General features: G+C 57.5%; 54 protein-coding genes (2 of these 54 only partly in view). 18 read left to right on the top strand and 36 right to left on the bottom strand.

What is annotated here, in order from left to right:
• The 7 genes from I6L37_RS15725 to I6L37_RS15695 all read right to left on the bottom strand — a co-directional run.
• Positions 1–1,057, bottom strand: the 5' portion of a protein-coding gene (locus I6L37_RS15725) for a hypothetical protein (protein ID WP_216992337.1). It extends 215 nt beyond the left edge of the window; the window shows 1,057 of its 1,272 coding nt (coding positions 1–1,057); it begins with the start codon at positions 1,055–1,057; the stop codon falls past the left edge of the window.
• Between the two features lie 73 nt (positions 1,058–1,130).
• A complete protein-coding gene (locus I6L37_RS15720) occupies positions 1,131–1,391 on the bottom strand; it encodes a major coat protein (protein WP_216992336.1) in 261 nt (86 codons plus the stop codon).
• A 255-nt stretch (positions 1,392–1,646) separates the two neighbouring features.
• Entirely contained in the window at positions 1,647–1,997 is a 351-nt protein-coding gene (locus I6L37_RS15715) for a hypothetical protein (protein ID WP_216992335.1), read from the bottom strand.
• Between the two features lie 199 nt (positions 1,998–2,196).
• On the bottom strand, positions 2,197–3,507 hold the full coding sequence (locus I6L37_RS15710) for a phage/plasmid replication protein, II/X family (protein ID WP_216992334.1): 1,311 nt from the start codon (positions 3,505–3,507) through the stop codon (positions 2,197–2,199).
• Between the two features lie 574 nt (positions 3,508–4,081).
• On the bottom strand, positions 4,082–4,396 hold the full coding sequence (locus I6L37_RS15705; protein ID WP_216992333.1) for a hypothetical protein: 315 nt from the start codon (positions 4,394–4,396) through the stop codon (positions 4,082–4,084).
• Positions 4,397–4,619: 223 nt separating this feature from the next.
• On the bottom strand, positions 4,620–4,772 hold the full coding sequence (locus I6L37_RS15700; protein WP_216992332.1) for a hypothetical protein: 153 nt from the start codon (positions 4,770–4,772) through the stop codon (positions 4,620–4,622).
• A gap of 102 nt (positions 4,773–4,874) precedes the next feature.
• A complete protein-coding gene (locus tag I6L37_RS15695; protein WP_216992331.1) occupies positions 4,875–5,231 on the bottom strand; it encodes a hypothetical protein in 357 nt (118 codons plus the stop codon).
• Between the two features lie 543 nt (positions 5,232–5,774).
• On the opposite strand from I6L37_RS15695, the gene I6L37_RS15690 reads away from it, so the two are divergent.
• The gene (locus I6L37_RS15690; RefSeq protein WP_216992330.1) at positions 5,775–6,158 is read left to right on the top strand and encodes a hypothetical protein; all 384 of its coding nucleotides are present in this window, start codon (positions 5,775–5,777) and stop codon (positions 6,156–6,158) included.
• A gap of 473 nt (positions 6,159–6,631) precedes the next feature.
• On the opposite strand, the gene I6L37_RS15685 is transcribed toward I6L37_RS15690, so the two are convergent.
• The gene (locus I6L37_RS15685; protein ID WP_216994186.1) at positions 6,632–7,879 is read right to left on the bottom strand and encodes a tyrosine-type recombinase/integrase; all 1,248 of its coding nucleotides are present in this window, start codon (positions 7,877–7,879) and stop codon (positions 6,632–6,634) included.
• Positions 7,880–8,243: 364 nt separating this feature from the next.
• Positions 8,244–8,549, bottom strand: coding sequence for a YebG family protein (locus I6L37_RS15680; protein ID WP_201939524.1), 306 nt, complete (start codon positions 8,547–8,549; stop codon positions 8,244–8,246).
• 159 nt (positions 8,550–8,708) lie between these two features.
• Here I6L37_RS15680 and I6L37_RS15675 point away from each other — a divergent pair, with 159 nt between their 5' ends.
• Complete coding sequence (locus I6L37_RS15675; RefSeq protein WP_201939523.1) at positions 8,709–9,584, top strand: triacylglycerol lipase; 876 nt, start codon at positions 8,709–8,711, stop codon at positions 9,582–9,584.
• A gap of 54 nt (positions 9,585–9,638) precedes the next feature.
• On the opposite strand, the gene I6L37_RS15670 is transcribed toward I6L37_RS15675, so the two are convergent.
• A complete protein-coding gene (locus tag I6L37_RS15670; RefSeq protein ID WP_216992329.1) occupies positions 9,639–11,612 on the bottom strand; it encodes an SDR family oxidoreductase in 1,974 nt (657 codons plus the stop codon).
• A gap of 248 nt (positions 11,613–11,860) precedes the next feature.
• On the opposite strand from I6L37_RS15670, the gene I6L37_RS15665 reads away from it, so the two are divergent.
• The 4 genes from I6L37_RS15665 to I6L37_RS15650 all read left to right on the top strand — a co-directional run bounded on the left by I6L37_RS15665 (position 11,861) and on the right by I6L37_RS15650 (position 15,193).
• Complete coding sequence (locus tag I6L37_RS15665) at positions 11,861–12,433, top strand: phasin family protein (protein WP_026457568.1); 573 nt, start codon at positions 11,861–11,863, stop codon at positions 12,431–12,433.
• Positions 12,434–12,536: 103 nt separating this feature from the next.
• On the top strand, positions 12,537–13,724 hold the full coding sequence (locus I6L37_RS15660) for a patatin-like phospholipase family protein (protein WP_042069388.1): 1,188 nt from the start codon (positions 12,537–12,539) through the stop codon (positions 13,722–13,724).
• 1 nt (position 13,725) lies between these two features.
• Positions 13,726–14,367, top strand: coding sequence for a TetR/AcrR family transcriptional regulator (locus tag I6L37_RS15655; RefSeq protein ID WP_201939516.1), 642 nt, complete (start codon positions 13,726–13,728; stop codon positions 14,365–14,367).
• 25 nt (positions 14,368–14,392) lie between these two features.
• A complete protein-coding gene (locus tag I6L37_RS15650; protein ID WP_061477552.1) occupies positions 14,393–15,193 on the top strand; it encodes a hypothetical protein in 801 nt (266 codons plus the stop codon).
• 82 nt (positions 15,194–15,275) lie between these two features.
• Here the strand turns inward: I6L37_RS15650 and I6L37_RS15645 are convergent, their stop codons facing one another.
• Together I6L37_RS15645 and I6L37_RS15640 are read right to left on the bottom strand one after the other, a co-directional pair.
• Positions 15,276–16,703 carry a wax ester/triacylglycerol synthase family O-acyltransferase gene (locus tag I6L37_RS15645; protein WP_216992328.1) on the bottom strand — a complete coding sequence of 476 codons (1,428 nt, stop codon included), beginning with the start codon at positions 16,701–16,703 and terminating at the stop codon, positions 15,276–15,278.
• A 258-nt stretch (positions 16,704–16,961) separates the two neighbouring features.
• The gene (locus tag I6L37_RS15640) at positions 16,962–17,339 is read right to left on the bottom strand and encodes a polyhydroxyalkanoic acid system family protein (protein ID WP_216992327.1); all 378 of its coding nucleotides are present in this window, start codon (positions 17,337–17,339) and stop codon (positions 16,962–16,964) included.
• A gap of 184 nt (positions 17,340–17,523) precedes the next feature.
• Between I6L37_RS15640 and I6L37_RS15635 the strand changes: the two genes are divergently transcribed.
• Entirely contained in the window at positions 17,524–18,240 is a 717-nt protein-coding gene (locus tag I6L37_RS15635) for a hypothetical protein (RefSeq protein ID WP_201939508.1), read from the top strand.
• Positions 18,241–18,363: 123 nt separating this feature from the next.
• Here I6L37_RS15635 and I6L37_RS15630 read toward each other — a convergent pair whose 3' ends face one another.
• Genes I6L37_RS15630 through prpB form a run of 3 tightly spaced genes read right to left on the bottom strand, consistent with a single transcriptional unit; the run spans position 18,364 to position 21,847 of the window.
• Positions 18,364–19,809 (bottom strand): bifunctional 2-methylcitrate dehydratase/aconitate hydratase, encoded by a 1,446-nt coding sequence (locus I6L37_RS15630; RefSeq protein ID WP_216992326.1) that lies wholly within the window; start codon positions 19,807–19,809, stop codon positions 18,364–18,366.
• A gap of 10 nt (positions 19,810–19,819) precedes the next feature.
• Complete coding sequence (gene prpC / locus I6L37_RS15625) at positions 19,820–20,947, bottom strand: 2-methylcitrate synthase (RefSeq protein ID WP_061477555.1); 1,128 nt, start codon at positions 20,945–20,947, stop codon at positions 19,820–19,822.
• A 12-nt stretch (positions 20,948–20,959) separates the two neighbouring features.
• A complete protein-coding gene (prpB, locus tag I6L37_RS15620; protein ID WP_216994185.1) occupies positions 20,960–21,847 on the bottom strand; it encodes a methylisocitrate lyase in 888 nt (295 codons plus the stop codon).
• Positions 21,848–21,994: 147 nt separating this feature from the next.
• Here prpB and I6L37_RS15615 point away from each other — a divergent pair, with 147 nt between their 5' ends.
• The 4 genes from I6L37_RS15615 to rsmF all read left to right on the top strand — a co-directional run bounded on the left by I6L37_RS15615 (position 21,995) and on the right by rsmF (position 27,388).
• On the top strand, positions 21,995–22,621 hold the full coding sequence (locus I6L37_RS15615; RefSeq protein ID WP_042026236.1) for a paraquat-inducible protein A: 627 nt from the start codon (positions 21,995–21,997) through the stop codon (positions 22,619–22,621).
• Positions 22,605–23,207: a paraquat-inducible protein A gene (locus I6L37_RS15610; protein ID WP_026458124.1), complete on the top strand. Its 603-nt coding sequence runs from the start codon at positions 22,605–22,607 to the stop codon at positions 23,205–23,207. Before I6L37_RS15615 ends, I6L37_RS15610 begins: the two co-directional genes overlap by 17 nt.
• 55 nt (positions 23,208–23,262) lie before the next feature.
• On the top strand, positions 23,263–25,815 hold the full coding sequence (locus tag I6L37_RS15605) for an MlaD family protein (RefSeq protein WP_216992325.1): 2,553 nt from the start codon (positions 23,263–23,265) through the stop codon (positions 25,813–25,815).
• A 142-nt stretch (positions 25,816–25,957) separates the two neighbouring features.
• A complete protein-coding gene (gene rsmF / locus I6L37_RS15600; RefSeq protein ID WP_216992324.1) occupies positions 25,958–27,388 on the top strand; it encodes a 16S rRNA (cytosine(1407)-C(5))-methyltransferase RsmF in 1,431 nt (476 codons plus the stop codon).
• A gap of 221 nt (positions 27,389–27,609) precedes the next feature.
• On the opposite strand, the gene I6L37_RS15595 is transcribed toward rsmF, so the two are convergent.
• From I6L37_RS15595 to yceD, 15 genes are all read right to left on the bottom strand, one after another.
• Positions 27,610–27,870 (bottom strand): RepB family protein, encoded by a 261-nt coding sequence (locus I6L37_RS15595; protein ID WP_216992323.1) that lies wholly within the window; start codon positions 27,868–27,870, stop codon positions 27,610–27,612.
• Between the two features lie 180 nt (positions 27,871–28,050).
• Complete coding sequence (locus I6L37_RS15590; RefSeq protein ID WP_216994184.1) at positions 28,051–29,040, bottom strand: site-specific integrase; 990 nt, start codon at positions 29,038–29,040, stop codon at positions 28,051–28,053.
• 323 nt (positions 29,041–29,363) lie between these two features.
• The gene (locus I6L37_RS15585; protein ID WP_216992322.1) at positions 29,364–30,143 is read right to left on the bottom strand and encodes a TatD family hydrolase; all 780 of its coding nucleotides are present in this window, start codon (positions 30,141–30,143) and stop codon (positions 29,364–29,366) included.
• Positions 30,144–30,165: 22 nt separating this feature from the next.
• Complete coding sequence (gene holB / locus I6L37_RS15580; RefSeq protein WP_216992321.1) at positions 30,166–31,113, bottom strand: DNA polymerase III subunit delta'; 948 nt, start codon at positions 31,111–31,113, stop codon at positions 30,166–30,168.
• The gene (gene tmk, locus I6L37_RS15575) at positions 31,098–31,724 is read right to left on the bottom strand and encodes a dTMP kinase (protein ID WP_216992320.1); all 627 of its coding nucleotides are present in this window, start codon (positions 31,722–31,724) and stop codon (positions 31,098–31,100) included. Before tmk ends, holB begins: the two co-directional genes overlap by 16 nt.
• Entirely contained in the window at positions 31,724–32,725 is a 1,002-nt protein-coding gene (mltG, locus tag I6L37_RS15570; protein ID WP_216992319.1) for an endolytic transglycosylase MltG, read from the bottom strand. The genes tmk and mltG overlap by 1 nt, the downstream gene beginning before the upstream one ends.
• Positions 32,715–33,521, bottom strand: a complete 807-nt coding sequence (gene pabC, locus I6L37_RS15565; protein ID WP_254203497.1) for an aminodeoxychorismate lyase — start codon at positions 33,519–33,521, stop codon at positions 32,715–32,717. Before pabC ends, mltG begins: the two co-directional genes overlap by 11 nt.
• A 67-nt stretch (positions 33,522–33,588) precedes the next feature.
• A complete protein-coding gene (gene fabF, locus I6L37_RS15560) occupies positions 33,589–34,830 on the bottom strand; it encodes a beta-ketoacyl-ACP synthase II (protein WP_026457724.1) in 1,242 nt (413 codons plus the stop codon).
• 82 nt (positions 34,831–34,912) lie between these two features.
• The gene (gene acpP, locus I6L37_RS15555; protein ID WP_005300909.1) at positions 34,913–35,149 is read right to left on the bottom strand and encodes an acyl carrier protein; all 237 of its coding nucleotides are present in this window, start codon (positions 35,147–35,149) and stop codon (positions 34,913–34,915) included.
• A 157-nt stretch (positions 35,150–35,306) separates the two neighbouring features.
• On the bottom strand, positions 35,307–36,041 hold the full coding sequence (fabG, locus tag I6L37_RS15550; RefSeq protein WP_026457725.1) for a 3-oxoacyl-ACP reductase FabG: 735 nt from the start codon (positions 36,039–36,041) through the stop codon (positions 35,307–35,309).
• A gap of 13 nt (positions 36,042–36,054) precedes the next feature.
• The gene (fabD, locus tag I6L37_RS15545) at positions 36,055–36,990 is read right to left on the bottom strand and encodes an ACP S-malonyltransferase (protein ID WP_216994182.1); all 936 of its coding nucleotides are present in this window, start codon (positions 36,988–36,990) and stop codon (positions 36,055–36,057) included.
• 71 nt (positions 36,991–37,061) lie between these two features.
• Entirely contained in the window at positions 37,062–38,021 is a 960-nt protein-coding gene (locus tag I6L37_RS15540) for a beta-ketoacyl-ACP synthase III (RefSeq protein ID WP_216992318.1), read from the bottom strand.
• A 7-nt stretch (positions 38,022–38,028) separates the two neighbouring features.
• Positions 38,029–39,048, bottom strand: a complete 1,020-nt coding sequence (gene plsX, locus I6L37_RS15535) for a phosphate acyltransferase PlsX (protein ID WP_216992317.1) — start codon at positions 39,046–39,048, stop codon at positions 38,029–38,031.
• A 9-nt stretch (positions 39,049–39,057) separates the two neighbouring features.
• Positions 39,058–39,225 (bottom strand): 50S ribosomal protein L32, encoded by a 168-nt coding sequence (rpmF, locus tag I6L37_RS15530; protein ID WP_026458762.1) that lies wholly within the window; start codon positions 39,223–39,225, stop codon positions 39,058–39,060.
• A 19-nt stretch (positions 39,226–39,244) separates the two neighbouring features.
• The gene (gene yceD, locus I6L37_RS15525) at positions 39,245–39,766 is read right to left on the bottom strand and encodes a 23S rRNA accumulation protein YceD (RefSeq protein WP_042070015.1); all 522 of its coding nucleotides are present in this window, start codon (positions 39,764–39,766) and stop codon (positions 39,245–39,247) included.
• 118 nt (positions 39,767–39,884) lie between these two features.
• Between yceD and I6L37_RS15520 the strand changes: the two genes are divergently transcribed.
• Positions 39,885–40,466 carry a nucleoside triphosphate pyrophosphatase gene (locus tag I6L37_RS15520; RefSeq protein ID WP_216992316.1) on the top strand — a complete coding sequence of 194 codons (582 nt, stop codon included), beginning with the start codon at positions 39,885–39,887 and terminating at the stop codon, positions 40,464–40,466.
• Positions 40,467–40,565: 99 nt separating this feature from the next.
• On the opposite strand, the gene rluC is transcribed toward I6L37_RS15520, so the two are convergent.
• On the bottom strand, positions 40,566–41,510 hold the full coding sequence (rluC, locus tag I6L37_RS15515; RefSeq protein ID WP_201977591.1) for a 23S rRNA pseudouridine(955/2504/2580) synthase RluC: 945 nt from the start codon (positions 41,508–41,510) through the stop codon (positions 40,566–40,568).
• Between the two features lie 412 nt (positions 41,511–41,922).
• Between rluC and rne the strand changes: the two genes are divergently transcribed.
• Complete coding sequence (rne, locus tag I6L37_RS15510; protein WP_216992315.1) at positions 41,923–44,961, top strand: ribonuclease E; 3,039 nt, start codon at positions 41,923–41,925, stop codon at positions 44,959–44,961.
• Between the two features lie 870 nt (positions 44,962–45,831).
• Here the strand turns inward: rne and I6L37_RS15505 are convergent.
• The 4 genes from I6L37_RS15505 to apbC all read right to left on the bottom strand — a co-directional run bounded on the left by I6L37_RS15505 (position 45,832) and on the right by apbC (position 50,169).
• Positions 45,832–47,301 carry an inorganic phosphate transporter gene (locus I6L37_RS15505; protein ID WP_216992314.1) on the bottom strand — a complete coding sequence of 490 codons (1,470 nt, stop codon included), beginning with the start codon at positions 47,299–47,301 and terminating at the stop codon, positions 45,832–45,834.
• Positions 47,302–47,686: 385 nt separating this feature from the next.
• Positions 47,687–48,268, bottom strand: a complete 582-nt coding sequence (dcd, locus tag I6L37_RS15500) for a dCTP deaminase (RefSeq protein ID WP_041207718.1) — start codon at positions 48,266–48,268, stop codon at positions 47,687–47,689.
• A gap of 63 nt (positions 48,269–48,331) precedes the next feature.
• The gene (gene udk, locus I6L37_RS15495) at positions 48,332–48,976 is read right to left on the bottom strand and encodes a uridine kinase (RefSeq protein ID WP_026457952.1); all 645 of its coding nucleotides are present in this window, start codon (positions 48,974–48,976) and stop codon (positions 48,332–48,334) included.
• A gap of 110 nt (positions 48,977–49,086) precedes the next feature.
• Complete coding sequence (apbC, locus tag I6L37_RS15490) at positions 49,087–50,169, bottom strand: iron-sulfur cluster carrier protein ApbC (protein WP_042026256.1); 1,083 nt, start codon at positions 50,167–50,169, stop codon at positions 49,087–49,089.
• A gap of 186 nt (positions 50,170–50,355) precedes the next feature.
• Here apbC and metG point away from each other — a divergent pair, with 186 nt between their 5' ends.
• Both metG and I6L37_RS15480 read left to right on the top strand, forming a co-directional pair.
• Positions 50,356–52,389 carry a methionine--tRNA ligase gene (gene metG / locus I6L37_RS15485; RefSeq protein ID WP_216992313.1) on the top strand — a complete coding sequence of 678 codons (2,034 nt, stop codon included), beginning with the start codon at positions 50,356–50,358 and terminating at the stop codon, positions 52,387–52,389.
• A 191-nt stretch (positions 52,390–52,580) separates the two neighbouring features.
• Positions 52,581–53,216, top strand: a complete 636-nt coding sequence (locus I6L37_RS15480) for a glutathione S-transferase family protein (protein ID WP_216992312.1) — start codon at positions 52,581–52,583, stop codon at positions 53,214–53,216.
• A 49-nt stretch (positions 53,217–53,265) separates the two neighbouring features.
• On the opposite strand, the gene yccX is transcribed toward I6L37_RS15480, so the two are convergent.
• Positions 53,266–53,538 carry an acylphosphatase gene (yccX, locus tag I6L37_RS15475; RefSeq protein ID WP_026457925.1) on the bottom strand — a complete coding sequence of 91 codons (273 nt, stop codon included), beginning with the start codon at positions 53,536–53,538 and terminating at the stop codon, positions 53,266–53,268.
• An 83-nt stretch (positions 53,539–53,621) separates the two neighbouring features.
• Here yccX and I6L37_RS15470 point away from each other — a divergent pair, with 83 nt between their 5' ends.
• From I6L37_RS15470 to I6L37_RS15460, 3 genes are all read left to right on the top strand, one after another.
• Positions 53,622–55,052 carry a methyl-accepting chemotaxis protein gene (locus I6L37_RS15470; protein WP_216992311.1) on the top strand — a complete coding sequence of 477 codons (1,431 nt, stop codon included), beginning with the start codon at positions 53,622–53,624 and terminating at the stop codon, positions 55,050–55,052.
• Between the two features lie 113 nt (positions 55,053–55,165).
• A complete protein-coding gene (locus I6L37_RS15465) occupies positions 55,166–56,359 on the top strand; it encodes a class I SAM-dependent methyltransferase (RefSeq protein WP_026457448.1) in 1,194 nt (397 codons plus the stop codon).
• 321 nt (positions 56,360–56,680) lie between these two features.
• On the top strand, positions 56,681–57,671 hold the 5' portion of the coding sequence (locus I6L37_RS15460; protein WP_061477572.1) for an acyltransferase. It continues 194 nt past the right edge of the window; only the first 991 of its 1,185 coding nucleotides appear in the window; it begins with the start codon at positions 56,681–56,683; the stop codon falls past the right edge of the window.

Raw genomic sequence — 57,671 nt, 5'->3', positions numbered from 1 at the left:
CTGGTAAAGCATCAGCAAGAATGGATTCATTCAATTGCTTAAAACCTTCATCGTATATTTTGGAGGCATCATCAGTAACGCCATCGGTGCCAATATCGCCAAGCTTATTAAGGGTTTCCTCTAATTGAGCTTGAGTTAAAGGGTCTTTAAGTTTGTCATTGGCACTAGATATTTGCCCCTCAACGGTTTCACCTTTTTTAATTTTCTCACCCAGAGCAGAAATACGCTGATATTCAGACTCAGTAACATAACAAGCGCCGCCAGGGTTAGAGGATTGAAGATTCCCCTTAAAGTAGCAATCAAGAGCAGGATAGTCAGCCTCAGAAACGCCTGGAATGTTTTTAAGGGGGTTGGGGAATAATTGAGGGACAGGGTATGGATATGCGCCAGGAACCATAAAAGCATCAGCGGCGGCAGTTGGATTCTTAATCATGTCGGAGACAAGAGAGTCATAGAGGGCAGCATCTGTAATAGGCTCAATCTCGGAAGTCATATCTTGAACCTTTAAATAAAAAGAGCGGGTATAAGAGCTGCCAGTAGCAGGGTCAATATATTTAAAAGAATAAAGCAGATTGGCGCCAGGAGCAGGTTTTCCGCTGACAAGAGTTAAATCATAGTATTCATATGGAGAGGCGAAATTAGCGCAAAAATCAGGGGTTCCGGTGGCAAAAGGAAAAGCGCCGCCTTGAAAGGAGCAAGGGCCAACAATTTTTATGGAAGGTTTAGACATCTGGCCAGTTAATTCGTCAATAACCCAACCAGCGGCGGCCATAGTTGCAAGCCATCCGATGTAATAAGGAGAGCGCTTAACAAGAGATTTCATATTGCCCCTAACATAACTCATAAAAGTAGGCTTTGGGACAGTAGTAGTGGTCTGAAAATAAGGAGCGCTAGCGGCGTAGCCCTTTCCCGTCACATTGACTTTAATTCCATTGGAGTCAGCGGAAACGAACCCATTCACTTTCCTGATTTCCGCATCAATCATTGCGTCGCTGAGTGTAAATGAATGCGCTTGCGCTGTAAGAAGGGTTAAAAAAAACAGGAGATACTTAAACATGACTATGGCCCCCTGGCCCCCGCCGACGCTGCGCGGCGGCAGGGGCACGACGGGAGCCATAGTTGGTTGGTGGTTAGACCTTGTTGCCGAAACGCTTGAACAGCGAGATCAGCTTCAGGGCCACGAAGGACGCGATAACGATGGGCCAGAACAGGGTCTGCATGTAGTCAACGCCGCCCTCCAGGTCGGTTGCGGCGGCAGCCAGGCCAGCGGGAGGTGTGAAGGCCGCAAACACAGAGGAGGATGCGAGCGCAACGGATGCAACCAGGAGGCCAGTGGAGGCTTTATCAGCCGCTTTGGCGCCATACTTCTTAGCCATGTTGAAATATTTCATAAGATAATATCCCTATACTTTTTCGCTGAGTTTTTTAAATAAGGTGACTAGATAAGCTAGGCACCAGCCAGAAGCAAACGAGCCAAAAAGATACCCAGCGAATAAGTAATCTCTAAAAAGCTCGTTTACTATTTCTTGAATCATTAGCGGAAGCTCCCGGCCAAAAAGCCCAGGAAAAAGGCAAACGCGCAGGAGAGATAAGTTACCAGCTGAATAACCGCTGCTAAATCAGCCTGAGTGATGCCCTGCTCCATATCATGCCACCCTGGTCAGTTTTTCATTGCCACAGACGGTGATTTTCGCCTCTTTGGTAATGAAATGGCGACGGTCGGGGTAGTCCTGGTAGCCAGAGAGTGGTACCTCGACCATTGCGCCAATGGCGGGAGTGATGGAGCCGATGAAAGCGGCATTCTTGTAAAGCTCTTCGGGAATGCGCAGCGCTTCAGTAATGGCCCGCTCCTCGCCAAAGGCGCCGCGATAATTGCGCTCCAGGCCCAGGAGGTGAGCAACGCCGGATTTAACCTCACCCGATTTTTTATCGACATAGGAGTAAGGTTTATCCATTACGCCCAGGAGGATACCACGACAAAAAATACCAGTTTCCATACTATTCACCTTATGTTTATTCGTCACAATGACATTAATTAAAATGGACAATCATCCAGGGACGCATAAAAAGCGCTTTTTTCCAGGTCAAAGCCGTAGAGGCTAAAACCGTAAGGGAAGCTATTAACCAAGCGCCAAACATAAAGCTGTTTTAGCTCAGAGACGCTTTTGTAATACTTGTAGCCAATAGATTTGATATTCATGCCACCGCCCTGGTAATCGGAGTTACATTATCAAAGCGTGAAGTTGGCTCGATATACCAATCCGGCGTTTGGCGGCTGAAATCAACGTTAATAAAGCGCAGGAGTGGAATAACGTTGTTGGCTTTATCGCCGTGCAGGTTTTGCAACTGAGCTTTGCTGAGTCCAGCGGCCATAAGATAATTAAGATTATCGCGAAAAGTTTGAGGGGCTAAAGTATCTTTTACTGATTTATACCCCTCGTTTGTGAGGCGGCGATAAAAGCCAAAGAGGCGCATAGCCTTGGAATAGGAAATGTTGCCCTTCGGAGTGATTGTGAAATATTCCTGTTTCAATTTTTCCAGGATGACGGAATCGTCATAAACGTTCATTTCTTGTCCCTCGAAGGCCGCGAAAAGCGGATTAAACATTTCATTCCAAATATATTGAATTAAATTTTTACCATCAGATTCAAATTGCTTTTGAAAGTCAATAATTCCAGGTCGGATTGTTCCATCAAATTCGCTAGTACGTGAAAATAAATTAGTGGGTATACCGAGACGGTCTAATAAACGGCTCTTTGCCCTCCCCTCAAAGCGCACCAGGTTTTCAGCGAACTTAACCAGGCGATCATCCTTGAGAACGGAAAGAATATGGAGCTTATTCTTTTGCTTTTTGCAAACGGACTCCATCTCCTTAATTTGAGAGGAAAGTTCAGGCCCCTTGCAGTAAGCTTTTTTGTCAGCGTGACGAGAATTCACGTTGAAATAACAGGTTGTTTCATGCTCATTTTTAATGGCTGAACGCATATGGCCGTTGGATACGTTTTTAAGTGCGGCGATAACTTGCTTGGCATTATGAATCGAGCCAACATTAGCCGAATAAGTGCAGTCAATATCGCCAAGCCAGGCGCCAGACCAATCAACAAACGTATCCAGGTCAGGAACAGCAGAGCCAAGGATATACATCATTTCCATGGCGCAAAGCTCGATATCAGTAGGGCCGAAAACATTGTGACCCTGGAGGATTTTTGCCGGACTTGCCTTTATTTCGACATGAGCGGATGACATGCCGGCGCCCTGGTAAATTTTGAATGCCAATCCGGCCCAATGGGACGGGAGAGATTCATACGGATGGTTAAGGCCAGATACGTCAAAGGACTGGGTATCGATGTCAAACTCGATATCGCGGGCTGACATGCGAATGTCAGAGAATTTCGCAATGGCAGCCAAGTCCACGTAATCAACGCGATGCCCTCCCTTATCCACCTGCACTGATTGCTGAAGGTACTGCTCCCTGAAGGGAATGCAGATTCTCAAACGGTCTATCATCCCTGCCCCCGTCACATGTATACATGCAACTTTCTTATAATCTGAATGCAGGTATACATGCACACGCGGAACGTGTCAACATGTATGCATGTATAATGGGAGGTCAAATGAAAAGTGGAGTAAGCAGAGTGCCCGTGACCCTCAGATTGACTAAAGACGAGCAACGAGCGGCAGAGTTAAAATGCAGGGAAATCAATAAGTTGCTCGTTAATATGGAAAGGAGCCCAGTGCAAGAATCGGAGTTATTACACCTGGTTCTAAGTAGGTGTATTGATAGAATCAAAGTTAACAAGCGTGGCGAAATAGAGGTGGAGTGAGGAAGGGAAAAAACACGGAATCCGTGCAAAAGTCCACTATTAAAGATAGTGGACCCGCTCCGCGGGAGGTTTAGCTCCCCTGCCCGACCACAATGAAAAAAGCCGTCCTGCAGGGCGGCTTTTTGCTGGATGCGTACCAGGGGGAAGCGCAGTGCCCTAAAGCTGACGCGCTTCGCTTGTCTCCTGGCCAGTTCGTCACGGCGAACAGATGCCGTTCCTCATGGCCCAGGCGTTATCTGCCTCTCCCTTTGGCTTTCCTATTTTTTCTTTGAGGTGGTTTTTTTGGGCTCGGATTTGGCCTGGTCAATGACTGCGCCAAAGACGGTGGCCACAAGGCGGTCGAGGGTTTCCTGGTCAAGGCCCAGGTCGGAGGATGGGTTGGCCAGGAGCAGTTTCAAGGCGGGAATATCGCCGCGATTAAACGTCACAGTGACGGTTTCACTTTTCTTCCTGGCAAGGTATTCAGCCTGGCGAGCTGCGCCGGATTTAGCTTGACCAGTTGCAGGGCGACCACGTTTGCGAGGTGCTGCCGGAATGAGTTCCTGGGTCTTGGTGTCGTGAGCGTCTTTCATGGTGATTCCCTCCCTGGTTTCGATAATTAATTATCGTCACTGTGACGTTAAATGTCCAGTGAATTTGCGTCACAGTGACGAAAATAAATCAGGGTTTTTGCTGGGCCACTTCGCATAATGGCCATTATGTTACGGGCGCTGGCGCGTCCCCTGCCGCTGCGCATTGTGGCAGGGGCAAACCCTCAACATAACGCCATTCACATTATGCGCAATGACGGATGCATCAGGCGTGGTCGTGGTTATCAGCATCTTTACGTTGGGAAGACAACATCGATAAAGCTTCATCCAAGCTATAAGTCCGGCCTTGTTCGATGTCGGTCATGGCCAGCTCAAGCAACTGACGCAGCGGCTCACAAGCATTTGCTTCAGGGGTCATGGTTTCTCCGTTAGGTCGGTCAAGTCTGTTCTAGAGTCAAGTCTTGAAGATGCTTGAGGCGCATGCGCAAAACGTCCATGAACTTGGGGTTCACCAACATGCTTACGAAAGCTCATGTTGGTGCTCAAGAGTGAATCTACCACTGCCATAGACCTTCATGTTTATATAAGTTGCAGCAAGCATTGTTACGTCATTGATTAGGTCATCTGGATCACCATCTTGGTCGATGAGTCGAGATACTGAATAGTCAACGATCGGAACTAAATAACTGAAGTCATCATCTTGCGCAGGCGCAGGTAATGTTTCAAAAAAACTGAGCAGTGGTTCTTGGACATGAACCCAATCATACAGTGGCGTGTTAGCCCGTCCGTTGCGCTCAATTTCTTGCTGTTTTTTGACTCGTGCCGCCTTGGCTTTGTTTCTCGCTCGCAGCTGCCTTTTTGGGGATTTGGTTGCCATATCCTTGAGCTCCTTCCTGATGAGCTTCATATGGTGAACGTGAGAAAAGTAGATCGCAAGTAGGTGGAGATGCCGATAACCCCATTTATCGGCATCATCGTAAGAGATAACAAGGCGGTGTTCAGCCGGTTCTGCGGCACAACTCCTTCATCAGTCCAGCACATGACGATGAGCCGTCACGAATGCCGGTCTAGGCCAGCTTAATTGGCAATGTAGAGGTCGGCCAACTTGGCCAACTGATCCGCCAAAGCCCCCTCGCCCACAACATCTGCTCGCTCAACCAGGAAGTCAGGCAGTGCCTTTCCTATCAGACATACCCCCTCCCCTTGGTCGATATTCTGAAACCACAAATGTCCCATTTTGAGACAAGAGTCCACTATTAAAACTGCTATCCGATGTGGAAAATATGTCAGAAAAATAGCCATATCAAAGCAATCTTGATGTGGTCCTCAAGTGGATATATTCGCACCACTCCTGTATCTTGACTGACAGATGTACTGTGTTTTTTTACAGTGCATTTTCTAGGTAACAGGAGGCTTAGGCGTGAGTAGAAATAGTGATAGTGACCTGGTGATCGTTATAGCGATTGCTGTTGTAATTGGCGTTTGCAGTGGGATTGTCTCTGTTTTTGGCGTAACTTGGAAAGTTGCATTCGAGGTATTCATAAACCTACTGGTCTGGGGGCTGGTGATTGGGTTTATAACATACAGCGGTTTTCTTGGTGGGACTTGGCCAATATTTTGTGGGTGGTTGATTTTGGCCTTTGCTCCTGTGCTCAATCATTGGGCGGGAGGGCGTTTCGGTGATCCGCTCTACATCGAACCATCATGGTATGGTAAAGCACTCTGGCAATGGGTAATGGCAATGTCTCTAGTCGGTGCAGGGTATGGCTTCAGGTGGTGGCAAAGGAGTCGCTACTATTACTGACAAAGGGCCATATGGCCCTTTTTGCTGCCAGCACGATAGTCACTGCGCATAAATGCGGATTATGTTACGGGCGCTCCGGCGTTGGGACGATGCCGCTATTAGCTTCCTGGCTATTTGGAAATAGAAGATCCCCCGACCGGCAGATCCACCCAAGCCTCCTCGCTCACCATGATTTCGCGCTCAGTTGGATAATCGAATAGCCTGTTCCTAGTGTGAGGTGTTATGGCAATAACAATAGATCCCCCTCCCCCTGATCCGGCATCGTGAAGCCACGATATTTGGCAAGACGGGAAGTGGGCGATAAGAAGGGAAGATGTTGACGTCTGCGGGAAACAAATCACATGGCCGTCCCTGGCCAAGGCACCATGCAAGGGATCCCTCCCCTGCCCCTGTAAATCAACCTAACGTCATAAAAGAAGCTGAGAGTTGAGTGTGGTGAATATATTGTTTCCTGTTTTGTTATCTCTCACTGTTTAGCCCAGTCGGTCCAATGGCTTTTTCTGGGCACTCTCATGTCGCTCGCTATTACTGGTATGCAGATATTTCGAGGTGGTATCTATGCTGTCGTGGCCGGCATCGGCCTGGACATGGGAAAGCGGCCGGCCGTTGAGATTGATATCGTGAGTGATGCCGGTGTGGCGGATGGCATGGGGCGACAGTTGACGCATCTCGGCCGCATCCTGAGCAAAGCCATCCTGCTCGGCAAGATCGGCTCCCTTGGTGATCACCATCATGATGAGATCCCGCAATTGACGGATCCCGAGATTGGCGTTGAGTTGCCCCTGTTCGCGGCCATGACCTGCCGCCTTGTGCCTGATAAAGAGCGGTGTCTGTTCTTCCGGCGTCGGCAACGGCGTCAAGCCCAGAAAACGGCGGTAGCGGCCAAGAGCCTCCAGCAGCGCCTGCGACACGGCCACGGTTCGCCGTTTGCCACCCTTGCTCTGGGGAATGTAATAACCCCAGACGCCGGTTTTGCGATCCCGGCGAAATTGCCCCATCACGGGGGTAAAGCCCGGTCTGGCGGCCACTTCCGAGATCCGCAGATAACAGGCGTACATCAGTATGGTAAGAAACCGGCTGCGTTCGTGCTGCTCGGGATTGTCATTGGCCAGCCACTCGGCGGCCTGCATCACATAGGACCATTGCAGCTCGCTGAAGGATTGCACCTGATCATCCGGTTCCCTCTCCACCGGGCGTTTAGCCCGCAGCAACAACAGTACCGGGTTTTTGTCCATGTACTCTTCCTGGATAAGGTACTGGAAAAAGGCCGACAGGATGGCGAGCTTGGTCTTCATCGCCTGCTCGCTCAACCGATATGGCAGGGGCCGCCCGAGATCCTTTTTGCCGAGAAAAGGGCGCCAATGGGGATTGGGCAGGCGCTCCCCCCACTCTTTGTCGAGCACGAATTGCGCCACATTGCGATAGGCAATCAGCTCCTGTGGTGGGGACTGGCAGTAGTCCAGATAGCGCATCATGATGCGGCGAGTCAGATCTTTGAGGCTGATGGCGGCCTCGCGAAAGCACCAGTGGAAAAAGGTGGTCAGCTCGCTGCGGTAGGTCTTGTAGTTGTTTTCGTTATGGCGCTGCTCCAGCAGCCAGTCGACCGCCAGTTCGTAGACCAGCCCGGCGTCGGGGACATCGTTCAGACTGAGGTTGGCTAGATAGAGATTGACCTGGGTATTGCCGGCTTCCAGGTAGGCCAGACCGTCAAAGAGCGGCATGGCGGGGGGCAAAGAACAAGTTGGATGAGTCATGGTGTAGCTTGTAATGGTGATGCTATGGCTTGGCAAGAGTGCGTTGATTCAAAGGCAAGTTCAGGGTGTGGATACAACAAGGCCCGTACGGTTGCCAGCTTATCCGGCTCCCTGACCTGCGGGGCGCGACTATCGATAAGTCGATGCTGTTAGACCCGGCATCAAGCCGATACGGTGCTGGCGACCGCACTCTGAATACGGATCTGGTTTATGCAATGCATATGCAGTGTTGTTAAAAAATTATCGGGGTAAATATCGGTCAAAATGACTAAGAATTCTGATTAAGTGAATGCGGTAGATATTTACCCCAAGCGCGGCGTATCAGAGGACCTCAGGCCACCTGCTTGAGCGGCTTCTCTTTGCGTTTGGCCGGCGCCTGTTCCTCTTCCTTGCCGCCTGTCGTCTGCAGCTTGCCGCCACGCAGCAGGGTTTGCAGTCGATCACGCTGTTCGGCCAGGTAGAATGCCAGGCTCTCTTGCTGCTGCGGGGCCAGCTCGATGGGGGCCTCTTCCAGCAGCAGCATGAGCTCGTCCGCCGTATCCAGCAGTTTGTCATAGGCATCTGCCTCTTTCTTGCTGGCAAAGGTCATCTTCTCCACTCCCCCACGAACCACGACATATTTGATTTCGACAGCCATGATGGCCTCCTCTTGGTGTTGGTCAGTAGAGTATATGTATGGATATACAGTATTGCAAACAGGGGAAGGGAAAAGTGCGATGGAGGAAGCAGCTATTGACGTCGTTAGATAGTAAAGTGTCATTTGGCTTCTAGGTCTGACTGGTCGGAGCATGGATTGATGACGATCGTACAACACCTGTTTATCCTGCTGATGGTGGAGGTGCTGCTGCTCGGAGGCATTGGCCGCCTGGTGATGGATCTCCCCTGGCTGTTGACCCTGTTGTGGGTGGCGCTGACCCTGCTGATGTTGCGCTGCCTGGTGGTGCTGGGCAGCTGGCTGTTCACCCGCTTTTACCCCTCCCCGGCTATCAGCCTCTGGGCCAGGGTCCAGATGATGGCTGGCGAGATGCTTGCCTACCTCTACACCTTCACCTGGCTGCTCCCCTTCGAGCCACTGCTGATGGCTCCCGATCGGCTGCCGCCCTGCCGGCGTCCCGTATTGCTGGTGCATGGTTATGGTTGCAGCCGCGGGATCTGGCGTACTCAACGGGCCAGGCTGGAGGCCGCTGGTCACGTGGTGGCGACCATCACCCTCTCTCCGCCCTTTGGGCATATCGACGAGATGGTGCCCCTGCTTGCCCGGCGGATCGACCATGTGCTGGCCCAAACCGGTGCCAGCCAGCTGGTGCTGATCGGCCACAGCATGGGGGGGTTGGTGTGTCGCGACTATCTGGCGGTCGCCGGCGGTGACAAGGTGGCCGCGCTGATCACCCTGGCGACCCCTCATCAGGGCAGCCAGCTGGCGATGCTGGGGGTGGGTGCCAACGCCCGCGAGATGGAGCCGGGCTCCGGCTGGTTGCAACGCTTTGCCAGTGTGCCCCTGTGCGTACCCGGGGTGTCGGTGCGTACCAGCCACGACAACGTGGTGATGCCCCAGGAGCGTCAGCGGCTGGACGGGATGGAAGATATCGAACTGCCCGCTCTCGGCCACCTCTCGCTGCTCTACTCCCGTCGTACCACGGATCTGCTGCTCGGTCTCTTGAAACGCTTCTGAAAAAAACAGGCCTGATCGCTCAGGCCCGTTGTGCTTATGACTTCTTTCGTGTTGCTAGAAATGGATCCCCTTGATCAGGGTCGAGACCGCGACCTGATCGGCGGTTGCCTTGGATTGATCGCCATCTTTGGGGTCGGCAAAGGTGCGAAAACTCGTGTTCATGATCACCTGGGCGACTCGCGGGGCCAGGGCATGGACCACCTGACCGAAGACCCCTAGTCGGGTTGCCAGACGTACGTGCTTGTTGATGATGGTGTCGCACACCAGATCGGCCGCCTCTTCCGGCGTCATCATGGGCACCTGGTCATACACCTTGGTCGGCGCCACCATGGGGGTCTTCACCAGCGGCATATTGATGATGGAGAAGTTCACCCCCTTGTCGGCAAACTCGGAGGCTGCGGTGCGCACCCAGGCGTCGAGGGCCGATTTGGAGGCAACATAGGCCGAGAAGCGCGGCGCATTGGTCAGCACCCCGATGGAGGAGATGTTGATGATGTGCCCCTTCTTCTTCTCGATCATCCCAGGCAGTACTCCCATGATCACCTTGAGCGCCCCGAAGTAATTGAGCTGCATGGTGTGTTCCAGATCGTGGAAGCGATCGAAGGAGTCCTCAATGGAGCGGCGGATGGAGCGACCAGCATTGTTGATGAGAATATCGACCCCGCCATGATCCGCCACGATTTGTTGGGTGATGGCCTCCCCCTGCGCCAGATCAGCCAAGTCGCCCTGATAGACCTGCAGTGACAGGCCGAGCTCGGCAAATTCGGCCCGGGTCTCGGCAATCTTCTGCTCATCGCGGGCGATGGTCACGACGATGGCCCCCGCCCCTGCCAGTTTGCGGGCCGTGGCCCGACCAATGCCGGAAGTGGCGCCAGTGACCAGCACCACCTTGCCCTCGACCCGGCCGCGCAGGGTGCGGTCGATGAAGAGCTCGGGATCGAGGTGGCGTTCCCAGTAGTCCCACAGACGCCAGGCGTAGCTGTGCAGCGGTGGTACCTCGATACCGGTTCCTTTCAGTACGCGCTGGGTCTCCCGGCTGTCGAAGCGGGTCGGATAGTTGATGAGGCGGAACACATCCTTGGGCAGCCCCAGATCGGCGATGGCGGCATCGCGGATGCGGCGCACCGGCGTCATTGTCATCAGCATCGCCATCAGGTGGCGCGGGATAAAGCTGAACAGGGAGGCATTGATGCGGATGGCGGGCTCCGGGGCGTGGGCAGCGCGGGAGAAGGTGCTGAGCATATCGCCGACCCGCATCGGGTTGGGATCCGTCAGGTGGAAGGTCTTGTTCTCCTCCCCCGCCTGATGAGAGATGTGGGCCATGGCATCGACCACGAAGTTGACCGGCACCACGTTGATGCGTCCCCCTTCCACCCCGATGGCGGGCATCCAGGGAGGGAGCAGGCGACGCAGCTTCTGGATGGTCTTGAAGAAGTAATAGGGGCCGTCAATCTTGTCCATCTCGCCGGTGTTGGCATCCCCTACCACGATCCCGGGCCGGTAGATGCGCCAGGGCACCATGCACTCCTTGCGCACGATCCCCTCGGCCTCGTGCTTGGTCTGGAAATAGGGCAGATCGAGCTGCTCGGCCTCCTCGAACATGTCTTCCCGAAACAGGCCGTCGAACAGGCCGGCCGCCGCGATGGAGCTGCAGTGATGAAACTGGCGGGCACCCAGCTGGGCCGCCAGCTGTACAGCCTGACGGGTGCCGTCGACGTTGACCTGTTGCTGGACGCCCGCCTTGGCGTTGAGATCATAGATGGCAGCCAGGTGAAAGAAGTGATCGATCCGATCGTGAATCTCCCCTTGCATCGCCTCCGTCACTCCCAGCAGCGGCAGCGTCATATCCCCGAATACTGGAGTAGCTCGTCCTTCATCCACCTGCCAGTAGTCGTAAAGCTCGGGTAATTTATCCTGATTGGCGGCGCGCAGCAGAAAATAAACGTGATTGTCAGGGGATTGTGCCAGCAATTTCTTAATCAACCTGCGCCCGATAAAACCACTTCCGCCTGTGATGAAATAGTTCATGTTATGGTTCCGCTACTGATTTTACTGTTAGTTGATGTTAGGTATATCACGATTCATATGGGAATCTTCAATACAATTACCGGTTCGTGAGCCATCCCTAAATTCAGTTAATCGACTATTTCGTTATTAGGTAGAACCCTCTATTTTTTGTCCATAGACTGAAGATGAAAAATCAGTAATGCCTCAACCGGATTGCCGTTGTCGTTGTCGCCATTACATGTATCTGCCGTTATTCAAGGAGCAATATCATGGCTAAAAAACTTAAAGCGCTGGCCGGTTCGGTCACCGACAACCAACTCGCCTCCACCATCAAGGAGTCGACCCAGCAGATCTGGTTGGCAGGGCTCGGTGCCTATTCCAAAGCCCAGGAAGAGGGTGGCAAGATCTTTGACGCCCTGGTGCAGGAAGGGGAAGCTCTGCAGGCCAAGACCCGCCAGAGCGCCGATGAGAAGATCGCCGCCGTGGCCGACAAGACTGCCGGTACCTGGGGTCGTCTGGAGCAAGTGTTCGAGGAGCGCGTCGCCCGTGCGGTGGCCAGCCTCGGGATCCCGACCCGCAAGGACATCGACAAGCTCTCCAAGCGCATGGCCGAGCTGACCGAGGTGGTACAACAGCTGCTGGATGCCCAGGAGGGCGAGGCCCCTGCCGCCGAAGCCAAACCTGCCCCGGCCAAAAAGCCGGCTCCCCGCAAGGCTCCGGTAAAGAAAGCGCCGGTCGCCAAGGCCAAGGAGGCGGTCGCTGAAGAGGCTGCGGATCTGCTCTCCGCCGCCGAAGAGGCGGTAAAAGAGGTTAAGGCCAAGGCGGAAAGCGTCCTCCCCTGATCCCCTGACGGTGCACTGCTAATCGATACCGGCCCATGCCCTGCGCTGGGCCGGTATCGTCATGAAAAGTGTCATGAAGAGTGTCATGGAGAGGGAGGCGACTATGAGTACGATCGCGATGGCCCTTGCCGGCGGCGGCCCGCTTGGTGGTATCTATGAAGTCGGTGCCTGTGCGGCGCTCTCCGACAGCATCCGTGGGCTGCGCCTCGAACATGCGGATATCTATGTGGGGGTCAGCTCAGGCGCCGTGGTCGCCTCGGCCCTGGCCAACGGCATTTCGCCGGAGAAACTGGTGCGGATCCTGCTCAGTGACGACGCCGGCGAGATCTTCGACCCCGCCACCCTGCTGCGCCCTGCCTTTCGTGAATATGTCGCGCGCCTTGGCACCATACCGCCGCTGGCGTGGCAGAGCCTGACCCACTATCTGGCCGCCCCCTGGAAACACAGTCTGTTCGAATCCCTGCAGGGGCTCGCCAAGGCGATCCCGACCGGTCTGTTTGACAACCGTGGGGTGGATCGCATCCTGACCCAGTTCTTCTCCCGCCCTGGTCGCAGCAACGATTTTCGCGAGCTCAACAGCCGCCTCTTTGTGGTGGCGACCGAACTCGATACCGGTCACCCGGTGGCTTTCGGCTGCCCGGGGTACGACAATGTGCCCATTTCGGCCGCGGTACAGGCCTCGGCCGCCCTGCCCGGCCTCTTTCCCCCTTCGCTTATCAACGGTCGTCACTATGTGGACGGGGCGCTGATCAAGACGCTGCACGCCTCGGTGGCGCTGCAGGAGGGGGCGGATCTGGTCCTCTGCATCAATCCGCTGGTGCCCTTCGATGCGGACATGGCGACCAGCGAGCCCACCAATCTGGTGGATAGCGGCCTGCCGGTGGTGCTGGCCCAGACGTTTCGCGCCATCATTCACTCGCGCATGCATGTGGGGATGGACCGTTACCAGCATCAGTACCCCGATGCCGACGTCCTGTTGTTTGAACCCTCCCCCGCCGATGGCGAGATGTTCTTTACCAATGTGTTCAGTTACCGGGATCGCCGCCGTCTGTGTGAGCACGCCTATCAGCACACCCGCCGGGATCTCTGGGCGCGGCGCGATACCCTGGCCCCTGTGCTGGCCCGGCATGGCCTCGAGCTCAATCTGGCGGCGCTGGCGGATAAACAGCGCTCCCTGCTCACCCCCAGCACGGATGCGGTGGCGGCTCTCGACCGCTCGCTCGAGCAGTTGCAGCACTGGCTCACCCGCCGCTATGGCCAGGGGGCGCGGCGCCCCGTGTCGAAGGAGTAGCATGGAGCGCAAACCCAAGCGGCGTACCCGTGAGCGGATCCTGACCACCGCCCTTGCCTGCTTCAACCAACAGGGTGAGAGTGCTGTCACCACCACCGCCATCGCGGCCGAGGTGGAGATAAGCCAGGGCAACCTCTATTACCACTTCCATAACAAGGAGGAGATAGTCAACGCCCTGTTCGGCGAATTCGAGCAGGAGATGACCCGTCTGCTCGATGCGGTCAGCGCCCCCTCCGACGAGCCGGAGGATATCTGGCTCTTCCTGCATCTGATGTTCGAGACCATCTGGAAATACCGCTTTTTCTACTACGACATCTCGGCTCTGATGAACGGCTATCACCGGGTCGAGCGGCACTTTTCCGCCCTGCTGCGGCGCAAGGAGCAGACCGCCGCGGCCATTTGTCACCATTTGCAAACAGTGGGGCTGATGTCGGGATCCTTGCAGCAGATGCAGTCGCTCGCCGCCAATATCGCGCTGGTAGGGACATTCTGGATTTCCTATCAACGGGCCCTGCACCCTGGCGAGGACGCCGATATCGCCCGCGGCGTGTTTCAGGTGATGCAGCTGGTGGCCCCTTATTTGCGCGAGGATGCCCGTGTTCATCTGGACGCCCTCGCCCACCACTACACCAGCAAGGTGTGAACCACATGCAACAGGGAGAACATGCATGACAACCTCACAGTCCCAACTCTCCGATTTCATCCCTTTCCCCTTTCCAGGCGGGGCCTATGAGTACCCGGGCGACGAGCTGGCCGAACAGTGGGCCAGGCTGCATCAGGGGGATGCCGAACCCTGGCCCGAAGATCCCAAGGTGCAGGATGCCTGGCGCGCCTACCACGCCGGGGATTTTGCCCGGGCGGTGGCCCTTGGCAACGACGCCGGGGAGGCAGGGATCAATGTGGTGAACAAGGCGCTGGTGATCCACGCCAGCTACCTGCTGGAGGACAAGTATGCCAAGCGGGCCGCCTTCGAGCTTGCCGCCAGCAACGCCGAGAAGCTGCAAAAGCGGCAGCCTGACAATGCCAACGCCTGGTATTTTCACGCCCTGGCGCTGGGGCGTTACAGCCAGGTGATCTCCATCTCCAAGGCCCTTTCCCAAGGGATCGGCGACAAGATAAAGAGCAGCCTGGAGAAGGCCCTGGCGCTTGCCCCCGAGCACGCTGAGGCGCATATCGCCTTCGGGGCCTGGCATGCGGAGATCGTCGACAAGCTCGGTGCCATGATAGGCGGCCTCACCTACGGGGCGAAAAAGGAGGAGTCAGAGCGCCACTTCCAGGCGGCGCTGGCCCTTATTCCGGACTCCGCCATCGCCCGTATGGAGTACGCCAATGCTCAGGTGATGCTCTATGGCAAGAGCCGTTTGAAGGCGGCCGAGGCCCTCTATGCCGAAGCGGCCAGCTGCGAGCCGGCCGATGCCATGGAGCGGCTCGATGTGGAAGCGGCTCGTGAGGAACTGGAAGAGGAGTAACGATTACCTTTAGCGCAAACAAGGAGGCCAACCGTCGGGTTGGCCTCTGTTTTTTTAAGCAAAGGGCATGCGGGGTGGCGGCTCAGCTCAGCAGCGCATCCAACCCGTCCGGGTCAAACAACAGCTCGGGATCCATCAACACCAGCAGCAACAGTTGCTCAAACTCCACCGCGAAGCGTTCCACTACGCTGTCGGGATCCGGCACTCTCAGCTTGTCGGTGATAAGGCCGAGCTGCACCTTGTTGTCGTAGGAGAGGATCGATACCCCGACCCCGATATCGCCGGCCTGGGGTACCCAGAACAGCGGCTGGCGCAGACGGGCTCCCGCCAGATAGAGGGTATGCTGGGGGCCCGGCACATTGGTGATGACGGCGCTGGCCTTGGCCGAGAGCAGATCGACCGCCTGCTGCTGCACCGTCTTTGGGGCCATGCCCAGCACCTCCAGCAAATTGAGCACCACCACGGGTTGTAGCGAGCTGCGCAGAGCCTGCATGCGATCGCGCACCGTGAAGAGCCGCTGCAGCGGGTGCTCGATATCAAGGGGTAGCTCCAGGGCCACCAGCCCGAAGCGGTTGCCAAGGGCGCCATCATCGTTGGGCGCTCGCATATTGACCGGCACCAGGGCGCGGATCTCAATCTTGTCAGCGTCCTCCCCGTGGGCCTGCAGGTAGTGGCGAAACGCGCCGGCGGTGGCCGCGATCAGCAGATCATTGACCGAACAACCAAGCACCTTGCCCACCGCCTTGATGTCTGGCAAGGGGATCTGCTGCGACCAGGCCACCCGCTTGGTACTGCCGGTCTTGCCCTTGAGGCGGGAGGGGGAATCGTCCGCCAGAGTGGCGATGTTGCACAGCTCGCCCGCCACGTCACGGCCGGTCTTGAGATAATCCACCGCCCTGGTCGGGTGAGTGAGTACCTCGACGTATTTGGACCAGAGGGTGCCGGTGAGTTTGAGCCCGGCCCGCACCAGGCGGCTGCCTTGATGCGACTCCTCCTCTTCCTCGTCATCCTCATCCATGCGGGGTTCGGACAAGGGAATGGCGGCCGGTTTGGGGGTGTTGTCCATCATGGTGAGCATGGCCTTAACCAGGGAAAAACCGTCCCCCATGGCGTGATGGATGCGCACCACCAGCGCCTGACCGCCAAGCGAGGTGTCGGTCAGGTGCATGTCCCACAGGGGACGCTGCGGGTTGAGGGGGGTTGAGGCAAGATCGGCCACCAGCTTTTCGAGCTCCAGCTTGCCCGCCTCGCCCGGCAGGATCACCCGTTTGAGATGCTGATCGAGATCGAAGTCGGGGTCGTGGCGCCAGTAGTAGCTCCCCCCTTCCTGCACGGCACGCTGGTGAAAACGTGGTTGCAGGGAAATGGTGTGACGAAGACCTTGTCTCAGGCGCGCTTCGTCGAGCTGTCCGTCAAACATCAATACCCCGATGATTTGCATCAGGTTGTTGGGTCTGTCCATGCGCAGCCAGGCGGTATCGACGCAGGAGATAAATTCACTCAATGGCATCTTTGTTTCCCTACAAAATGCATTTTCGAGCTCATCAGTCATGCCGAACGGCATATTGGCATGGGGCATGTGCACGGTGAAATGACAATAAAAAGAGACGGCTTTCAATTAAACAAAACAAAAATAGTTGTGTGGTATTCAAGCAGCTTGAGGCAGATTATTTATTCCCCGGTTAAATAATCGGCTCGTTTCAAAAATAGATATTCAAACAAGGCGTCCTGCGAAAATTTATTATCCGCGAGGCGCCTTGAAAGAGTTTTAAACAGATTTCGGGCAAGGGAGCCGATGTTTCACATAATCGAGGATCTCCTGCTCCAGCACGCTGCGTACCGGCAACAGCATCAATCCCAGATGCACTTCAAGATGCAGGGAGTCTTCGTCGAGAGTGAGCAGCCCCTGTACCCCGGAGCCGCGAAAGCGCAGTTCCGTCTCCTCCTCGTTCGCCCATTCGCAGTCAAGCTGGTAGCTCTCTCCCATATTCTGGGCGATGGCTTCGGCGGCCAGTCGCGCTGCCGCCAGGCCCAGTTCATGCCGGCGGCTGACCTGAATGGTGGAAAGTGGGTTGCTGCCGCTGCGCGAGTCATAGAGGAACATGGCGAATACCTGCTGGGAAATGTTTATTGATATTAAACACATGTTCACGACAAGTGAAAGAGGTGTGCCGATAAATGGGACTCACTTAACAGAGTCGGTGGTCTGCTACTGGGCACCCGGGCTTGCCATTTATTCCCGGCCGCCGGCGCGTTACACTTTCTCTGACGCTATGGCAAAGCCACTGATTTTTCGACCCTTTGTTTATCCCCAGGCCAGAGAGCACGACATGACCCATCAGGATGACGCGAGTATCCAGGAGCGGCTCTATAGCCAGCTCAACCGGGTTGCCTCCCTGCGCGAGCAGATCCGCACCCACCCGCAAGACAGGGCGGACCGGGACAGGCTGCGCCAGTGGCAGGCCGACCGGCTGGGGCGCACCCATCAGGATCTGCTGCAAAGCGATCGTTATGGCCCGGCCGCCGAATTCTTCCTGACCGATCTCTATGGCCCCGGGGATTGTGCCCGACGGGATGCGGACGTGATGCGGGTGATGCCGACCGCCGAGCGTTTCTTGCCCGAGTCCGGCCTCAAGGTACTGGCCCAGGCGATCGAGCTTGATGCCCTCTCGGAGGAGCTCGACTATCTGATGGTAGTGGCGCTGCGCCGCATCGATGGCATCGACCCCATCAGCGCGACTCATTACGCCATCGCCTATCGCGCCGTGGGAGAAAGGGCGCGGCGGGAGCAGCAGATTGCGCTGGTGGGCGAACTGGGCGCGACCCTGGACCGACTGGCCCGAAAGCCCCTGCTCGGTACCACCCTCAAACTGGTCTCCGGACCTGCCCATCTGGCGGGGCTGGGCGAGCTCTTCTCCTTCGTCGAGCGCGGCTATCGGGTCTGCCACCAGATGGGGCGGGCCGATGAGTTTCTGGCCACCATTGCCAACCGCGAAACGGCGATCATGGACGCCCTGTTTGCCGGGGATGCTGACGTGCTGACCTAAACGGAGGGATTTGCGGGCAGTCAGCGTGCTGCGCCTCTTTTCCGATAGCCAGGACAAGAAAAAGCGGGCCAGATGGGCCCGCTGTCGTAGTTGGGTTTTTTAGATGACCTGTGCGCCGGCAGATCAGATCACCAGCAGATCCATGAAGGTGTGGACCGGGGTGCTGGCCAGTTGCTTGCCATCCTGGCAGAGGGCGAGGATCTCCCCTACTCGCTTGGCCGGGAAACGGGTCGCCAGATTGTGGCGGAATTTCTCCACCAACAGCGGGATCCCCTCCTCACGGCGGCGGCGGTGACCAACTGGATACTCCACCTCCACCTTGGCGGTGTGGGTACCATCCTTGAAGAACACCTGGATGGCGTTGGCAATGGAGCGCTTGTCCGCTTCAAGATATTCGCGGCTATAACGTTTGTCCTCCTGTACCACCATCTTGTCTCTCAACGCATCGATGCGAGGATCGGCGGCGATATCGTCCTCGTAATCCTCGGCGATGAGGCGACCGAAGATGAGGGGTACCGCCACCATGTACTGCAGGCAGTGATCCCGATCCGCCGGGTTGTTGAGGGCGCCCACCTTGCTGATGATGCGAATGGCCGACTCATGGGTGGTGAGCTCGATGCGGTCGATCTCATCCAGCCGCCCCTTCACCTCGCCATGGAGCTTCATGGCGCACTCCACCGCGGTCTGGGCATGGAATTCGGCCGGATAGGAGATCTTGAACAGCACGTTCTCCATCACATAGCTGCCATACCCCTGATGAAGGGCGAACTGGTTACCCTTGAACAGGACGTCGTAGAACCCCCAGTTGGGGGCGCTCAGCACGCCGGGATAACCCATCTCGCCGCTCATGGTGATAAGGGCCAGGCGCACCGCGCGGGACGTCGCATCCCCCGCCGCCCAGCTCTTGCGCGAACCTGCGTTCGGCGCGTGGCGATAGGTGCGCAGGCTCTGGCCATCGACCCAGGCCTGGGAGACGGCATCGATCACCTGATCCCGGGTGCCCCCCAGCATGTGGGTCACCACGGCGGTGCTTGCTACCTTGACCAGCACCACGTGATCCAGGCCCACCCGGTTGAAGGAGTTCTCAAGCGCCAGCACACCTTGAATTTCATGGGCCTTCACCATGGCCACCAGCACATCGGCCATGGTCAGCGGCGCCTTGCCCTCGGCCACGCGGGTACGGGAGAGCCAGTCGGCGGTGGCCAGGATCCCCCCCAGATTGTCAGAGGGGTGTCCCCACTCGGCAGCGAGCCAGGTGTCGTTGTAGTCGAGCCAGCGAATGATGGCGCCGATATCCCAGGCCGCCTTGACCGGATCGAGGCAGAACTGGGTGCCGGGCACCCGGGCACCAAAGGGGACGACAGTACCGGGCACGATGGGGCCCAAGTGCTTGGTACACTCGGGAAAGCGCAGGGCCAGCAAGCCACAGCCCAGGGTATCCATCAGGCAGTGGCGGGCGGTGTCGAGGGCCGCCTGGCTGGTAATGGGGTGGCTGCAGACGTAATCGGCAATATCGACCAGTACCTGGTCAGGATCGGGTCTGTGGTTGACGTCGACGTTGGCGGACATCGTGATTTCCTTATCGTTGTTGTAGAGAGACAAAATGACGGGGGGCCGGGCCGACGTAATCGGCGCTCGGGCGGATGATCCGGTTGTGCTCGCGCTGCTCCATCACGTGGGCGCACCAGCCGGTGACCCGCGAACAGACGAAGATGGGGGTGAACAGCTTGGTCGGGATCCCCATGTAGTGATAGGCGCTGGCATGGAAGAAGTCGGCATTGGGGAAAAGCTCTTTTTCCTCCCACATCACCTTCTCCGCCTCGCAGGAGACGCGGTAGAGACGATCATCGCCGAAGGCTTGGGCCAGCTGTTCCGCCCACCCCTTGATAATGACGTTGCGCGGATCCGAGGTGCGATAGACCGCATGGCCAAAGCCCATGATCTTCTCCTTGGCCGCGAGTTTGGCCAGCAGCTCGCGTCGTGCCTGGGCCTCGTCCTGCCAATCCTCGATCATCGCCATGGCCGCCTCGTTGGCACCACCGTGCAGGGGCCCACGCAGGGTACCGATGGCGGCGGTGATGCAGGAGAACATGTCGGAGAGGGTCGAGGCGCAGACCCGGGCCGCGAAAGTAGAAGCGTTGAATTCGTGCTCGGCATAGAGGATGAGGGAGACGTGCATGACGCGCCGCTCCAGCTCGCTTGGGGCTTTCTGGTGCAACAGCGCCAGGAAGTGGCCGCCGATGCACTCTTCGTCGGTATCCAGTGGGATGCGCACGCCTTCGTGGCTGAACTTGTACCAGTAGATGAGAATGCCCGGAAAGGCCGCCAGCAGGCGATCGGCCACCTCGTGTTCATGCTCGAAGCCATCTTCCGGCTCCAGATCACCCAGCATGGAACAACCAGTGCGCAGCACGTCCATGGGATGGGCATCGGCGGGAATACGCTCGAGCACTTCCAGCAGTGCGGCCGGCAGGGTGCGAAGGCGGCGCAGTTCGCGTTTGTATTCCTGCAGTTGCTGCTTGCTCGGCAATTCGCCCTTGAGCAGCAGGTAGGCGACCTCCTCAAACTGGGCATTGTCGGCCAGCTCCTTGATGTCGTAGCCGCGATAGGTGAGCCCGGTGCCGCTCTTGCCCACGGTGCAGATGCTGGTCTCCCCCGCACTCTGTCCGCGCAGGCCGGCGCCGCCCAACGGTTTTTGCTGTCCCATTGCCTCTTCCTCCTAGTCCCTGGATGTGAACAGACGATCCAGTGTCTGTTCGTAATGGTGATAACCGAGGAAGTCGTAGAGCGACTCCCGGGTCTGCATGGTCTCCACGACGGCGCGTTGGTGGCCATCCTGGCGAATGTGTTGATAGACGTTGAGAGCCGCCTGATTGGCGGCGCGATTGGCACTCAAGGGGTAGAGCACCATGTCGACCCCGTGGGCGGCGAGCTGCGCTTTATCAAACAGCTCGGTTTTGCCGAACTCGGTCATGTTGGCCAGGATCGGTACCCCGGCCGTCTGCTTGAAGAGATCGTACTGGCCAAGCTCGGTCACCGCCTCGGCGAAGATCATGTCGGCCCCGGCGGCCACGTAGGCGGCTGCGCGCTCCAACGCTGAGCCAATCCCCTCCACTGCCAGTGCATCGGTGCGCGCCATGATGACGAAGTGTTCATCCTCGCGGGCATCCACCGCCGCCTTGATGCGATCGCACATCTCCTCCAGCGAGACCACCGCCTTGTTGGGTCTGTGACCACAGCGCTTCTGGGCGACCTGATCTTCCATATGGACGGCAGCCACCCCTGCCCGCTCGAAGGCCCGCACTGTGCGGGCGATGTTGAAGGCGCCGCCCCAGCCGGTGTCGATGTCCACCAGCAGTGGAACAGGGGTCGCCGCCGTGATCCTTTCAGCATCGGTCAAGACGTCGTTCAGGCTGGTCATGCCAAGATCCGGCAGGCCGTAGGAGGCATTGGCCACCCCGGCACCGGAGAGGTAAAGGGCCTGAAAACCGCTACGCTCGGCCATCAACGCCATGTAGGCATTGATGGTTCCGACGATCTGCAGGGGGCGTTCATTGGCGAGGGCGGTGCGAAAACGCAGGCCCGCCGAGGGGGGCAAACTGGACATCATGACTCCTTTCATCTGTCTGGTTAACTCATCTAATATCACGTTTACGTTAACGTCAATCATACTTTCGTGGCAGACCCGCGCCAGGCAAGACAGATGACGGCTTTTAAGGTAAATTTCACCAATTCCTTCAACAGGTTGAATCGTATGATGGAGCCCGGTTCCGTGATCGTTTGCCCGGCGTGTGACTTGCTCATTCAGCGCAAGGCACTGCCGCTGCGTCGCCATGCCCACTGCCCGCGCTGTCACCAGCATCTCTACGGCCGTTACGCCTTTCGCCCCTCGCAACTGATGGCGCTCACCATTACGGGGTTCATGCTGCTCCCCTCCGCTTTTTTTGAACCACTGCTCTACCTGCGTCTCGCCGGTGTCAATTCGGACGCCAACCTGCTGCGGGGGATCATGGTGTTGTTTGAAGAGGGAGAGCTCTGGGTTGCCAGTCTGGTGCTCTGGTGCGCCGTGCTGGCGCCGGTGGGGTTGCTTGGGGGGATCTTTGCCCTCGCCTCCGGGCTCGCCAAGCGCTGGCATCTCCTGGCGCCAACCTTGAAGGCAGTGGAGGTGTTTCGTCACTGGGCCATGCTGGAGGTCTACATCGTCAGCCTCTTGGTGGCCCTGTTCAAACTGGTCGATATCGCTGATGTGCGCCTCGGCGGCGGTTTGTTGAGCCTTGGCATCCTGATGCTGCTCAACATGACCCTGCTTATCCTGTTTGATCCCGCCCCTTACTGGGAGCGTATTCCTCTCAAGGAGCCGCAACGTGACCAGCGCCCGTGAACTGGGGCTGTGCCGCTGCCACACCTGCGGCCTGCTGGTGCGCTATCAGGTCGGTAGCGTTTGCCCACGTTGCGCCAGTAAATTGCAGGTGCGGATCCCCCGTTCCCTGGCCTGGTCATGGGGCTTTCTGGCGCTCGCCACCTTCATGTTGCTGCCTGCCAATCTCTTGCCCATCACCCATTTTTACAACAAGGGGTTGCTGCAGTCCGACACCATTTTCAGCGGCATCATGGCCCTTTATCGGAGCAAGATGGGGGGCATTGCCACCATAGTGCTGACCGCCAGTATCCTGGTGCCGGTGGGCAAGATCCTGGGGCTGGGCTGGATCTGCTGGCAGTTGCAACGCAGCAAGCCGGTGCGTCGCAAGCGTCAGCTGTTGATGTACCGGGTGATCGATTTCATCGGCCGCTGGTCGATGCTGGATCTGTTCGTCATCTCCCTGATGGTCGCTCTGGTGGATCGCGGCGTCATGCTTAGCGTGCGGGCCGGCCCCGGTGCCACGGCCTTTGCCGGAGTGGTGGTACTGACCATGATGTCGGCCCGCATGCTCGATACCCGCCTGCTGTGGGACAAAGCGGCCCGTTGAATCATTCTCTGTGTTTAGTCGATACGCTGTCGAAGGCAGCCAATAAGGAGTCACTATGATCGGGGCTGAACCCGTCATTGAAAAACGTCGCTGGTTATCGCCGGTCTGGTTGTTGCCCCTCATTGCCCTGCTGCTGGCGGGCGGCTTTCTCTATCAGCAGATAGCGAGCCGGGGCCAGCTTATCCAGATCAACTTTGCCCAGGGCAATGGCATCCTGCCCGGCAAGACCCAGATCCGCTATCAGGGGGTTGCCGTCGGCGTGGTGCAGGAGCTGGAGCTGGCCGAAGATGGTCGCAAGATTGCAGTCATGGCCAAGATAGAGAGCAGCGCCCGCTCGCTAATCCGCAAGGGCTCCGATTTCTGGCTGGTGAGCCCGAAGGCGTCCCTCACCGAGATCTCGGGCCTAGATACCCTGGTCTCCGGCAACTACATCAACTTGCAACCTGGGCGCGAGAGCAACCCGTTTGAAGATACCTTCGATGCTCTGGAAGGCCCTCCCCCAGGCTATCAGGCGCAGGGGCGCATGCTGCACCTGACCGCGGATTCGCTGGGCTCGGTAGGCATTGGCTCCAAGCTCTATTTTCGTGGTATCGAGGTGGGCAGCGTCATCAACACCCGCCTCGGCCAGGACAACCAGAATGTGTTGCTGGATCTGGTGATCGAGCCCCGTTTCGAGCACCTCATCAAGGCCGATACCCGCTTTTGGAACATCAGCGGCATCAAGGGCTCCTTCAGCCTGGCCGGCGTTAATGTTGAAGCTGGCAGCCTGACTTCCATCCTGAGCGGCGGCATCGCTTTTGATTCACCCAAAACCTCACCTGAGGCTGAAGCGGGACAAATCTTCACCCTCTTCAAGGGACTGAATGAAGCAGCCCGGGGGACACGCATTGCCATCAATGCGGGGGACCTGCCGGTCAAGGAGGGGATGCCCATTCTCTTCGAAGGGATCGAGATTGGCCGCATCGACCCGATTGCCCTGACCGACAAGGGGCGGGACGTGACGGCGCTGATCAACCCGGAGCAGGCCTGGCGGATCACCGACAAGAGCCAGCTGGTCTGGGAAAGTGCGGCGCTCTCCCCCACCGGGGTCAAGCATGCAGATCGCCTGCTGGCGGGCCCGGCGATTCGTCTGGACTATGTAGCGGGCAACCAGGTCGAGCAGATGACGCTCACCGACCGAGCCCCCCAGACGGGGACCCGCATCAGCCTACAGGCCGACGATCTGGCCGGGCTCAATCAGGATGCACCTATCTGGTACAAGGGGTTGCAAGTGGGCCTCATCAACCAGCTCATCCTCGACAAGCAAGGCAATGCCAGCGTCGAGCTGATGATCCAGCCCGAGTACCAGCACCTGCTGGCACGCGCCCGATTCTACCGGGCGGTGCCGTTGCAGATCGATGCTGACTTGAGTGGCATCAAGGTCGAAACCAGTCCGGCCAGTGCCTGGCTCGGTGGCGGCATCAAGCTGGTGCAGGCTGCCAGTGGCGAGCGGATCAACCGCCTCTATCCCAGCCAGGAGCTGGCGCTGCTCGGTAGCCAGGATGCCAAGCCGCAGCGCTGGTTGCTCAAGGCCGCCCAGGCAGATGGCATCGGCATCGGCACGCCCGTGCACTATCTGGGGCTGGAAGCAGGCAAGGTCACACAGTTGCGGGCCATCAACGAAGGAGTCGAAATAGCGCTCGAGATCGATGGTGTCTATGCGCCCCTGCTGGCGAAGCAGCCGCAATTTTGGAAAAAGGCAGCGGTCGATGCCAGGGTCGGGGTCGATGGGGTCAAGGTGAAGGTCGGCAATCTTGCGACCCTGCTGCGCGGCGCCATCGAGTTCGATCTGCTGGGCACAGGTCGCAGCAGCCATCAGTTGTTTGACAGCAAGGAGCAGGCCACCGCCAGGGGGCGGCCACTCACCCTGGTCGCCGAGAGCAATCCTGGCCTTGGGGTGGGCAGCCCGATCCGCTATCGCGGCGTCGAGATCGGCAAGATTGAACAGATTGAACTGGAACCTGCGCTGGGTCAGGTGATCTTCAAGGCGCAACTGGATGGTCAGTATGCCGAACGCTTCCTGCAATCCGGGGCTCGTTTCACTCTGGTACAGGCCAAGCTGGGTCTGGGTGGGGTGAATCATCTCGATACCCTGATCAAGGGCGCCTTCGTGGAGGCCTTGCCCGGCAAAGGGGCAGGTAAAGAACGTTTCCCGCTCAGTCAGACTGATCCCGTGGGGCTGGCCCTGACCCTCAAAAGCCCGTCAGTCAATGGCTTGAGCGTCGGCAGTCCCCTGCTGTTTCGCAAGATGGTGGTCGGTAGCGTGACCAGGGTCGCTCTGGCCCGTGATGGCAGCGAGGTGCTGATCGATGTGAACGTCAACAAGGAGTATGCCCATCTGGTACGAGCCCACTCCCGCTTCTGGAACGTCTCCGGCGTCAAGGCTGACATCGGTCTGACCGGCGGCACCATAGAGGTGGAAACTGTGCAGAGCCTGCTGGCCGGTGGTATTGCCTTCAACACCCCGGAGCGGGACATGGGGCCGACCGTCAAGGCAGGCCACCGCTATCCGCTCTATGCCAAGGCGGAAAAAGAGTGGCTGGAGTGGAGCCCCAGGATCCAACCCTGAGCGCCTCCTCTTTTTAACCACAAACCTTGACCACAAGCCCGGCTCTGCGCCGGGCTTGTTATTTTTCCCGGCACCAGCGTTCAGGATTTCACTGGGCATGTGGTAAAATGCGCCCCTTTTTCAGGTCTGACGAGACGGCGCCGTGCACGACAATACCTACCTTCCCGATCATTTTTTACGTCATATCGCGGCCATCATGCCGGCTCACCTCGCCATGGAGGAGTTCGTAGCCAGCTGTCGGCGGCCGCTACGGCGCAGTATCCGGGTCAATACCCTGAAGATCTCCGTGTCTGACTTTGTGGCCAAAATGGCCCCCCTTGGCTGGCAACTCGATGCCGTGCCCTGGTGTGACACCGGCTTCTGGCTGATCCGGGCCGATGAAACCGTCCCTCTTGGCAACACGGCGGAACATCTGAGCGGTCTCTTTTATATCCAGGAGGCGAGCTCCATGTTGCCGGTGACGGCGCTTTTTGCCAGCGACAAGATCAAAACCGACGGCATGTTGCTCGATGCTGCCGCCGCCCCCGGCTCCAAGACCACCCAGATCGCCGCGCTGATGAACAACCAGGGGATGCTGGTTGCCAATGAGTACTCCAGCAGTCGACTCAAAGTATTGAGTGCCAATATCCAGCGCTGCGGCGTCACCAATGTAGGCATGACCCATTTCGATGCCAAGGTATTTGGCCAGTGGTTGCCGGAGACCTTCGATGCCATTTTGCTCGATGCCCCCTGCTCGGGTGAGGGAACGGTGCGCAAAGACGAGGATGCCCTTCGCAACTGGAGCCTGGAGAGCATCGAGGAGATCGCGGCGGTGCAAGCCGGCTTGCTGGAGAGCGCCTTCCATGCCCTCAAGCCCGGCGGTGTGCTGGTCTACTCCACCTGCACATTGAGCCAGCAGGAGAACCAGGCCATCTGCCAATCCCTGCTGGACAAGTTTGGCGATGCCTTGAGCTTTGACTCGCTGGCTAGCCTCTTCCCCGGGGCCGAGCAGGCATGCACAGCGGAAGGATACCTGCACGTTTGGCCCCAAATCTTCGATAGTGAAGGTTTTTTCGTCGCCAGATTGCGCAAGCACCACTCAGTGCCCAACACCATGTTCAAGCCGGGCAAACTCGGCAAATTCCCCTTCTCGCCGCTGCCGGCAAAGGAGGCAGATCCCATGGCACGCGACATCGCAGCTACGTTTGGTGTGGCGCTTCAGGGACAGTTATTTGGCCGCAATGACGAGATCTGGTGTTTCCCCGCGCTGTTCGCACAGGTTCATGGCAAGCTGCGCTTCGATCGTATTGGCTTCAAATTGGCAGAGACCTTCAAAAAAGGCTATCGCCTCACTCACGAGTGGGCCCTGGCCCATGGTGACCTGGCAACCCGGGGATTTGTCGAGCTTGACAATACCAATGCGCGGGAGTTCATGATGGGACGGGATGTCTGGCCCGAGCAGGAGGCTGGCGCCGGTGAGGTGATCGTCCGTTACCAGGGACATACCCTGGGGATGGGGAAATGGGTCGGCAGCCGGGTCAAGAATGCCCTGCCCCGCGAGCTGGTGCGAGATACCAATTTGTTTGCCGAATGACCACAGGTTAGAAATGGTTGGGCTCCGCCTCTGTTCGAGTCTGGAAAACCCACACTTCGGTTGAACTTTTCGTCGGATCTTGAAAAGCCGGGTTCATTGTCTAAGCTTAAGGCAATCCGAACACCAGTTAGCGCACGGCTCTGCAAGGAGCCAATTCCCCTATGCCAGGTACAAGGAATTGGTACCTGGCTTTTTTTATATCTGATGTTTCCCCTTCCCAGCTACTCGACAGGTTCGAGCAAGGGTTCCTCGACCGGGGATGGCGATGACAAGATCTCATGCTGATAGAGCAGATCGATCGCCTGCTCTATCAGGGAAGCCTGACTGTCTTCAAGATGAATGCCCAATTCATGCAAACGTGCGGCGTGGCGATTGCTGATCCAACACTGCAGACGGGTATGACTTTCCTGTTTGCGCTTCACATGTTGGCGCTGGCGCTCTGCATTATCGAGGGCCGAATTCTCTTTCGTTTCCTGGCTCATAAGTACTGCAAATTTTAATTACCAACCTTGTTATCTCTCACCTTCAATACCGACAAGGTATGGACAAGAGAAACTCCCCGCTCCCCCGCTCGAAATGGGGGCCTTGTATAAGCGCGATAAATATACCACCAGATCAGAGAGATATCATTTAACATAAAATAGTGAGTGACGCGGTAATGATTACAGCAATCCATCAAGCGCATGGTCGGAGAACTTGTTTGCATCGTCGAAGTACTCCTGCAAGGTACGCATGTCTTTGTGGCGAGTCACTTCGATGATCTTGTTCATGGGTTTGCCTGCGGTCACCGCCGAGGTAATAAAGCCTCGGCGCAAACTGTGACCACTGACATAGAGATCATCGATGGCCTGGCCGGTACGACGCTTGATCATCAGGTTGATGCCTTGCGGACCGAGCGGTTCCTCTGTAAGTTGCCCCCAACGGTTCATACGGCGAAACAGTGCCCCCTCCTTGATACGGCTTTTTTCCAACCAGCGCTGTAGTCCCTGAACCGGACAATATTGCTTGCCAGGCACCAAAGCTATTTCGGTTTCGTGCAGCTGATGTTTGCTGGGTTTGAGACGAAGCCTTATCCCCTGCCCCACAAAATCCAGGTCGTTGACTTCAATTCGTGCAGCTTCCGATCGGCGCAATGCGCCACTGAACATCAGCAGCAACAAGGTATGGTCACGAAGGCCCGCCAGGGTTGAGGTATCGATCCCGCTCAACACTCTGGCCAGAGGTTGCAGTGTCAGGGCACCAGTTTTGCGCTTTCGGTTGTCACCGAGCCGCACTATGCCGCGCATCATCTCCTTGATTTCGGGATGTTCGGTTGGCATGGGGTGAATGCCTTTTTGCTTGAAGGCGTAGCGGATCCCTGCAAGTCGTCTCACCAGAGTAGCCGGCTTGCGCGGTTCGCCATTACGTAGCTCCCCCTTGCCCTCTTCCTTATCCAGCCATACCCAGTCGGCTAATACTCCATCGGCCTGATCCGCCAGAAAGTTCATGATGTCGTGATGGGTTGTTTGCAGTGGATCGAGCCCATGCAACTGGCACCAGAATACGAAGATGCGGGTATCCGCCTGATAGGCATTGAGTGTGGAATCAGCCTTGGCACTGCGTAGAAATCGCCTGGCCCGGCTATTTAACTGGGCATCAAATACGGTTTGCAGTGACTGATGTGCGGGGTTTGAAAAAGTAGGGTAAGCCACGTAACGCTATGATTCTATGTGAAGTTTCGAAAGATCTTACAGGATCTTCAAGATCCTTCAAGTATCGATAATGAATATTATCGATACTTAAGAGGCTTCATTTCATGAAGTAAACACCGAGGACAATCCTTTATTTTTTAAGACACTCGTTAACTCGTTTAGCAACAACATTGGCATGATGGAATATTTTTTGTGAGAGATAACGTGCGTGGAACATGAAAAATGTGAATGTGATATGTCTGAGGTTTAAAGAAAATGCCCCACTTTTGCGGGGCATTTTGTGACTAAGGTTTGGCCAGTTTGAACAATTCGAAGAAATTCCGGCTAGTGGCTTCTGCCAATTCGGCCAGGGGGATCTGACGGAGATCTGCAATAAACTGGGCGACATCTCGTACAAACGCGGGTTCATTCTCCCTCCCCCGATGGGGCACGGGGGCAAGATAGGGTGAGTCCGTTTCGACCAGCAGTCGCTCCAGAGGCAGCGCTTTGACCACGGCTTGCAAGGCAGATGCATTCTTGAAGGTCGCAATACCCGATATGGAGATATAAAAACCCATCGCCATGGCGGCCTCGGCCATTTCCAGGGATTCGGTGAAACAGTGCAGCACGCCGCCCACCTGATCGGCCCCCTCTTCACACATGATCTGCAGCGTATCTTCTTGGGCATCACGGGTATGGATGATGAGTGGCTTGTTCAGGGCGCGCGATACCCGGATATGTTCACGGAACGAAGCTTGCTGCACCGCCTTGTTTTCCGGCGAATAAAAATAATCGAGCCCGGTTTCACCGATGGCAACGACACGGGGATCGGCGGCCTGGCGCAGCAGGAGATCGGCATCGACACCCGGCTCCTGATTAAGCGGATGCACCCCACAGGACGCAAACACCTGGGGATAAGGCGCAATCGCTGCCATCATGGTTGGAAACTGTGCCTGGGTGACGCTCACACACAAAAAATATCCCACATCCAGCTTCGCCGCCTTGGCCAAGACATCTGCCATATCGGTTTGCTTGCTGCCATAGCTGAGGCGGTCAAGATGACAGTGGGAATCAACGAGTAACATAAAACAACCTTTATTTTCAGATCTATAACCAGCGGCTGAGCCAGTTCATCAGATGGATGGTGGGATTGGAAAGCTGTCCCGGCTGACAAGCACCCTTGAGGGCGACCAGCTGCTGCTCCGCGTCGAGCAGTTTTTCGCTGGAGTGTTGCTCGGCCAGCTGTCCACTGAGCGCCGCCAGATCCGGCATCGCCAATTGATGATGGCCACAGCCAGCCTGTATTTTTAGAGCATCACACAAAAAGAGTTGCAACCAGTGCAAGCGGACCTGTGTCTCCTGACCCAGTTGTGAGCAGAGTACGGTTGCTTTGCTCGGCGCCTTGCCGAGGGCCACGAAGTGCTCCAACAATTCGCGGCGGGCGCCATCCTGTTGCTGCTCGATATAGTCGAGTACCCGCAACGGTGCCCCCTGACAAATCCGCACCTGAGCCAGGGTCGCCTGATGCCCCTGCTCCGCCAACCAACGAACCGTCTCCCCTTCAGCGGGTAATTGACAGACATGCTTGTGGCAACGACTCAATATGGTGGGCAACAATCGGGAAACCTGGGAAGCAATGAGCAGCAGCAAGCTGTCGCCAGCCGGCTCTTCCAGCGTCTTCAGCAGCGCATTGGCCGCCGATTCCGTCATCCGCTCCGCATCGGGAATGATCACCACCTTGCCACGCCCCAGCTGGGCAGACCCCTGCAGCCGGTTGCAAATATCGCGAATGGCCTCGACCCCGATGGTTTTCCCCTCACGGGATAGCTGACCCAAATCCGGGTGATTGCCCTTGTCAAACAGCTGGCAGGAGTGACAATGACCGCAGGGCTCTCCCCGATCCGGTTGCTGGCAGAGGTGAAGACGGGCCAGACGTTCCGCCAGCTGCTCCTTGCCAAGACCGGGATCGCCCAGCAACAACCAGGCATGGCCCAGCCGCCCACTGGCGGCTGTCTGGCTCAGGGCCTGCCAGTCAGGGATCAACCAGGGATACATAAATGCGTATCCAGCGCGCTTTCGATGGCGGCTTTTACCTGATCCGGAGTCTGCCCCGCATCGATCACCACAATGGAATCATCTTTGGCCGCGAGCTCAAGGTAACGGTGGCGGGTACGCTCAAAAAAGCAGAGCTGTTCGAGCTCGATGCGATCCAGCTCACCGCGATGACGGGCCCGCTGTAAACCAACGGCAGGATCGATATCGAGATAGAGAGTCAGATCCGGTTTGAATTCACCGAGCACCGCCTGCTTGATGGCACCAATCAAGTGGGCGTCGATGCCGCGGCCGCCCCCCTGATAGGCCTGGGAGGAGAGATCGTGGCGATCCCCCACTACCCAGATCCCCTCGGCCAGCGCCGGCTTGATGCGGGTTTCCACCAGTTGTACCCGGGAGGCATACATCAACAGCAGCTCGGCCTCGATGGTCAACCGCTCGTCGTGCACCTCCTTGACGATGCTGCGCATCCGTTCGGCCAGCGGCGTGCCACCCGGTTCGCGGGTGCACTCGATGCGGTCGATGCCATGGTTATGCAGATAATCGGTGACATAACGCACCGCGGAGCTCTTCCCTGCCCCTTCCAATCCTTCGATCACGATAAATTTAGACATTAGGACTTCTTCAATATGTATTCACGAACCGCCCGATTGTGTTCATCGAGGGTCTTGGAAAAATGGTGGGCACCGCCCCCCTTGGCGACAAAATAGAGATAATCGGTCGACTTGGGATTGAGGGCTGCCTCAATGGAGGCCTTGCCAGGCATGGCGATAGGGGTGGGCGGCAAGCCGTCGATCACATAGGTGTTATACGGATTCTTGTCGGTCAGATCGCTGCGGCGGATATTGCCATCGTAGCGCTCCTTCACCCCGTAGATCACGGTGGGATCGGTCTGCAGCTTCATGCCAAGACGCAACCGGTTGACGAAGACAGAGGCGATCTGTGCCCGCTCCTCTGGTTTGCCGGTCTCCTTCTCGATGATGGAGGCCATGATCAGCGCTTCATAAGGGGTTTTGTAAGGCAGGTTGGCCTGACGTTTTTCCCAGCTCTGCTGCAGGAAGGCTTCCATATCCTGATGCGCCCGCCGCAAGATGGAGAGATCGCTGGCATGGGTGGTATAGGCATAAGTTTCCGGCAGGAACCACCCTTCCAGCTTACCATTTTCAATGCCAAGCTCGCGAGCCAGTTCATCCTCGGATTGCTCCACCGTCAGACGCTCCAGATAAGGAGCGCTAGAGAGCTGCTTTTGCCAGTCCTCAAAACGGGAGCCTTCGACAAAGGTCAGACTGAAATGAAACTCTTTGCCCGAGGCAAACAGGGAGAGCGTCTCCTTGAGCGGGGCTCCCTCCTTGATTTCATAGGTACCTGATTTGATTGCGACCAGTTCGGGATGACCCCGCAACCAGAGCCGCACCGCCCAAGGGCTGGTTTCCCCCTCTCCCAATTCGGCGATCAGACGAGCGGCATGGGCCCCTTTCTCCACCGTAAAGAGCCGGGTCGGCCCCTTGTTGGTGAGGGTTTCCACTTGTTGCCACTTGTAGTGCACATAACCCCCGGCGGCGGCCACTGTCAGGGCCGCCCCCGCGAGCAGGGTGTAAAGCCGATTAAACTTCAATGACCAAACGCTCCTGTAAACGACGACTCAATACTGCTGCGGAATAGCGAAACTCTTCAATGCCGTTGACTGGCACCACTCCCATCAGGGTGTTGGTGAGCCACACTTCTTCCGCTTGTCGCAGTGACTCCAGTGGAGCCTCTACCACACGCAACTCAATACTCATCTGTTTCAACATCATCATGATCTTGCGCCGCATGATGCCATCGACACCGCCACAGGCCAGATCGGGCGTGAATACCGTCTTGCCCCGACGCCAAAACAGATTGGCACTGACCCCTTCCACCAGACAATCCCTGCTGTTCAGCACTACTCCTTCGACTGCACCGCGACTGACTAGTTCGCTTTTAAGCAACACCTGTTCCAGTCTATTCAAGGTCTTGAGACCCGCCAGCATGGGAGCATCGCCGATCCGTTGCCGGCATACCAGCATCTCGATCCCGCTTTGTTGCCATTCGCTGTAATGTTGCGGGAAAGGCGCAAGGGAGAGGATCCGGGTGGGATGCCGGCAGTCACTGCCATCATAACCACGCCCACCTTCGCCACGTGTCAGGACAACTTTGGCCACACACTCTGCTTGTTCGGCCACGAGCGAATCGAGTTCCTCTGCCAGCAGCTCCCAATCCGGGTCTGTGATCCCCAGACGGAGGTTAGCCTGCTGCAGTCTGGCCAGATGGGCAGGCCACTCCAGCACTCGACCATTCCTGACCGCCATGGTAGTGAAATGGCCATCTCCATAGGCAAGACCGCGATCCTTGGCCGAGATGGCATCGACATTCATTCCATTGATAAGCAAGGGATCCCTCCGATAAAAAAGGCCCGATACCGTCAGTATCGGGCCCCTGTCATTGCCCTTCGGCAAATTATACGCGTTTGAAGATCAGTGAACCATTAGTACCGCCAAAACCGAAGGAGTTGGAGAGGGCGTACTCGAAGTTCCCCGGCTTGGCCACGTGAGGAACCAGATCCAGGTCACACTCCTCATCCGGGTTATCCAGGTTGATGGTCGGCGGCGCGATCTGATCGCGCAGGGCCAGAACGGTAATGATGGCCTCAATGGCGCCCGCAGCCCCCAACAGGTGACCGGTCATGGACTTGGTGGAGCTGATCATCAGGGACTTGGCATGCTCGCCAAATACCTCTTTCATGCCACGCAGTTCGGCAACATCGCCCAGCGGAGTGGAGGTGCCGTGCGCGTTGATGTAACCGATCTGCTCGGGCGCGATCCCGGCATCCTTGATGGCGTTCTTCATGGCGCGAGCACCACCATTGCCATCGGCGGGAGGCGCTGTCATGTGATAGGCATCGCCACTCATGCCAAAGCCAACCAGCTCGCCATAGATCTTGGCACCACGGGCCTTGGCATGTTCGTACTCTTCCAGCACCAGTACACCGGCACCGTCACCCAGCACGAAACCATCGCGATCCTTGTCCCATGGACGGCTCGCCTTCTGCGGTTCGTCGTTGCGGTTGGAGAGCGCCTTGGCTGCGGCAAAGCCGCCCATCCCCATCGGGGTGGAAGCCTTCTCGGCACCACCGGCGACCATTACGTCCGCATCGCCATAGGCGATCATCCGGCCGGCCATGCCGATGGCATGAGTGCCCGTGGTACAAGCGGTGGTCACGGCGATGTTGGGGCCCTGCATGCCTTTCATGATAGAGAGATGACCGGACACCATATTGATGATGGTAGACGGCACGAAGAATGGGCTCAGCTTGCGGGGGCCACCGTTGACCAGGCTGCTGTGGTTCTGTTCGATCAGACCCAGGCCACCGATGCCGGAGCCGATGGCCACGCCGACACGCTCGGCATTCTCTTCGTTGATAACAAGGCCAGAATCATCCAGTGCCTGGATACCGGCGGCCACGCCGTATTGAATGAAGAGATCCATCTTGCGAGCTTCTTTACGGTTGATACCGTACTGCTCGGGATCAAAATCTTTGACCTGGCCGGCGAAACGGGTTGCAAACTCGCTGGCATCAAAGTGTTCGATGGGGGAAATGCCGCTCTGCCCGTTGAGCAGGGCTTGCCAGCTGGATTCAGCAGTGTTGCCCACCGGGGAAAGCATCCCCAAGCCGGTCACCACGACTCTGCGTTTTGACACTGAGGTAGTCTCCGAGAGGTATTTTGAAAGGGAACAAATATAAAAGAAGCGGCCCTTGGGCCGCTTCCTTCAGAACAGGAAATTATTCCTGATTAGCGGTGATGTAGTCGATAGCCGCTTGAACAGTGGTGATCTTCTCGGCTTCTTCATCAGGAATTTCGGTATCGAATTCTTCTTCCAGCGCCATTACCAGTTCAACGGTATCCAAAGAGTCAGCGCCCAGGTCGTCGACGAAGGAGGCAGCGTTCTTAACGTCTTCCTCTTTAACACCCAGTTGTTCGATGATGATTTTCTTTACGCGTTCTTCGATGTTGCTCATGACCTGAATTTTCCTTTAAAAATACGCTATTGCGTCTGGTTGGGGTAGTTTATTCAATTGCCGTGAGTTTGCAAGTAGCTTGCCGCTGGTCAAACCACGAAATGTGCCAAACTTCGGCGTACTATCGCAAATTTGAACAGATCTCACGACAAATTGGTTACACCATGTACATCCCGCCATTAACATGCAGGGTTTCGCCAGTGATATAGGCGGCATCATCAGATGCCAAGAATACCACAGCGGCGGCAATTTCTTTTGGATCACCCAAACGGGCGGCAGGTACCTGATTCATGATGCCTGCACGTTGTTCCTCATTCAGGGCACGGGTCATGTCGGTTTCGATGAAACCGGGCGCAACCGCGTTCACTGTGATGCCACGGGATGCCACTTCCCGCGCCAGTGATTTGGTGAAGCCCACCAGGCCGGCCTTGGCGGCGGCATAGTTGACCTGACCGGCATTACCCATGGTTCCCACAACGGAACCGATGCTGATGATGCGACCATGGCGCTTTTTCATCATGGCACGCAATACCGGCTTGCTCAGACGGTACAGGGAGGTGAGATTGGTGTCGATGATCTCGTTCCACTCGTCATCCTTCATCCGCATCAACAGGTTGTCACGAGTGATCCCCGCGTTGTTGATCAGGATATCGATGTCGCCAAAGCGTTCCTTGATAGCCGCGAAGACGCCTTCGATGGATTCCTGGCTGGTCACGTTAAGTGCCATGCCGCAACCCTGTTCACCCAGATAGGCGCTGATCGCCTCGGCGCCGCTCTCGCTGGTCGCCGTACCGACTACTTTTGCACCACGGGCGGCAAAAGTTTCAGCAATCGCACGACCGATACCACGACTGGCACCGGTGACCAACACAACCTTATCGGTAAAGCTCATTACTTGCTCCTGTTTACTTGGACTGGGCCAGCGCCTGCTCGAAAGAGGCGGCATCGTTGGCGTGGATACCTTCCACCCGCTTGTCGATGCGTTTGGCAAGCCCGGTCAATACCTTGCCCGGACCCATCTCGATCTCGAGGGTGATCCCCTCTCTGGCCATCCGCTCCACAGTCTCGGTCCAACGTACCGGGCTGAACAGCTGACGCACCAGGGCTTGTTTGATGGCGACCGGATCCTGTTCGCAGGATACGTCGACATTATTGATGACCGCGATGCTCGGAACCTTGATCTCGATCCCGTCCAGCGCAGCGGCCAGTTTTTCGGCGGCCGGTTTCATCAGGGCGCAGTGGGATGGCACGGAGACCGGCAGCGGCAGTGCACGTTTGGCACCAGACTCTTTCATCAGCACGTTGGCACGCTCGACGGCCTCCTTGTGGCCGGCGATCACCACCTGACCCGGAGAGTTGAAGTTGACCGGAGAAACCACTTGCCCCTCTGCCGCTTTTTCGCAGTTGGCGGCGATGGCGTCGTTGTCCAGGCCGATGATGGCGGCCATGGCGCCGGTGCCCTCCGGCACGGCTTCCTGCATGGCCAGACCACGCAGCTCGACCAGTTTGACCGCGTCGGTAAAGGCCAGCGCGCCACTGCACACCAGGGCGGAATATTCGCCCAGACTGTGACCTGCCATCACGGCGGGGGTTGCCCCACCCTGCTGTTGCCACAGGCGCCACAACGCGACAGAAGCGGTCAGCAGCGCAGGCTGGGTACGCCAGGTTTTGTTCAGCTCTTCGGTCGGACCTTCCATCACCAAGGTAAACAGATCGTAACCCAGCACCTGGCTCGCCTCGGCGAAGGTTTCCTTGATCACGGCGTGTTGTTCGGCCAGTTCGGCCAGCATGCCAACAGACTGGGAACCCTGTCCCGGGAAGGCAATGGCAAATTGGGTCATCATTGATTCCTTTTAGCTAAGACAAAAATGAAATCGGTTACGGGATGTCGCCAAGGGCATCCCGCAGAAGATCAGAGGCGAACCAGCGCCGAACCCCAGGCAAAACCACCGCCGAAGGCTTCCAGCAAGACCAGTTGGCCCGGCTTGATGCGACCGTCCCTGACCCCTTCATCGAAGGCGATAGGAACGGAGGCGGCAGAGGTGTTGCCGTGCTTGTCGAGGGTCAGTACCACCTTGTCGAGGCTCATGCCAAGCTTCTTGGCGGTGGCACTGATAATACGGAAGTTGGCCTGATGGGGAACCAGCCAGTCCAGGTCGCTCGGCTCAACGCCAGCGGCAGCCAGCGTCTCGGTCACGATCTCGCTCAAACGCGTTACCGCGACCTTGAACACATCGTTGCCTTTCATATACATGTAGGCTTCAAGCTCGGCGCCCGGCATGCCACGACGTGGGTGGGGCAACTTGAGAAGGTCGCCATAGCGGCCATCGGCATGCAGATGGGTGGAGAGGATGCCGGGGGTTTCACTGGCACCAATCACCACGGCCCCTGCCCCATCACCGAACAGAATGATGGTGCCACGATCTTCGGGATCGCACATGCGGGACAGTACATCGGCACCCACCACCAGAACATGGCGGGCGGCACCGGATTTGACGAATTGATCGGCTATGGAAAGCGCGTAGGTAAAACCCGCGCAGGCGGCCGCTACATCGAAGGCAGGAATGCCCGGCACGCCGAGCAGGCCCTGCAGCTCGCACGCTGCCGCGGGAAAGGCGTTTTCGGCACTGGTGGTTGCCAGCACTATCATGTCGAGATCGGCGGCGGTCAGACCTGCCGCGTCCAGGGCGCGCAAGGCGGCCTGGTAGGAGAGAGTCGCAACCGTTTCGTCGGCACCGGCGATGCGGCGCTCACGGATCCCGGTGCGTTCCACGATCCACTCATCACTGGTCTCAACCATCTGCTCGAGATCGGCGTTGGTGCGCACAGAACTCGGCAGATAGCTGCCAGTACCCAGAATTTTGCTATGCATAGAGTTCTTATAGGTCCCTGTCGGAGAAGACAGCTTCAAGGCGATCTGCTATTTGCAGTGGGAGTTGATGTTTGGCCTCTTGTGCGGCCAGCAGGATCGCATTACACAGGGCGCGTCGTTCGGCCCGCCCATGACTTTTTACCACAATGCCGCGCAATCCTAACAGACTTGCGCCGTTATACTGGTCGGGGTTCAGGTAAGAAAAACGCTGTTTGAACAGAAATCCGGCGATCCGGCCAAGAAAAGTACGCTTTTTGCGGGGATATCCGGCCAGTTCGGCCATCATCCTCACTACCCCCTCCGCTGTTTTGAGGGCAACATTGCCGACAAACCCGTCGCATACAATGACGTCACTCTCGCCGCTGAAGATGCGATCTCCCTCGACAAAGCCAACATAGTTGAGGGCGGAGCACTGACGAAGCAACTCGGCGCTGTGGCGCACCAGATCGTTCCCCTTGATCTCCTCCTCGCCAATATTGAGCAAGGCAACCCGGGGGGCAGCAATGCCCTCGACCTTCTCAGCCACCACAGACCCCATCACCGCGAATTGCAGCAAGGTATCGGCATCGCAACTGACGTTGGCCCCCAGATCCAGCATCACGGTACGTTTGCCACTCAAGGTGGGCAGCGCCTTGATGAGGGCTGGACGGTCGACGCCGGGCAGGGATTTGAGCACGCACTTGGCCATGGCCATCAGGGCACCGGTATTGCCGGCACTGACGCAGGCATCGGCTTCGCCGGATTTCACCAAGTTGAGCACGACCCGCATGGAGGAGTCTTTCAGGGTACGCAGCGCCACGATCGGCTTGTCGCCCATTCCCACGACCTGGGAGGCATGCACGAAACGAACGCGAGGGTGATTGAGCAAGCCATGTTGCTGCAGCAGTGAGGAGGTCTGGTGTTGCTCACCGACCAGAATAAGTTTTAGCTGGGGTAAAAGAGACAGTGCCTGCACGGCGGCAGGCACTGTTTCCGAGGGGCCAATATCTCCCCCCATGATGTCTAGCGCGACAGTTTGCGTAGACAAAGGCAATCCTTAAGCGATTACCTTTTTACCGCGGTAGAAACCATCGGCAGTCACGTGGTGACGACGATGGGTTTCGCCACTGGTCTGATCAACAGTCAGGGCAGCGGTGGTCAGCGCATCGTGGGAACGACGCATGCCACGCTTGGCACGGGTTTTACGGTTCTGTTGTACGGCCATTGTAGGCTAACTCCTAAATTCACTTACGTTTAAGCTCTTCAAGAACTGCAAAGGGATTCGGCCGCTCATCAGCAGGTTCGATTTCACCCCAGGTCATCTCCATGTTGCCTCGCGGGCACGCATCCAGAGAATGCATGGCCACTTGAGGCAACGAGAGGATGAGTTCATCCTCCAGGATTTGATGAAGATCTATCTCGCCGTTTTCGTCCAACTCAATGGGCTCATAAGCTTCCGGCAGTTCTTCCTCGTTTGTTCTCTCGAACAGCGGAGTGTAGATAAATTCAGCTTCACAGAGATGTTCGAAAATCTCCCCGCAACGTTGGCAAACCAGGTCAACCTTGGCATGAGCAGTGCCTTTCATAACGGTCAACTTCTGGACATCTTTGCCAAAGTGCAGTGATACCTCGATATCACTCTGCAAGCCAGCGGTTGATTCCTCCAGCCTGGGCATCTGCGACTTTTCCACTATCCCGACATAATCGAGTAGCTTCGAGGCACTACGGACTGGATCAACCTTAACGGGCAACTTCACCTTTTGCATAGGGCGCGAATAATATAGGTCTAACAACTGATAGTCAAAGGAAAAAGTCCTTACCGCCGATGATTTTAACCTCACAAGTCCCTAGAATGCCGGTACTCGTTCTCATCGGTACCTGATTATGCCACAGAATCTGATCCTCGCCTCAACTTCTCGTTACCGCAAAGCCTTGCTGGAGAAGCTCGGCCTCCCCTTCGAATGTATTGCCCCCGAGGTGGATGAATCCCCCCTGCCCCGTGAAACCGCCGAAGCGCTGGTGGCTCGCCTTGCCCACACCAAGGCCGCAGCCATCGCCAATCGAGTTGATCATGGCTTGATCATCGGTTCTGATCAGGTGTGTGTATGCGATGGTCGTATCCTCGGTAAACCGGGTACAGTTGACAGCGCCGTTGCCCAACTGATGGCGGCGCAGGGACGCAGTGTTACCTTCTACACCGGACTCTGCGTACTGGATGCCGCTTCCGGCCGCGCCGAACAATTGGTAGAGCCCTTTACCGTCCATTTTCGTACTCTGAGCGAGGATGCCATCCGGCGTTATGTGGAGGCCGAGATGCCACTCGACTGTGCCGGCAGCTTCAAGTGCGAAGGGATGGGAATAGTGCTGTTCAAGGCGCTGGAGGGACGCGATCCCAATGCGCTGATCGGCCTGCCGCTGATCGGGCTGATCGAGCTGCTAGAGCGCCACGGTCTTGCCCTCCCCTGACCTCACGACTCGGCAAGAAATGCCACAAAATAAAACGGGAGCCCAGGCTCCCGTTTTTTGATCAGTGACGACTCGAAAAGAGCGAGCCGGATATTGGCATCAGCGAGGCAATCCGTTCAGGAAGGTGTCGAGCTCGGGGGAAAGCGGCGCCTCGACCTGCATCTCGCGGCCATCGGCCGGATGGGTAAAAGTCAGCTTCCAGGCATGCAAAAAGAGACGTTTCAGCCCTTGGCTGCGCATTTTCTCGTCAAACGCGGCTTCTCCATACTTATCATCACAGGCGATCGGGTGACCGGCATGCAGGGTATGGACACGGATCTGGTGGGTACGACCGGTAATCGGACTGCACTCGACCAGGGTCGCCTCGGCGAATTGACGCACGATCCGAAAACGGGTTTCCGACGGCTTGCCATCGGCACTGACCCGCACTACCCGCTCGCCAGATTGCAACTCATTTTTGCGCAGCGGCGCATTCACCACCCTGACATGTGACTGCCACTGGCCACGTACCAGCGCCAGATACTGTTTGCGCATGGTCTTGACCCGCAGCTGTTCGTGCAGACTGCGCAGGGCACTGCGCTTCTTGGCGACCAGGAGCACACCTGAGGTATCGCGATCGAGACGATGCACCAGCTCGAGAAAACGGGCTTCGGGGCGCAGGGCGCGCAGCCCTTCAATCACGCCGAAACTGAGGCCACTGCCGCCATGCACAGCCATACCGGAAGGCTTGTTCAGTACGATCATTGCATCGTCTTCAAACAGGATCTGACTCTCGAGGCGCTGGATAACCCCAAGGTTGGCCGAGGGCAGCTCATTTTTTTCGGCCACACGTACGGGGGGCACCCGCACTTCGTCGCCCGCGCAGAGTTTGTACTCCGGTTTGATGCGCTTTTTGTTTACCCGCACTTCGCCTTTGCGAAGGATGCGATAGATCAGGCTCTTGGGGACGCCCTTTAGCTGAGTCTTGAGAAAATTGTCGATGCGCTGCCCGTCATGCTCAGCTTCGATGGTGAGCAGCTGCACTTGTTGATGTATCTGTGTCATGGCGCGGATTTTAACACTGCCTGAGCCCCTTGGCTGCATGGTTTGTTGAAAAATGGCGCCTTGCTATAAAAGAGGTTTAAATGGGATAATAAACAAGGTTTTGTCATTGTGTTCAAGCCTTGTACTAAGTGGCCAAAAAGTATGCCACCCAATCCCGAAACACCGTGTATACAAGAACATGTCGGTTCCCGGGTGCGAGGTACAACGCATGGAGAACACAAACATCACCTTTAATTTGTCTCCACTGCGGCATCCGTAACGTCCCTTCTCGAGAAGTGATGACCAGAGCGCCCTCAGTTTGCGCCTCATGCATACCCCAACCGGGAGGTTGCCCCAGTATGCTGAAGACCCGAGGCCGGCGCCGGCAGGACCCAGGTGGAGGAAATCAAAATGACACAATAATGAGAACTCAATGAAAAGAATGCTGATCAACGCAACTCAAGAAGAGGAGTTGCGCGTAGCGCTGGTTGACGGACAACAGCTCTACGATTTGGATATTGAAAGTCCGGGACACGAGCAGAAGAAAGCGAACATTTACAAGGGCAAGATCACCCGCGTAGAACCCAGCCTCGAAGCTGCTTTTGTCGACTACGGCGCCGAGCGCCACGGTTTCCTGCCTCTCAAGGAGATCGCCCGCAATTACTTCCCCTCCGGTTACTCCTATCAGGGTCGTCCCAACATCAAAGAAGTGGTCCGTGAAGGTCAGGAAGTTATCGTCCAGATCGACAAGGAAGAGCGCGGTACCAAGGGTGCAGCCCTCACTACTTTCATCAGCCTGGCCGGTAGCTACCTGGTACTGATGCCGAACAACCCCCGCGCCGGTGGTATCTCCCGCCGCATCGAGGGTGACGAGCGGACCGAGCTGAAAGAAGCCCTGAGCGGACTGACCGTGCCGGACGGCATGGGCCTCATCGTGCGCACCGCAGGTGTGGGCAAGTCCCCGGAGGAGCTGGAGTGGGATCTGAACGTTCTGCTCAACCACTGGGATTCCATTCACAAGGCCTCGCAACAGCGTGCCGCTCCCGTGCTGATCCACCAGGAAAGCAACGTGATTGTGCGCGCAATTCGTGACTACCTGCGTCGCGATGTAGGCGAGATCCTGATCGACAACCCGGTGATTTTCGAGCGTGCCAAGGCTCACATCGAGCTGGTTCGCCCCGATTTCCTCAATCGTGTGAAGCTGTACAAGGGTGAAGTTGCCCTGTTCAACCACTTCCAGATCGAGAGCCAAATCGAGTCTGCCTTCCAGCGTGAAGTGCGCCTGCCCTCCGGCGGCAGCATCGTGATCGATCCGACTGAAGCACTGACTTCCATCGATATCAACTCCTCCCGTGCAACCAAGGGTGGCGATATCGAAGAGACCGCTCTACAGACCAACCTGGAAGCAGCCGACGAGATTGCTCGCCAGCTGCGCCTGCGTGACCTGGGTGGCCTCATCGTCATCGACTTCATCGACATGACCCCGGTTCGCCATCAGCGCGAAGTGGAGAATCGTCTGCGTGAAGCCGTGCATCAGGACCGTGCCCGCATCCAGCTGGGCCGTATCTCCCGTTTCGGTCTGCTCGAGATGTCTCGTCAGCGTCTGCGTCCCTCCCTCAACGAGTCCAGCAGCCACATCTGCCCCCGTTGCCAGGGCCAGGGCGTGATCCGCGACAACGAGTCGCTGGCTCTGTCCATCCTGCGTCTCATCGAAGAAGAGGCCATGAAGGACAACACCGAACAGGTGCATGCCCAGGTACCGGTCGATGTCGCCGCCTATCTGTTGAACGAAAAGCGTTCCTCCATTGCCAGCCTGGAACAGCGTAATGATGTTCGCGTCTACATCATTCCGAACCAGCATCTGGAAACGCCGCACTATGAAGTGACACGCATCCGCCAGAACGAGATCCCGGAAGGAGCCAGCTACGAGCTGAAGACCGAAATTGCCAAGCCGGTCTACCAGCCCAAACAGGCTCAGGTGATCGAACGCGAGCAGCCGCTGCTGCAAGGCTTTGCCCAGCCGACTCCGCCAGCGCCTGTTGCCCAGCCGCAAGCGGTCGCGACCGTGGCGACTCCGGCACAGAGCAGTGGCTTCTTCAGCAAGCTGTTCAAAGGGATCGCTGGTCTGTTTGGTAGCGAACCCGCTCCTGCAGATGTGAAAGCGCCTGCCGAGAAAGCGGCCGCTGGTCGTGAGGCGCGCAAGGAAGAGGGTCATCGTCACCAGCGTGAAGAGGGCCGTGGCCGTGGTCAACGTGGTCGTCGTGATGACAACCGTGGTAACCGCAACAATGCCGATGCGTCCGAGAAGCGTGATAACGCCGGCCGTGACAATCGCGAAGGAAGCGAGAACCGCAACCGTCGTCCCCGCAAGGAGCGTGAACCGCGTCAGGATCGTGAAGTACGCACTGAACAACGTATGGAACGTGAACCTCGCGAGCCTCGTCAGGAACGCGAACAGCGTGAGCCCCGTGCTCCGCGCCAGCCTCGTGCCCCCCGCGAACCGCGCACGGAAGTGATGGTTGATGCCGTAGAGACCACAGCCGTTGCCGCTGAACCGCGTCAGGAAAAAGAGCAGAAAGTGGCCGAGCGCCGCGAACGTCGTCAACTGCGCAAGCAGATCCGCGTCGATGTCGCCGCTGCCGACACTCCTGCCCTGCCGGTTGAGGACGTTCAGGTTGCCGCCGTGGAAACAAGCATTCCCCACGAGCAGGATGAGCAGGCCGAAGGCCAGCGCCGTTCCCGTCGTACTCCGCGCAACCAGCGCATCGAAGGCCAGCGTCGCAAGCGCATCAACGAAGAGGCTCGTAGCCAGCGTGATGAAGAGCCGCAGGCCGAAGTGACAATGACTGCAGCGGCCCAATCCGATGCAGCCCAGGTCAAAGTGGAAGAGCCGGCAGTACCGGTGATCACCATTCCGAGCGCCGAAGCTGTTGCCGCAGCCCTCCAGGCCTCTGCCGCGCTGACCGAGCATGTGGTCGTTGAAACCATCGCGGAAGAAGCTGCCGACAAGGTGGAAGCCACTGTTGCTGACACTCAAGCAGAAACTGCCGAAGTTGTTGTAGATGCAGTTCCTGAAGCCGTTACCGCCTCCTCCGAGGTCGAGAGCGTAAGTGTGGTTGAGGCTGTAGAAGCCGCAGAGGTTGCAGAGCCGGTTATCGCAGCTGAGCCTGTGACTCCTGTTGTGGTAGAAGAAGTTTCTGCACCCGTTGTCACCACAACCGAAGAGGTTGCTGTGGAAGAAGCGGAACCTGCTACGACCATCACCAAGCAGGTTATGCACGGTGCTGGTTTGCTGGCGCGCGCCCGCAAGGCATCTGCGCCGATGGCTACTCCGGCCGAAGCCCCTGCCCTGCCTGCCCGCGAGCCGGTTGATTACCCGCCGCTGGTACGCAGTGAGGTCAGCAGCTCAGGCCGCCATGGTGGCAGCACCGCTGCCGTCAACGCGGCTTCCTGCCCGGCTGGTCGTCCGTAATCGCTTAATCAGCAAGCCTGATTCGCAAAGAGCCACTCTCAGGAGTGGCTCTTTTTATTTGTCGCACAGTTAACTTTGGCCAAATATCAGTTTTGTCCTGTTGGATACGGTACCTGCCACCTGCTTTGATTTGATCATCCAAGTACTACTGCGCCGGAGCCTTCGACACAAGGCTCCCCTTTCCCATCCCTCAGATCTTCACTATTACCCTCATCATCTTGCCAATCGCCTCCGACTCTTTACTGCCTGGCCTTGTTAGAGAGTATTGAGGTTTCAGATCTGGGTTTAAGATATTGTCATCAACACTTAGTTTGTTGGCATATATAGAGGTTCTTATCGACACATCTCTGTTCTCGGCCCCCCTTCCAAATCAACAACACGGCGGATGATGGATGATAACCAGTGGCGAGTTTCAATGAATAGGACCAGTGCATCACCTATCGATGAATTTGGGCCATTGATATGAAATAACGAACACGGAAATGGCTCGACAGGAACATCATCTAGCCCTTAAAGTTTCGACTCTTCGCTACATACGGCCGTCACGCATACAGAGCAAACTGTGCCGCACGTTCAGCCTCTGCCGACAAGGCAATCTATTTTCGCCGCTAATCAACTCACCTCTGCTCTCCCCTCACAACACCCCTGTGGCCATTCAAGTCTTGTCCTATGATTTCCTTCCCCTTGCCTTAGCACCATCGTGAAAAGCCTGGAAATTAGGAGTCCCCTCTTGTCGCCAAGTAAAAGCAATCTGACAACCAAGTCCATTAAAAGCAGTCTGCGCTTTTGAGAGGGTCAAGGCATCGACTGCTCTCAAGCTGTGGACAAGAAAAAGGGCCCGCAGGCCCTTTTATAAAATTACGTTGCTGTTCAACCAAACAAATGATTGCTGATAATGAACAGACCACCGGAGAGCAACATAGTCAGCGGTAGGGTCAGCACCCAGGCCATCAGGATGGTCTTGATGGTCTGGCTCTGCAGGCCGGACTTGTTCGCCACCATGGTGCCCGCAACCGCAGAAGAAAGGATATGCGTAGTGGATACCGGCATGCCGGTCAAGCTGGCGACCCCGATGGAGCTGGCTGCGGTGATCTGGGCCGCAATGCCCTGGCTGTAAGTCATACCGGAGGAACCAATCTTCTCTCCCACGGTGTGAACGATGCGGCGCCAGCCCACCATGGTGCCGCACCCCAGCGCCAACGCGATGGAGACGATGACCCAGGTCGGTGCGTATTCGGCGGTCGCGGTCAGATCCTTGCGCCACTTGGCCAGATCGGTCAGCTCCTTGGCCGGCAGCGGCAGTGTGGAGACCTTGCGAGCAGTATCGTCGATACAAAGCAGCAGACGGCGCACTTCACGACGATCACTCGGGCTCAGTTGATCGTAAGTACGCACGGCGTCAAGTCGGGTATCCAGCGTCGCCATCGCCTGCAAGGCACTGTCGGCAGAGCAGTGAGTCAACAGCTCTTCCTTGCTGGCTGCCGGCGCCGAGAAGTTGATCACCTCACTCAGCGCCGCCTGATTGCGCTGATAGATCTCCATGATGCGATGATTGGCATCCTGGGTGCGATCCAGGTCATAGGCGCGGCTGTTCATGTCCAGTGCGAAGTAGGCCGGCGCCATGCAGATGAGCACCAGCATCACCAGACCGATCCCTTTCTGACCATCGTTGGAGCCATGTACAAAGCTCACCCCCATGGCCGACGCAACCAGAGTGAGACGAGCCCAGAATGGCGGGTGCTTTTTGCCATCCACCAGCTGACGCTCTTCCGGCGTTTTATGGATCTTGTTGCTGGTCCAGATACGCTTCATCGCCAGTAGCAACAGGGCCGCGACAATAAAACCGATGGTAGGAGAGATGATGAGGGAGAGCATGATGTCGATGGCCTTTCCCACGTTGATCCCCTGGGTCACCGGTTTATGGCTGATCCAGGCATAGGCACCGCCAACCCCAAGAATGGAGCCAATCAAGGTGTGGGAGCTGGATGCCGGGATCCCGAAGAACCAGGTGCCCAGGTTCCACACGATGGCGGAAAACAGCAAGGAAAACACCATGATCAATCCCTGGGTGGAATCCATCCCGAGCAGCAGATCGATGGGCAGCAAGTGAACGATGGCGTAAGCCACCCCCAGGCCACCAAACATGACACCAAAGAAGTTGAAGATCCCGGAGGCCACAACCGCCAGATGAGCGGGCATTGCCTTGGTATAGATCACCGTTGCTACCGCATTGGCGGTATCGTGAAAGCCGTTGATGAATTCATAGGCCAGCACAAAAAAAACGGCCAATACCAAACCGATTGACCACCACAAACCCAAACCACTGAACATTTCAAACATAAAAAAAAGCCTGTTTATGAGTTGCGGCGGATTATGCCAGATGGCGGCCAACGCCATAGCCACCCGTGAAATATTTCAGCCATAAAAAAAAAGAGCATTTTTCATCAGTACAGCTTAGGTACAGGTTCCATGCGGCCTGTCGAGGATTAATTAAATCAACCAATCATTGCTTAAAACGCGTTATTTCATGTGCTTTCTAATTAAAAAAACTCTGTTTTTACTATTTATAAATCCCCAAACGACCTAATCAAGGTCATAAAACGCACAGCAAAACATCTTTTGTCGCTGGCCGTGTCCCCTTTGATGACCCCTCATTCCCATGGTTGCCGACATGGATACAAAAAAGGAGCACTGAGTGCTCCTTTTCATGTTATCTGCAGCCACCTCAATCCTGGTTGATACGGCTCGCAACGGCGCCTTGCTGGCTCTTGTACTTGGCATTTTCCCGCTTGTTGTAGGGACGCGCCGCGGTCCCCGAGAGCATCTCGAAGTTCAGCGCGCCGATCTTCATCTTGGGACGCAGCGCCAGCGGCAGCTTGCCGCCGTTGTAGAACTCCAGCACGATGCGGCCGGACCAGCCCGGATCGATACGGTGTGCGGTAACGTGCACCATGAGGCCAAGGCGCGCCAGCGAAGAGCGACCATCCAGCCAGCCGACGATATCCGCAGGCAGGGTAACGGATTCATAAGTCACAGCCAGTGCCAGCTGGCCCGGGTGCAGATAGAAGGCTTCGCCATCCGGAATGTGGATCTCGTCGCTCATCACCCGATCGATGGCGTCGGCCATTTCACTGCTCGGGCCGCTCAAATCGATATAGGGGGCTGTGTGATCGCGAAATACCCGAAACTCGTTGCCGAGCAGCACATCGACGCTGACGCCACTGATCCGCTCCACACCGGGTCTGGGTTCGATGACGATCTTGCCTTCATCCAGATGACGTTCGATATCGGTATCACAAAGACGCATTGGGCGACTCTCCTGACAAATTATTCATTTAAAAAAGCCGGGCATCACCCGGCTTGTTTCATCTTAACCAATCAACATGTGGCGGATACGCGCCTTGAGCATGTCGATCGCGATACGGTTCTTGCCGCCACGGGGCACGATCACATCGGCATACTGCTTGGAAGGCTCGATAAACTGCAGGAACATGGGGCGCACGGTTTTCTGGTACTGCTTGAGTACGGAATCCATGGTACGGCCGCGCTCCTGCACGTCACGCACCAGACGGCGCAGCAGGCAGATATCCAGCGGGGTATCCATGAAGATGGAGGCATCCATCAAATCGCGCAGACGGCTGTCGGTCAGCAGCAGGATCCCTTCCAGAATGATCACCTTGCGCGGCGCAAAGCGGGTCACTTCACTCATCCGTGTGTGCTCGGAGTAGGAGTATTGCGGGATCTCGACTCCCTCCCCCTTGAGCAGAGAACCCAGGTGCTCTACCAGCAGGCTGTGATCCATGGAGCTGGGATGGTCATAGTTGGTTTTGACCCGCTCTTCCATGGTCAGGTGGGATTGATCCTTGTAGTAGCAATCCTCGGAGATGACACCGATTTCCCCAGCCCCCAGCTCAGCCACCAGCTCTTCATAAATGGTCTGGGCGATAAGACTTTTACCGGACGCAGACGCGCCCGCAATACCGATGATCACACACGAATGTTGAGTATCAGACATGACAAATACCTAAAAGAGAAGAGCTGTGGGGATGATTTAAACCGATCCATTATATGAAAAAGGGTGGGCCATGCCCACCCTCAATTCCTTTTCAAGCTATCGACAGCCGATTAATCACCCAGCGCCCGGGTGTAGAGGGGGGTCGCAATCGGTTTTGCGCTGAAAAAGAGTTCAGCCCCTACCCTGCGGGCCAGCTTCAGATAGGCCTGAGCCAAGGTGCCTTCCGGCGCACCGAACACGGTCGGACAGCCGTCATCCATGTGCTGGCGAATATCGATGTGCAGTGGCATCTGACCAAGCAGCGCCACATGATACTGCTCCGCCATCTTCTGGCCACCGCCGGTACCAAACAGCGGTTCGTGATGACCACAAGCGCTGCAGACGTGGTAGCTCATGTTCTCTATGATGCCGAGCACGGGCACATCGACCTTGTTGAACATGGCCACCCCCTTGCGCGCATCGGCCAGCGCCACATCCTGCGGCGTGGTGACGATCACCGCCCCCGAGGTGGGCACCTGCTGGGCCATGGTAAGCTGGATGTCGCCAGTGCCTGGTGGCATGTCCACTACCAGATAATCCACTTCGCCCCAGCGGGTTTCACCCAGGATCTGCGCCAGCGCCTTGCTTGCCATGGGACCACGCCAGATGGTGGCGTCCTGCTCGGCAACCAGATAGCCGATGCTGTTGCTCTTGAGGCCGCACGCCATGACCGGCTCCATCATCTTGCCGTCATGGCTGACGGGGCGCTCCTTGAGGGTACCCATCATGGTTGGGATGGAGGGGCCATAGATATCCGCATCCAGAATGGCGACCCGCGCCCCCTCCTTTTGCAGTGCCAGCGCCAGGTTGACGGCGGTGGTGGACTTGCCCACTCCCCCCTTGCCGGAGGCGACCACGATGATGTTGCGAATGCCCTGCACCGCCGCCAGACCTTGGGCCCGCGGCATGCTGGCGACGTCTATCTCAAGCTGCCAATCGATGCGGGAGACCCCGGTCGCCGTGCGCAGCCTGGCGTCGAAGTCCTCCTTGAGCTGCTCGAGCAGCGAGAGACCGGCAAAGGGCAGCACCAGCCGAATGGTGAGCCCCTGATCTTCATGGATGATCTCGCGCACGAAGCCGGCATCGACCAGATCCTTGTGCCAGCCGGCAGGCTTAAATTCGGCGAGGATCTGTTTTACTGAATCAATCACCATTAACTCCTCATTATCTCGTCATTATCTTGAGGTGAACGGTTACCGCACACAAATCAGTGGTTTGCCTGCCGCGCTCAACACGGCGTCCACCGGGCGGGGCAGCGCCACAACCCTAGGCAGGCTACCCCCAATTCGGGTAACATGCACGGCACTGTATCATCCCAACAAGCACATCAAGAACGTATTATGGCAACTGATCCTCGTACAATGCTGGTAACCTGCGCCCTTCCCTATGCCAATGGCTCCATTCACCTTGGCCACATGCTGGAACACATCCAGGCCGATATCTGGGTTCGTTATCAGCGAATGCGCGGTCATCAGGTCCACTTCATCTGTGCCGATGATGCCCACGGCACCCCGATCATGCTCAAGGCGCAGCAGATGGGGATCACCCCGGAAGAGATGATTGCGGCGGTTTCCCAGGAGCACCAGGCCGATTTCGCCGGCTTCAACATCAGCTTCGACAACTACCACTCCACCCACAGCGAAGAGAACCGCGAGCTGGCGAGCCTCATCTATACCCGTCTCAAAGAGGCCGGCAAGATCAGCAGCCGCACCATCTCCCAGCTGTTCGATCCGGAAAAGGCCATGTTCCTGCCGGATCGCTTCGTCAAGGGTACCTGCCCCAAGTGCAAGTCTCCGGATCAGTACGGTGACAACTGCGACAGCTGCGGCGCCACCTACAGCCCGACCGAACTGATTGACCCGAAATCCGCCGTCTCCGGCGCGACCCCGATGATGAAGGATTCCGAGCACTTCTTCTTCGACCTGCCCCAGTTCGAAGCCTGGCTGGCCGGCTGGGTACGTGGCTCCGGCGCCATCCAGGAAGAGATGGCCAACAAGATGCAAGAGTGGTTCGAAAGCGGCCTGCAGCAGTGGGACATCACCCGCGACGCCCCCTACTTCGGCTTCGAGATCCCGGGCGCCCCTGGCAAATACTTCTACGTTTGGCTGGATGCCCCCATCGGCTATATGGCGTCATTCAAGAATCTTTGCAACAAGCGTGGCGACATCGATTTTGACAGCTACTGGAAAGCGGATTCCGACGCCGAGCTCTACCACTTCATCGGCAAGGACATCGCCTACTTCCACTGCCTGTTCTGGCCATCCATGCTGGAAGGGGCGGGTTTCCGCAAGCCGACCAAGGTCAACGTACACGGCTATGTGACCGTCAACGGCGCCAAGATGTCCAAGTCCAAGGGTACCTTCATCAAGGCTTCCACCTACCTCAGCCACCTGGATCCGGAGTGCCTGCGCTACTACTACGCCGCCAAGCTCAACAGCCGCATCGACGATCTGGACTTGAACCTTGAAGACTTCGTGCAGCGCGTCAACGCCGACGTGGTCAATAAGCTGGTCAACCTCGCCTCCCGTAACGCCGGCTTTATCGCCAAGCGCTTCGGCGGCAAACTAGCCGCCACCTGCGCCGAGCCCGAACTCTATGCCGAGTTCGCCAACGCCCGCGCCGCCATCAGTGAAGCCTACGAGAGCCGCGAATTCAGCCGCGCCATCCGCGAGATCATGGCCCTGGCCGACAAGGCCAACCGCTATGTGGACGACAAGGCCCCCTGGGTCATCGCCAAGCAGGAAGGGGCAGATGCCGAGCTGCAAGCGGTCTGCTCCGTCGGTATCAACCTGTTCCGCGTGCTGATGGCTTACTTGAAGCCCGTCATGCCGCAGCTGGCCGAGCGCGCCGAGGCTTTCCTGGGTGAGACCCTGACCTGGGATGGCATCGCCGCCCCGCTGGTCGACCACACCGTCGCCCCGTTCAAGGCGCTGTTCTCCCGCATCGAGCCGGCCAAGATTGAAGCCATGATCGAAGCCTCCAAGGAGGATCTGGCCAAGGAGCAGGCGCCGAAAGTGACCGGCCCGCTGGTTGATGACCCCATCAGCGAGACCATCACCTATGACGACTTCGCCAAGGTGGACCTGCGCGTGGCGCTGATCAAGAAGGCCGAAGCGGTGCCGGAAGCAGACAAGCTGCTGAAACTGCAGCTCGACATCGGCGGCGAAACCCGCCAGGTGTTCGCCGGCATCAAGTCCGCCTACAACCCCGAAGATCTGGAAGGCAAGCTGACCGTGATGGTGGCCAACCTGGCCCCGCGCAAGATGCGCTTTGGCATGTCCGAAGGCATGGTGCTGGCTGCCGGCCCCGGCGGCAAGGATCTCTGGATCCTGGAGCCCCAGGAAGGCGCCCAGCCCGGCATGCGCGTCAAGTAAGCGCAATTTCACATCCCATTCAAAGAGAGGCCCCTGGCCTCTCTTTTTTCATGCCCGCGCCGCTGCGCCAAGGGCTAACAAGAAGACTTGCCCTCCTCCCTCTCGTATGGTTGTCGCCATCGTGCAATTTGCCTAGACTGGCGGTTCTCGTCGGGTCGCCGATCCGTCATTCATCACGGCAAGGAGTAAGCATGATCACCTTATATGGAACCCCTGTCAGCCGGGCACTGCGTGTCTCCTGGTTGCTGGAAGAGCTGGGTATCGAGTGGCAGTTCCAGTTTCTCGACTTTGCCAAGGGGGAAAACCGCAGCGACTGGTTTTTGACCCTCAACCCGAGTGGCAAGATGCCGGTGATCAAGGATGGGGAGTTCATTTTGACCGAATCTGCCGCCATCATGCAATACCTGGCCGAGGTATACGGGCCAGAGTGGCTGCCAGAGAGAGGGACGCAGGCCTCGGCGCTGCACGCCCAGTGGGTCAGTTTTATCACCTGCGAGCTGGAACAGCCGCTCTGGACCATCGGCAAACACCGCTTCGCCCTGCCCGAAGCCCAGCGCCTGGCGGCCATCTTCCCCACCGCCAAGTGGGAGTTTGACAAGGCGGCTGCCATTGCCGAATCCTGGGTGCCCGAGAGCGGATACCTGCTGGGGGAGCAGATCACCATCGCGGATCTGCTGCTGGCCCATACCCTGATGTGGGCGACCCGCTTCGAGCAGAGCATACCGCCAAAACTCGCAACCTATCGGGATCGCCTGGCCAAACGCCCGGCCCTGCAGGCGGTGCTCGCCAAGACCCAGGCCATCGCCGACGCCGCGCAGGCCAAATAATGCAAACAAAAGCGGGAGCCCACGGCGCTCCCGCTTCCTTTCGTCGATCTCAATTGGTATGAAAGCCCTGTCCCTTGGGCGGCGGCGCCTCTTCATACTCCATCCGGGTCACCCTGGCGGTACGCGGGCCATGCTCCAGCCAGCCCAGCATCATCTGTACCCCCTGCGTCGGACCGCAGATCAGGATCTCCACCGAGCCATCTTCCAGGTTGTAGGCATGCCCTCGCAGGCCCAGTTGCAAGGCGCGCTCGCGAGTGAAATAGCGAAACCCGACGCCCTGAACCTGTCCCCACACCCGAATGACAAACGATTGCTCTCCCATTTCTCACACCTTCTGCTTAAGGAATTGGCTGCCAAGACGATAATGTGCGCGACACTCTCTCTTCTGCAGGATGCAGCTCCATTATGAAAGAAGTTAAATTCCGTTGGGTTGACCGCTATCTCATTCACCTGACCATTGGTGAAAAATTCTACGTCTCGTTTTGGCTCCCACTGCTGATCATCGCCTTTCTCAGCTGGTACATGCTGGCCAGCAGTCATGAGCAGGAGATCCAGCTCAGGGTTCAGCAACTGCAGGAACGGGTCGAAACGGTGGCCCAGCTGGTAAGCCAGCAACCCGGCCTCGCCCTGCCCGCCAATCTGCGTCTGGAGGCGCAAGGCAGCACCGGCCTGCAGCAACAGGGGGAGCACTACCGGTTCAGCACCGCAGCGGGCCAGGCGGGCTACATCACCGGCCATCTCGATGTCAGCAACCTATCCATGTGGGATGATCAGGGCTCAACTCTGATCCTCATCGCCATCCTCGCAGTCCTGATGGCCCTGGTCATCCACTATATGATGACCTTTGTTTCCGGCGCCCTCTACTCCACCAACAAGGCGTTGCAGACCGTCGCCGACGGGGACCTCACCTTTCGTCTCAACTTCTTCCCGGTGCGGGACGAATTCTCGGTGCTGGCGGGCAGCATAGACCGCTTCACCGACCGTCAGCACAAGATAGTCAAACTGGTGGAGGAGTCCGCCGAGGCACTCACTCTGGCCGCCGACGAGTTTCGCGAGCACGCCGGCGAAGGGGAAGCCATGGCCCGTGCCCAACGCCTGCACATGGATTCCCTCGCCACCGCCATGGAACAGATGTCCGCTGCCATCCGGGAAGTGGCTCGCAACGCCAACGACACCCTGCAACAAACTCGCCAGTCCAGCGAAGAGGCGGCCAACGGTGCCGAGCGGGTGGCCCGTACCATAGAGGCTATTCGCACCCTGGCCGACGAGATTGGCAACGCCTCCGGCGCGGTGGAGCGGCTGACTCACAACGCCAATCGCATCAACGAAGTGGTCAACGTCATCAACGCCATCTCCCAGCAGACCAACCTGCTGGCGCTCAATGCCGCCATCGAGGCCGCCCGCGCCGGCGAGCAGGGGCGCGGTTTTGCGGTAGTCGCCGACGAGGTGCGCACCCTCGCCAGCCGCACTCAGCAGGCGACTGTGGAGATCCAGCAGATGATTGAAGAGCTGCAGGCCGGCACCGGGGCGCTGAACGACATCATGGAGAAGACCGTCGGTCGCGCCGCCAGCAGCCAGCAGCTGATCAGCGAAGTGGGGCTGGATATCGAAAAATTGAGCAACCACAGCGATGCGGTGCTGGAGATGAGCACCCAGATCGCCACCTCCAGCGAGGAGCAGAGCTCGGTGGCCGCCGAGATCACCCACAACCTGGATCAGGTACGCCACGAGGCGGCGCAGGTGGAGGAGTCCGCCAGCGCCTCGGTGGCCGGCACCCAGGGACTGAAAGCCACCGCCAGCGAACTGACCCAGGCCCTCAAGGGGATCAAGATCTAATCGCGCATTTCGCCAGATCAGGCCGAAGGGCGTAAATGCGCCGGGTCGTTTGAGTTTTACCTGCGGGCCACATAGAATGTGGCCCCTTTTCTTTCTACCATCGGCAACTACCCATGAGCGCTTCCATCTATCTCGTCAAAGGCCGCGAAAAATCCCTGCTGCGTCGCCACCCCTGGATCTTCTCCAAGGGGATCGAGCGGGTTCAGGGCAACCCCATCGACGGCGACACCGTCGAGATCTACTCAAACGATGGCAAGTGGCTCGCCCGTGGCGCCTGGTCCGGCAGCTCCCAGATCCGCGCCCGGGTCTGGACCTTCGACAAGGACGAGATCATCGATCTCGACTTCTTTATCCGCCGCCTCTCCTATGCCCAGGAGTCCCGCGATCCACTGATCAAGCGCCAGGGTCTCACCGGCTATCGCCTGTGCGCCGCCGAGTCCGACGGCCTGCCGGGTCTGACCATCGATCGTTACGCCGATTTTCTGGTGTGCCAGATCCTCTCCGCCGGTGCCGAGTTCCAGCGTGACCTCATCACCCAGGCCCTGCGCACCCTCTACCCAGAGTGCAGCATCTATGAGCGCTCCGATGTGGCGGTACGCAAGAAGGAAGGTCTGAAAGAGCGCACCGGCGTGATTTACGGCGAGACTCCGAACGAACCCGTGATGATCGAGGAGAACGGCGGCGTCAAGATCCTGGTGGACATCCGCAACGGCCACAAGACCGGCTTCTATCTGGATCAGCGTGATAACCGTCAGGCAGCCGCCAAGTACACCGAAGGCAAGCGGGTGCTCAACTGCTTCTGCTACACCGGCGGCTTTGGCGTCTATGCCCTCAAGGGCGGCGCCAAGGAGGTGGTCAACGTCGATCTCTCCCAGAACGCACTGGACATCGCCCGCCAGAACGCCGAGCTGAACGGCCTGGACACCAGCAATACCCGGTTCGTGCGTCACGACGTGTTCAAGCTGCTGCGCGAATACCGCGAGAAAGGCGAGAAGTTCGACGTCATCGTGCTGGATCCCCCCAAGTTTGCCGAGAGCAAGGCCCAGCTGCTGGGTGCCTGCCGCGGCTACAAGGACATCAACATGTTGGCGTTCCAGCTGCTGGCGCCGGGCGGCGTGCTGTTGACCTACTCCTGCTCCGGCCTGATGGAGCAGAGCCTGTTCCAGAAGATCGTCGCCGATGCGGCCCTCGATGCCGGTCGCGATGCCCAGATCCTGGAGCTGCTCTCCCAGGCCTCCGATCACCCCATCGGTACCGCCTATCCGGAAGGTTTCTACCTCAAGGGGCTGGTGGTGCGCGCCCGCTGATCGGCAAGCACCCTCTCTTTTTGATCAATCAGGCCCCATTGCGGGCCTGATTTTTTTGCCGCGCCCTTGTCGTTTGTGTCGTACCCGCCCCCTCTCCTTTCACCTTCTCGGCCCGCTTGGTCCCTGTCATCCTTTACTGCGTGTTTTTGCACAATAAGTGCACATTTATGACTTTAATCACACTCGTATGACTCTCTTTTTCGTAACGTAAGCCAGCCTGAGGCGATCCTGCGTCCGGGAGCTGCCCCATCAGGACTGAGGGGTCGGTACAACAACAAAAATCGATGTCAGGCCAAGCTGAACATCACAAGGGATAACGTCATGAATCAATCATTGCCGCTGTTAACGCCGCTGCGGGGCATCGCTGCCCTGATGGTGGTGCTGTTCCACGCCCGTCTGTTGCTCTTTCCCCAGTGGATGGAGTCGATAGCTGGGGTCACCCAACTCATCGAGAATGGCTATCTCTGGGTCGATCTCTTCTTTATCCTGAGCGGACTGGTGCTGGCCCATGTCTACGGTGAGGCCTTCACCGCCCCCCGCCGCACCGTCAGCTATGGCCGCTTTCTCTGGCTGCGACTGACCCGGGTCTACCCCCTCTATGTTGTGACCCTGGTGCTGCTGGTAGGCTGGGAGCTTTACAAAGCGCAGCACGGAGTGGGCTTCTACGGCGGCCCCCTGTTCAAGATGTGGGAGTGGGAAGGAATGCCTCCGTTTGGTTCCCCCTTTACCCCAGCCGAGGCGCTGCCAAGTGCACTCTTGCTGCTGCAGGTAGTGACGGATCAGGGGCTGACCTGGAACTTCGCCGCCTGGTCCCTGAGCGTGGAGTGGATAAGCTATCTGTTGTTCCCGCTGCTCATTCCGCTCGCGGTCACCCGCAGCCGCTGGAGTCACCTCTCCCCCTTGCTTGCCCTGACGGTGCTGGCCTTTATCGTGCATAGCCGGGGGACGCTGGATGTCACCAGCGGGGCACTGGCGGTCGGTCGTGGAGTGAGTGAATTCGTGCTCGGCCTCTGGTTGCTGCCCAGGGTCAAGGCAGCGCGGAGTTTGCCCATGATGCAACGGGATCTGCCACTGCTTATCGCCTTCCTGCTGCCCTTCGTGCTGCTGCAGTTCACCATGACGCCGCAACTGACCCTGCTGCTGATCTGCGCCTACGTGCTGCTTATCTGGATTGCCGCCTCTCAAGGGAAGCGCCAAAGCCCGCTGCTACGCCTGCTCGACAACCGCTTCACCAACTGGCTGGGGGATCTCTCCTACTCCATCTATCTGCTCCATGCCTTGGTGTTGCTGACCGGTTGTGAGCTGATCCACT

Source organism: Aeromonas sp. FDAARGOS 1407 (genome assembly GCF_019048725.1).
Classification (GTDB): domain Bacteria; phylum Pseudomonadota; class Gammaproteobacteria; order Enterobacterales; family Aeromonadaceae; genus Aeromonas; species Aeromonas enteropelogenes.
The sequence above is the reverse complement of the archived record's forward strand: the minus strand, read 5'-3'. Positions and strand labels throughout refer to the sequence as shown.

Bases quoted from the DNA above. Each gene is read 5' to 3' on its own strand.
- I6L37_RS15720 (WP_216992336.1), bottom strand. From the start codon at position 1,391: ATGAAATATTTCAACATGGCTAAGAAGTATGGCGCCAAAGCGGCTGAT.
- I6L37_RS15715 (WP_216992335.1), bottom strand. From the start codon at position 1,997: ATGGAAACTGGTATTTTTTGTCGTGGTATCCTCCTGGGCGTAATGGAT.
- I6L37_RS15710 (WP_216992334.1), bottom strand. From the start codon at position 3,507: ATGATAGACCGTTTGAGAATCTGCATTCCCTTCAGGGAGCAGTACCTT.
- I6L37_RS15705 (WP_216992333.1), bottom strand. From the start codon at position 4,396: ATGAAAGACGCTCACGACACCAAGACCCAGGAACTCATTCCGGCAGCA.
- I6L37_RS15700 (WP_216992332.1), bottom strand. From the start codon at position 4,772: ATGACCCCTGAAGCAAATGCTTGTGAGCCGCTGCGTCAGTTGCTTGAG.
- I6L37_RS15695 (WP_216992331.1), bottom strand. From the start codon at position 5,231: ATGGCAACCAAATCCCCAAAAAGGCAGCTGCGAGCGAGAAACAAAGCC.
- I6L37_RS15685 (WP_216994186.1), bottom strand. From the start codon at position 7,879: ATGCCGCTCTTTGACGGTCTGGCCTACCTGGAAGCCGGCAATACCCAG.
- I6L37_RS15680 (WP_201939524.1), bottom strand. From the start codon at position 8,549: ATGGCTGTCGAAATCAAATATGTCGTGGTTCGTGGGGGAGTGGAGAAG.
- I6L37_RS15675 (WP_201939523.1), top strand. From the start codon at position 8,709: ATGACGATCGTACAACACCTGTTTATCCTGCTGATGGTGGAGGTGCTG.
- I6L37_RS15670 (WP_216992329.1), bottom strand. From the start codon at position 11,612: ATGAACTATTTCATCACAGGCGGAAGTGGTTTTATCGGGCGCAGGTTG.
- I6L37_RS15665 (WP_026457568.1), top strand. From the start codon at position 11,861: ATGGCTAAAAAACTTAAAGCGCTGGCCGGTTCGGTCACCGACAACCAA.
- I6L37_RS15660 (WP_042069388.1), top strand. From the start codon at position 12,537: ATGAGTACGATCGCGATGGCCCTTGCCGGCGGCGGCCCGCTTGGTGGT.
- I6L37_RS15655 (WP_201939516.1), top strand. From the start codon at position 13,726: ATGGAGCGCAAACCCAAGCGGCGTACCCGTGAGCGGATCCTGACCACC.
- I6L37_RS15650 (WP_061477552.1), top strand. From the start codon at position 14,393: ATGACAACCTCACAGTCCCAACTCTCCGATTTCATCCCTTTCCCCTTT.
- I6L37_RS15645 (WP_216992328.1), bottom strand. From the start codon at position 16,703: ATGCCATTGAGTGAATTTATCTCCTGCGTCGATACCGCCTGGCTGCGC.
- I6L37_RS15640 (WP_216992327.1), bottom strand. From the start codon at position 17,339: ATGTGTTTAATATCAATAAACATTTCCCAGCAGGTATTCGCCATGTTC.
- I6L37_RS15635 (WP_201939508.1), top strand. From the start codon at position 17,524: ATGACCCATCAGGATGACGCGAGTATCCAGGAGCGGCTCTATAGCCAG.
- I6L37_RS15630 (WP_216992326.1), bottom strand. From the start codon at position 19,809: ATGTCCGCCAACGTCGACGTCAACCACAGACCCGATCCTGACCAGGTA.
- prpC (WP_061477555.1), bottom strand. From the start codon at position 20,947: ATGGGACAGCAAAAACCGTTGGGCGGCGCCGGCCTGCGCGGACAGAGT.
- prpB (WP_216994185.1), bottom strand. From the start codon at position 21,847: ATGTCCAGTTTGCCCCCCTCGGCGGGCCTGCGTTTTCGCACCGCCCTC.
- I6L37_RS15615 (WP_042026236.1), top strand. From the start codon at position 21,995: ATGATGGAGCCCGGTTCCGTGATCGTTTGCCCGGCGTGTGACTTGCTC.
- I6L37_RS15605 (WP_216992325.1), top strand. From the start codon at position 23,263: ATGATCGGGGCTGAACCCGTCATTGAAAAACGTCGCTGGTTATCGCCG.
- I6L37_RS15595 (WP_216992323.1), bottom strand. From the start codon at position 27,870: ATGAGCCAGGAAACGAAAGAGAATTCGGCCCTCGATAATGCAGAGCGC.
- I6L37_RS15585 (WP_216992322.1), bottom strand. From the start codon at position 30,143: ATGTTACTCGTTGATTCCCACTGTCATCTTGACCGCCTCAGCTATGGC.
- holB (WP_216992321.1), bottom strand. From the start codon at position 31,113: ATGTATCCCTGGTTGATCCCTGACTGGCAGGCCCTGAGCCAGACAGCC.
- tmk (WP_216992320.1), bottom strand. From the start codon at position 31,724: ATGTCTAAATTTATCGTGATCGAAGGATTGGAAGGGGCAGGGAAGAGC.
- acpP (WP_005300909.1), bottom strand. From the start codon at position 35,149: ATGAGCAACATCGAAGAACGCGTAAAGAAAATCATCATCGAACAACTG.
- fabG (WP_026457725.1), bottom strand. From the start codon at position 36,041: ATGAGCTTTACCGATAAGGTTGTGTTGGTCACCGGTGCCAGTCGTGGT.
- fabD (WP_216994182.1), bottom strand. From the start codon at position 36,990: ATGACCCAATTTGCCATTGCCTTCCCGGGACAGGGTTCCCAGTCTGTT.
- I6L37_RS15540 (WP_216992318.1), bottom strand. From the start codon at position 38,021: ATGCATAGCAAAATTCTGGGTACTGGCAGCTATCTGCCGAGTTCTGTG.
- rpmF (WP_026458762.1), bottom strand. From the start codon at position 39,225: ATGGCCGTACAACAGAACCGTAAAACCCGTGCCAAGCGTGGCATGCGT.
- yceD (WP_042070015.1), bottom strand. From the start codon at position 39,766: ATGCAAAAGGTGAAGTTGCCCGTTAAGGTTGATCCAGTCCGTAGTGCC.
- I6L37_RS15520 (WP_216992316.1), top strand. From the start codon at position 39,885: ATGCCACAGAATCTGATCCTCGCCTCAACTTCTCGTTACCGCAAAGCC.
- rluC (WP_201977591.1), bottom strand. From the start codon at position 41,510: ATGACACAGATACATCAACAAGTGCAGCTGCTCACCATCGAAGCTGAG.
- rne (WP_216992315.1), top strand. From the start codon at position 41,923: ATGAAAAGAATGCTGATCAACGCAACTCAAGAAGAGGAGTTGCGCGTA.
- I6L37_RS15505 (WP_216992314.1), bottom strand. From the start codon at position 47,301: ATGTTTGAAATGTTCAGTGGTTTGGGTTTGTGGTGGTCAATCGGTTTG.
- dcd (WP_041207718.1), bottom strand. From the start codon at position 48,268: ATGCGTCTTTGTGATACCGATATCGAACGTCATCTGGATGAAGGCAAG.
- udk (WP_026457952.1), bottom strand. From the start codon at position 48,976: ATGTCTGATACTCAACATTCGTGTGTGATCATCGGTATTGCGGGCGCG.
- apbC (WP_042026256.1), bottom strand. From the start codon at position 50,169: ATGGTGATTGATTCAGTAAAACAGATCCTCGCCGAATTTAAGCCTGCC.
- metG (WP_216992313.1), top strand. From the start codon at position 50,356: ATGGCAACTGATCCTCGTACAATGCTGGTAACCTGCGCCCTTCCCTAT.
- I6L37_RS15480 (WP_216992312.1), top strand. From the start codon at position 52,581: ATGATCACCTTATATGGAACCCCTGTCAGCCGGGCACTGCGTGTCTCC.
- yccX (WP_026457925.1), bottom strand. From the start codon at position 53,538: ATGGGAGAGCAATCGTTTGTCATTCGGGTGTGGGGACAGGTTCAGGGC.
- I6L37_RS15470 (WP_216992311.1), top strand. From the start codon at position 53,622: ATGAAAGAAGTTAAATTCCGTTGGGTTGACCGCTATCTCATTCACCTG.
- I6L37_RS15465 (WP_026457448.1), top strand. From the start codon at position 55,166: ATGAGCGCTTCCATCTATCTCGTCAAAGGCCGCGAAAAATCCCTGCTG.